The sequence below is a fragment of the Gemmatimonadaceae bacterium genome (assembly GCA_020846935.1).
Taxonomy (GTDB): Bacteria; Gemmatimonadota; Gemmatimonadetes; order Gemmatimonadales; family Gemmatimonadaceae; genus RBC101.
Genome location: JADLCY010000011.1, coordinates 461,372 through 519,042 on the forward strand (window position 1 = coordinate 461,372; position 57,671 = coordinate 519,042).

At 68.1% G+C, this 57,671-nt stretch carries 41 protein-coding genes (1 of these 41 cut by a window edge); 25 read left to right on the top strand and 16 right to left on the bottom strand.

Annotated features, from left to right (window positions below):
- Positions 1 to 28 precede the first annotated feature (28 nt).
- The 5 genes from IT361_14535 to IT361_14555 all read left to right on the top strand — a co-directional run bounded on the left by IT361_14535 (position 29) and on the right by IT361_14555 (position 6,910).
- A complete protein-coding gene (locus tag IT361_14535) occupies positions 29 to 805 on the top strand; it encodes an enoyl-CoA hydratase/isomerase family protein (GenBank protein MCC6318892.1) in 777 nt (258 codons plus the stop codon).
- 5 nt (positions 806 to 810) lie between these two features.
- A complete protein-coding gene (gene recF, locus IT361_14540) occupies positions 811 to 1,986 on the top strand; it encodes a DNA replication and repair protein RecF (GenBank protein ID MCC6318893.1) in 1,176 nt (391 codons plus the stop codon).
- A complete protein-coding gene (locus IT361_14545; protein MCC6318894.1) occupies positions 1,979 to 2,293 on the top strand; it encodes a DUF721 domain-containing protein in 315 nt (104 codons plus the stop codon). The genes recF and IT361_14545 overlap by 8 nt, the downstream gene beginning before the upstream one ends.
- Before the next feature lie 130 nt (positions 2,294 to 2,423).
- Positions 2,424 to 4,370 carry a DNA topoisomerase (ATP-hydrolyzing) subunit B gene (gene gyrB / locus IT361_14550; GenBank protein ID MCC6318895.1) on the top strand — a complete coding sequence of 649 codons (1,947 nt, stop codon included), beginning with the start codon at positions 2,424 to 2,426 and terminating at the stop codon, positions 4,368 to 4,370.
- A 422-nt stretch (positions 4,371 to 4,792) separates the two neighbouring features.
- Positions 4,793 to 6,910, top strand: a complete 2,118-nt coding sequence (locus tag IT361_14555) for a cation:proton antiporter (protein ID MCC6318896.1) — start codon at positions 4,793 to 4,795, stop codon at positions 6,908 to 6,910.
- Between the two features lie 269 nt (positions 6,911 to 7,179).
- Here IT361_14555 and IT361_14560 read toward each other — a convergent pair whose 3' ends face one another.
- Positions 7,180 to 7,431: a hypothetical protein gene (locus IT361_14560; GenBank protein ID MCC6318897.1), complete on the bottom strand. Its 252-nt coding sequence runs from the start codon at positions 7,429 to 7,431 to the stop codon at positions 7,180 to 7,182.
- A 123-nt stretch (positions 7,432 to 7,554) separates the two neighbouring features.
- On the opposite strand from IT361_14560, the gene IT361_14565 reads away from it, so the two are divergent.
- Complete coding sequence (locus IT361_14565; GenBank protein ID MCC6318898.1) at positions 7,555 to 10,746, top strand: glycosyl hydrolase; 3,192 nt, start codon at positions 7,555 to 7,557, stop codon at positions 10,744 to 10,746.
- A gap of 88 nt (positions 10,747 to 10,834) precedes the next feature.
- On the opposite strand, the gene IT361_14570 is transcribed toward IT361_14565, so the two are convergent.
- The gene (locus IT361_14570; protein ID MCC6318899.1) at positions 10,835 to 12,220 is read right to left on the bottom strand and encodes a thymidine phosphorylase; all 1,386 of its coding nucleotides are present in this window, start codon (positions 12,218 to 12,220) and stop codon (positions 10,835 to 10,837) included.
- 86 nt (positions 12,221 to 12,306) lie between these two features.
- On the opposite strand from IT361_14570, the gene IT361_14575 reads away from it, so the two are divergent.
- The 6 genes from IT361_14575 (at position 12,307) to IT361_14600 (ending at position 20,889) form a co-directional block, all read left to right on the top strand.
- Positions 12,307 to 13,086, top strand: coding sequence for a hypothetical protein (locus IT361_14575; GenBank protein ID MCC6318900.1), 780 nt, complete (start codon positions 12,307 to 12,309; stop codon positions 13,084 to 13,086).
- Between the two features lie 56 nt (positions 13,087 to 13,142).
- Entirely contained in the window at positions 13,143 to 13,523 is a 381-nt protein-coding gene (locus IT361_14580; protein ID MCC6318901.1) for a response regulator, read from the top strand.
- A 63-nt stretch (positions 13,524 to 13,586) separates the two neighbouring features.
- Positions 13,587 to 15,608: an NAD-dependent DNA ligase LigA gene (gene ligA / locus IT361_14585; GenBank protein ID MCC6318902.1), complete on the top strand. Its 2,022-nt coding sequence runs from the start codon at positions 13,587 to 13,589 to the stop codon at positions 15,606 to 15,608.
- Between the two features lie 11 nt (positions 15,609 to 15,619).
- Positions 15,620 to 16,180 (top strand): hypothetical protein, encoded by a 561-nt coding sequence (locus tag IT361_14590; protein ID MCC6318903.1) that lies wholly within the window; start codon positions 15,620 to 15,622, stop codon positions 16,178 to 16,180.
- A 291-nt stretch (positions 16,181 to 16,471) separates the two neighbouring features.
- The gene (locus tag IT361_14595) at positions 16,472 to 19,519 is read left to right on the top strand and encodes a TonB-dependent receptor (GenBank protein ID MCC6318904.1); all 3,048 of its coding nucleotides are present in this window, start codon (positions 16,472 to 16,474) and stop codon (positions 19,517 to 19,519) included.
- Between the two features lie 17 nt (positions 19,520 to 19,536).
- The gene (locus tag IT361_14600) at positions 19,537 to 20,889 is read left to right on the top strand and encodes a RagB/SusD family nutrient uptake outer membrane protein (protein ID MCC6318905.1); all 1,353 of its coding nucleotides are present in this window, start codon (positions 19,537 to 19,539) and stop codon (positions 20,887 to 20,889) included.
- Positions 20,890 to 20,981: 92 nt separating this feature from the next.
- On the opposite strand, the gene tyrA is transcribed toward IT361_14600, so the two are convergent.
- Together tyrA and IT361_14610 are read right to left on the bottom strand one after the other, a co-directional pair.
- Positions 20,982 to 22,115: a bifunctional chorismate mutase/prephenate dehydrogenase gene (gene tyrA, locus IT361_14605; GenBank protein MCC6318906.1), complete on the bottom strand. Its 1,134-nt coding sequence runs from the start codon at positions 22,113 to 22,115 to the stop codon at positions 20,982 to 20,984.
- 58 nt (positions 22,116 to 22,173) lie between these two features.
- Complete coding sequence (locus IT361_14610) at positions 22,174 to 23,046, bottom strand: hypothetical protein (GenBank protein MCC6318907.1); 873 nt, start codon at positions 23,044 to 23,046, stop codon at positions 22,174 to 22,176.
- A 366-nt stretch (positions 23,047 to 23,412) separates the two neighbouring features.
- On the opposite strand from IT361_14610, the gene IT361_14615 reads away from it, so the two are divergent.
- The 3 genes from IT361_14615 to IT361_14625 all read left to right on the top strand — a co-directional run bounded on the left by IT361_14615 (position 23,413) and on the right by IT361_14625 (position 28,757).
- Positions 23,413 to 23,742 carry a PadR family transcriptional regulator gene (locus IT361_14615; protein MCC6318908.1) on the top strand — a complete coding sequence of 110 codons (330 nt, stop codon included), beginning with the start codon at positions 23,413 to 23,415 and terminating at the stop codon, positions 23,740 to 23,742.
- Between the two features lie 8 nt (positions 23,743 to 23,750).
- Entirely contained in the window at positions 23,751 to 26,378 is a 2,628-nt protein-coding gene (locus tag IT361_14620; GenBank protein ID MCC6318909.1) for an ABC transporter permease, read from the top strand.
- A 174-nt stretch (positions 26,379 to 26,552) separates the two neighbouring features.
- Positions 26,553 to 28,757, top strand: a complete 2,205-nt coding sequence (locus IT361_14625) for a carbohydrate binding family 9 domain-containing protein (GenBank protein ID MCC6318910.1) — start codon at positions 26,553 to 26,555, stop codon at positions 28,755 to 28,757.
- 279 nt (positions 28,758 to 29,036) lie between these two features.
- Here IT361_14625 and IT361_14630 read toward each other — a convergent pair whose 3' ends face one another.
- Together IT361_14630 and IT361_14635 are read right to left on the bottom strand one after the other, a co-directional pair.
- Positions 29,037 to 29,423 (bottom strand): DUF488 family protein, encoded by a 387-nt coding sequence (locus IT361_14630; protein MCC6318911.1) that lies wholly within the window; start codon positions 29,421 to 29,423, stop codon positions 29,037 to 29,039.
- 54 nt (positions 29,424 to 29,477) lie between these two features.
- Positions 29,478 to 31,727 (bottom strand): prolyl oligopeptidase family serine peptidase, encoded by a 2,250-nt coding sequence (locus IT361_14635; GenBank protein MCC6318912.1) that lies wholly within the window; start codon positions 31,725 to 31,727, stop codon positions 29,478 to 29,480.
- 200 nt (positions 31,728 to 31,927) lie between these two features.
- Between IT361_14635 and IT361_14640 the strand changes: the two genes are divergently transcribed.
- The 5 genes from IT361_14640 to IT361_14660 are packed head-to-tail and all read left to right on the top strand — an operon-like array spanning position 31,928 to position 37,106.
- Positions 31,928 to 33,337 carry an MmgE/PrpD family protein gene (locus tag IT361_14640; GenBank protein ID MCC6318913.1) on the top strand — a complete coding sequence of 470 codons (1,410 nt, stop codon included), beginning with the start codon at positions 31,928 to 31,930 and terminating at the stop codon, positions 33,335 to 33,337.
- The gene (locus IT361_14645) at positions 33,330 to 34,499 is read left to right on the top strand and encodes an acyl-CoA/acyl-ACP dehydrogenase (GenBank protein MCC6318914.1); all 1,170 of its coding nucleotides are present in this window, start codon (positions 33,330 to 33,332) and stop codon (positions 34,497 to 34,499) included. Before IT361_14640 ends, IT361_14645 begins: the two co-directional genes overlap by 8 nt.
- An 11-nt stretch (positions 34,500 to 34,510) precedes the next feature.
- Positions 34,511 to 35,443 carry a CoA ester lyase gene (locus IT361_14650; protein ID MCC6318915.1) on the top strand — a complete coding sequence of 311 codons (933 nt, stop codon included), beginning with the start codon at positions 34,511 to 34,513 and terminating at the stop codon, positions 35,441 to 35,443.
- Positions 35,440 to 35,928, top strand: a complete 489-nt coding sequence (locus tag IT361_14655; GenBank protein MCC6318916.1) for a MaoC family dehydratase — start codon at positions 35,440 to 35,442, stop codon at positions 35,926 to 35,928. The genes IT361_14650 and IT361_14655 overlap by 4 nt, the downstream gene beginning before the upstream one ends.
- Positions 35,925 to 37,106, top strand: a complete 1,182-nt coding sequence (locus IT361_14660) for a CoA transferase (GenBank protein MCC6318917.1) — start codon at positions 35,925 to 35,927, stop codon at positions 37,104 to 37,106. The genes IT361_14655 and IT361_14660 overlap by 4 nt, the downstream gene beginning before the upstream one ends.
- A gap of 170 nt (positions 37,107 to 37,276) precedes the next feature.
- On the opposite strand, the gene IT361_14665 is transcribed toward IT361_14660, so the two are convergent.
- The 6 genes from IT361_14665 to IT361_14690 form a co-directional block, all read right to left on the bottom strand.
- Complete coding sequence (locus tag IT361_14665; protein ID MCC6318918.1) at positions 37,277 to 38,545, bottom strand: MFS transporter; 1,269 nt, start codon at positions 38,543 to 38,545, stop codon at positions 37,277 to 37,279.
- Positions 38,546 to 38,596: 51 nt separating this feature from the next.
- Entirely contained in the window at positions 38,597 to 40,375 is a 1,779-nt protein-coding gene (locus IT361_14670) for an amidase (GenBank protein ID MCC6318919.1), read from the bottom strand.
- A 47-nt stretch (positions 40,376 to 40,422) separates the two neighbouring features.
- Entirely contained in the window at positions 40,423 to 41,088 is a 666-nt protein-coding gene (locus IT361_14675; protein ID MCC6318920.1) for a carbon monoxide dehydrogenase subunit G, read from the bottom strand.
- Between the two features lie 78 nt (positions 41,089 to 41,166).
- Positions 41,167 to 43,713: an Ig-like domain-containing protein gene (locus IT361_14680; GenBank protein MCC6318921.1), complete on the bottom strand. Its 2,547-nt coding sequence runs from the start codon at positions 43,711 to 43,713 to the stop codon at positions 41,167 to 41,169.
- A gap of 131 nt (positions 43,714 to 43,844) precedes the next feature.
- Positions 43,845 to 45,221 carry a dicarboxylate/amino acid:cation symporter gene (locus IT361_14685; GenBank protein ID MCC6318922.1) on the bottom strand — a complete coding sequence of 459 codons (1,377 nt, stop codon included), beginning with the start codon at positions 45,219 to 45,221 and terminating at the stop codon, positions 43,845 to 43,847.
- 238 nt (positions 45,222 to 45,459) lie between these two features.
- Positions 45,460 to 45,972 carry a phosphoribosyltransferase domain-containing protein gene (locus tag IT361_14690; GenBank protein MCC6318923.1) on the bottom strand — a complete coding sequence of 171 codons (513 nt, stop codon included), beginning with the start codon at positions 45,970 to 45,972 and terminating at the stop codon, positions 45,460 to 45,462.
- A gap of 209 nt (positions 45,973 to 46,181) precedes the next feature.
- Here IT361_14690 and IT361_14695 point away from each other — a divergent pair, with 209 nt between their 5' ends.
- From IT361_14695 to IT361_14715, 5 genes are read left to right on the top strand one after another with little or no spacing between them, the layout of a single operon-like run.
- A complete protein-coding gene (locus IT361_14695; GenBank protein ID MCC6318924.1) occupies positions 46,182 to 46,643 on the top strand; it encodes a tetratricopeptide repeat protein in 462 nt (153 codons plus the stop codon).
- Between the two features lies 1 nt (position 46,644).
- The gene (locus IT361_14700; GenBank protein MCC6318925.1) at positions 46,645 to 47,412 is read left to right on the top strand and encodes a ParA family protein; all 768 of its coding nucleotides are present in this window, start codon (positions 46,645 to 46,647) and stop codon (positions 47,410 to 47,412) included.
- The gene (locus tag IT361_14705; GenBank protein ID MCC6318926.1) at positions 47,409 to 48,203 is read left to right on the top strand and encodes a hypothetical protein; all 795 of its coding nucleotides are present in this window, start codon (positions 47,409 to 47,411) and stop codon (positions 48,201 to 48,203) included. The genes IT361_14700 and IT361_14705 overlap by 4 nt, the downstream gene beginning before the upstream one ends.
- A gap of 45 nt (positions 48,204 to 48,248) precedes the next feature.
- Entirely contained in the window at positions 48,249 to 50,063 is a 1,815-nt protein-coding gene (locus tag IT361_14710) for a long-chain fatty acid--CoA ligase (protein MCC6318927.1), read from the top strand.
- Positions 50,064 to 50,081: 18 nt separating this feature from the next.
- A complete protein-coding gene (locus tag IT361_14715; protein ID MCC6318928.1) occupies positions 50,082 to 50,834 on the top strand; it encodes a GNAT family N-acetyltransferase in 753 nt (250 codons plus the stop codon).
- Here the strand turns inward: IT361_14715 and IT361_14720 are convergent.
- The 4 genes in view from IT361_14720 to ppk1 are tightly spaced (at most 60 nt apart) and all read right to left on the bottom strand, a layout consistent with a single transcriptional unit that may run on beyond the window.
- Positions 50,819 to 52,246 carry a protein kinase gene (locus IT361_14720; GenBank protein MCC6318929.1) on the bottom strand — a complete coding sequence of 476 codons (1,428 nt, stop codon included), beginning with the start codon at positions 52,244 to 52,246 and terminating at the stop codon, positions 50,819 to 50,821. The genes IT361_14715 and IT361_14720 overlap by 16 nt on opposite strands.
- Before the next feature lie 60 nt (positions 52,247 to 52,306).
- Complete coding sequence (locus IT361_14725; GenBank protein ID MCC6318930.1) at positions 52,307 to 54,889, bottom strand: BamA/TamA family outer membrane protein; 2,583 nt, start codon at positions 54,887 to 54,889, stop codon at positions 52,307 to 52,309.
- Positions 54,879 to 55,775, bottom strand: a complete 897-nt coding sequence (locus IT361_14730) for a hypothetical protein (protein ID MCC6318931.1) — start codon at positions 55,773 to 55,775, stop codon at positions 54,879 to 54,881. The genes IT361_14725 and IT361_14730 overlap by 11 nt, the downstream gene beginning before the upstream one ends.
- Positions 55,772 to 57,671, bottom strand: partial view of a polyphosphate kinase 1 gene (ppk1, locus tag IT361_14735; GenBank protein ID MCC6318932.1) — the 3' portion only. Its footprint extends 1,259 nt past the window's final position; 1,900 of the gene's 3,159 nt are visible here — the last part of the coding sequence; its start codon lies beyond the right edge, outside the window — the gene reads right to left on this strand; the stop codon is at positions 55,772 to 55,774. Before ppk1 ends, IT361_14730 begins: the two co-directional genes overlap by 4 nt.

Sequence of the window (57,671 nt, forward strand, 5' to 3'; positions counted from 1 at the left end):
CCCACACGCCCGCCACGCGTCTTCGCCCATGCCGACGAACCTCACGCTGAGTGTCCACGACCGCGTCGCCACCATCACGGTCACGCGCCCCGACAAGCTGAACGCGCTCAACGCGCAGACGATCGGCGAGCTGGGTGAAGCCATCGACGAGGTGCGCACGCGCGCCGACATCGGGGGCGCGATTCTCACGGGCGCGGGCAAGGCGTTCGTCGCCGGTGCTGACATTTCGGAGCTGGCCACTCAGCAGCCGCTCGACGCCCGGCAACGCGCGCTCCGGGGTCAGGGCGTCTTTGGGCGGTTCGAGCGGAGCCCCAAGCCGGTGATCGCCGCCGTGAACGGCTTTGCACTCGGCGGCGGTTGCGAACTGGCGATGGCCTGCCACGTGCGCATCGCGTCGGACACCGCGAAGTTCGGCCAGCCCGAGGTGAAGCTCGGGATCTGCCCAGGCTACGGGGGCACGCAACGCCTGCCGCGACTCGTGGGCCAGGGTCGCGCGCTGCAACTCCTGCTGACCGGCGAGCTGATCGACGCGAGCGAGGCGTTCCGCATCGGCCTGGTGAACAAGGTGGTGCCTGCCGCGGAGCTTCTGGCAACGGCGGAAGCGATGCTGCGAACGATGCTGGCCAACGGCCCGCTGGCGCTGGCGTCGTGCATCGAGGCGGTCCATCGCGGCTACGACGGCCCGCTCGCCGAGGGGCTCGCGATCGAGGCGGACCATTTCGCGCTGCTGTCCGGCACGAAGGACATGGCCGAGGGAACGGCCGCGTTCCTCGCGAAGCGCCCGGCGGCCTTCGAGGGTCGTTAGGCACCGTGGAAGCCACGGAGGCGATTGGCGAAGCGCGTGTCACGCCGGCTCCGCCTCCGGTGCGCGTCCGACGGCTGACGCTGCGCAACGTCCGCAACATCGAGCACGCGGAGCTGGATGTGCCGCCGGCCGGTGTGGTGCTCGTCGGGCGGAACGGGCACGGCAAGACCAACCTGCTGGAGGCGGTGCACTACGCGCATGCCTTGCGGTCCATGCGAGGCGCACGCGACGCAGACCTGGTGCGCTTCGGGTGCGACGCGCTTCACATCGCGATGCAGGTCGACGGGTCGCGGGTCGACGACGTGCGCATCGGGATCGAGCGCGGCGCACGACGCAAGCGCCTCGTGCTCGACGGCATCGAGGTGCCGCGACTGGCGGACGCACTCGGCGCCGTACCCTCGGTGGTGCTGTCACCGCGTGACGTGGTCCTCGTGAGCGGAGCGCCGCTGGAGCGCCGACGCTTCCTGGACATCGTGCTGGCCGCGACGTCGCCGCGCTACCTGGGCGCGTTGCAGCGGTATCGAGCCGCGCTGCTCCGGCGGAATGCCGTGTTGCGCGACGCGGCGACGCGCGCCGACGGTCAGGCGCTCGCGGCGGTGTGGGAGCCTGCCCTTGCCGAGGCGGGCGCGAGACTCTGGACAGAGCGTATGGAGTGGGTGCGTGTGGCCGCGCCACGCGTGCGTGCGCTGTGCGCGCTGATCGGCGAACCGGCGACGGTGGGCCTGCGGCACCAGGCGGGCACGCGCGAGCACGCGATCGCGGGACTGGATGAGGAGGCGCTGCGTGCGGTGCTCGCTGATCTGTTGGCGAAGAACCGCACGAGCGACATCCGGCGTGGGATGACGCAACACGGACCGCACCGGGACGATGTGGCGATCGTTCTTGGGGGCCGACTGGCGCGCACGTTTGGATCCGCGGGCCAACAGCGCACGATTGCGCTCGCCCTGCGCATGGTGGAGGCCGAGACGCTGCGCGATCGATTGGAGCGCGCACCGGTGCTGTTGCTCGACGACCCCTTTGCGGAGCTCGATCGTGAGCGGGCGCAGGGCATCCTTGGGGTGCTGAGTCGGGTGGGCGACGGCCAGCGTATCCTTGCCGTGCCGCGCGACGACGACGTGCCGCCCGGATTCACGGCGCTGGCGCGATGGACGATCGAACATGGTGAGGTACGCGATGCCTGACGACGAACGCAGTGGCGGAGCGGAGCGGCTGGCGGACGCCCTCTCGCGCTTCATGCGCACGAGCGGGCTGACCGATCGCGTGAAGCAGAGCGAGGTGCTCACGCTGTGGCCGGAGCTGGTGGGACCGGAGCTGGCGCAGGTGACGCGGGCGATTTCGGTGAGCGAGGACGGTACGCTGTTCGCGGTGGCGCGCACGTCGGCGTGGATGCACGAACTGACGCTGATGGAGTCCGAACTGCTGGCGTCGATCAACCGGGTAACGATGAATCGGCCGATCGTGAAGATCCGGTGGGCCTTGATGCGCTAACCCGTTATCGAACCTTCGGTTACGGGTTGTCTTGGCGTGGCAGGTCCGCTAGGTTTTCCCCAGGGTTCCGAGGCCCGATCTTCGGGTATTGTTCGGGGCGCTTTCCAGGGCACTCTCCCTTACGCACTCCATGGCCAAGCCTAACGAGCCGAACGGCAGGTCCGCCGCGTACGACGCCGGGAACATCCAGGTTCTCAAGGGACTCGAAGCGGTGCGCAAGCGGCCCGGCATGTACATCGGGTCGACGTCGTCCCGCGGGCTGCACCACCTGGTCTATGAGGTGGTCGACAACTCGATCGACGAAGCGCTGGCCGGCTACTGCGACACGGTGTCGGTCACGATTCATGCCGACGACTCGATTACCGTGGACGACAACGGCCGCGGCATCCCGGTGGACATCCACCCGACGGAGAAGATTTCGGGCGTGGAGCTGGCGATGACGGTGCTGCACGCCGGCGGCAAGTTCGACAAGGACAGCTACAAGGTGTCGGGCGGCCTGCACGGCGTGGGCGTGTCCGTCGTCAACGCGCTGTCCGAAAAGCTCGAGGTGTGGGTGAAGCGCGCGGGCAAGGTGCACTACATGGACTTTGCGCGCGGCGACACACAGACGACGCTCAGGATCATCGGCAAGGTGGGCGCCCGCGAGCGCGACGGGACGCGGATCCACTTCAAGCCGGATCCCCAGATCTTCACCGAGTTGCGCTACGACTACGCCACGCTGGCCAACCGGCTGCGGGAGCTGTCGTTCCTCAACAAGGGCGTCACGATCCACATCACCGACGAGCGCGATGGCGAGGCGAAGAGCGAGACGTTCCACGCCAAAGGCGGCCTGCAGGAAATGGTGAAGTTCCTCAACAGCGCCCGCAAGCCGGTCCACAACGAGATCCTGTACGTCGAGACCGAGAAGGACGAGATCGGGATCGAGCTCGCGCTGCAGTACAACGACGGCTACAACGAGAACGTCTTTACCTTCGTCAACAACATCAACACGCACGAGGGCGGCACGCACCTGACGGGTTTCAAGGCCGCGCTCACGCGCCGCATCAACGACTACGCGTCGAAGGGCGGCTTCCTCAAGAAGGCGGACTTCACGCTGTCAGGAGAAGACGTGCGCGAGGGCCTCACGGCGGTGCTCTCGGTCAAGGTCAAGGAGCCGCAATTCGAGGGACAGACCAAGACCAAGCTCGGGAACTCCGAGGCCGAGTCGGTGGTGAAGACCGTGGTGAACGACTGGCTGGGCGCGTACCTCGAGGAACACCCGCGCGTGGCAAACGCCATCGTCGACAAGGCGGTGAGTGCGGCGCGGGCGCGCGAGGCGGCGCGCAAGGCGCGCGACCTGACGCGCAAGAAGTCGGCGCTCGACATCGGCACGTTGCCGGGCAAGCTCGCCGACTGTTCGCTGAGCGACCCGGCGATGTGCGAGGTCTTCCTCGTCGAAGGCGACTCGGCTGGCGGCAGCGCCAAACAGGGCCGCAACCGCGAGTTCCAGGCCATCCTGCCGTTGCGCGGCAAGATCATCAACGTCGAGAAGGCCCGCATCGACAAGGTCCTCTCCAACGAGGAGATCCGGACCATCATCACCGCGATCGGCACCGGGATCAAGGACGAGTTCGAGATCGAGAAGGCGCGCTACCACAAGATCATCATCATGACGGACGCCGACGTGGACGGCGCGCATATCCGCACGCTGCTGCTGACCTTCTTTTTCCGGCAAATGCCACAGCTCATCGATGCCGGGTACATGTACATCGCGCAGCCGCCTCTTTTCCGCGTGGCCAAGGGCAAGCAGGAGTTCTACGCGTATGACGTGAAGGAGCGCGACCAGTTCATCGATCGACTGGGGAACGGCGACAACTCCAAGGCCAATGTGCAGCGCTACAAGGGCCTTGGAGAGATGAACAAGGACCAGCTCTGGGACACCACCATGGATCCCGAGCGCCGCACGTTGCTGCGCGTGAGCATGGAAGACGCCGTGCTCGCCGACCAGATCTTCCAGACGCTCATGGGCGACGATGTCGAACCCCGCAAGGCGTTCATCGAGGCCAACGCGCGTTTCGCATCCAATCTGGACGTGTAGCGAATGATCGGGGGGGGACGTGGGGGCATCGACGAGTGACGGGGGAACGCATCGTCGGGCGAATCGGCTGACGAGTCGGCGGGTTGAACGGGGTGAATGGGTCGGCTGGTGAATGGGTCGGCTGGTGAATGGGTCGGCTGGTGAATGGGTCGACGGGTGAATGGGTTTGACGGTACACGTATCGACGGAATCTCCCACGCGACGGGTCGCCGACACGAGTCGACGGATGGCTCGTGGACGGATCGACGGTGCATGAATTGCCTGAGGCGGGCGATCGCCCGTGGATGAGCCGGAGAGACCAGACAACGGATCGACGGTAACCTGCGGCGAGTGGTGGACGGCGGGCGTGTGATGGAGTACCTAGGGCTGAGCCGTCCGCGGGCCGATGCCGGCGGCCGGGCGCACGTTCTTCCATCCGCGCCATGCACGACGGACCGAACTTTCTCCAGAACCTCGCGCTCGTTCTCTGCGTCGCCGCCGTCACGACGGTCGTTTCGCGTCGGGTGCGGCTGCCGGTCGTCTTCGGGTACCTCGTCGCGGGGATGATCGTGGGGCCGTTTACGCCCCTGCCCCTCTTTGCCGACGCGGAGATGGTGCGCGCGCTCTCCGAGCTTGGCGTCGTCCTCCTCATGTACTCCCTCGGGCTGGAGTTCCGACTCGGCCGCGTACTGCAGATCGGCGCCACGGCAGGGGTGGCTGCGCTCGCCGAAACGAGCCTGATGTTCGGTCTCGGGTACGCGATCGCGGCGCTCTTCGGGTGGTCAGATGTCGAACGGCTCTTCACGGGCGCAATCGTCGCGATCTCGTCCACCACGATCATCGCACGCACGTTCACCGAGCAGGGCGTGAAGGGCCGGCTCAGGGAAACGGTCTTCGGCATCCTCATCGTCGAGGACCTCATTGCGATCCTGCTCATCGCGGTCCTCTCCACGATCGTGACCGGGGGCGGAGTCTCCGGGCGCGGGCTCGCGCTCACCGGGATTCGCCTGGCGACGTTCCTCGTCGCCCTGATCGCGATCGGACGGGTCGCGCTGCCATGGCTCGTGCGACGCGTGGTTGCGCTCGGCAGCGATGAAACGACGGTCGTGCTCTCGGTTGGCCTTTCGTTCGCGGCCGCGCTGCTCGCCCTCGCGTTTGGCTACAGCGTCGCGCTCGGCGCATTCATCGTCGGGTCACTCGTGGCCGAGAGCGGCGAGGGCGAGCGTATCGCACACCTGATCGCGCCGGTACGCGACATCTTCGTCGCGATCTTCTTCGTTTCGGTGGGCATGCTCATCGAGCCGCGTGTGGTCGCCGAACACTGGGCCGCGATCCTGGGGCTGAGCGTCGTGGTGATCGTCGGCAAGTTCGTGGCGGTCTCCATTGGCGCGTTCCTCACCGGGAACGGCCTCAGGCTCTCGGTGCAGGCGGGGATGAGCCTCGCGCAGATCGGCGAGTTCTCGTTCATCATCGCCGGTGTCGCGCTCGCAGGCGGCGCCACGCGGCCGTTCCTCTACCCCGTAGCGATCGCGGTGTCGGCGCTCACGACCCTGACCACGCCGCTCCTGGTCAAGCGCGGGCCGCACTTCGCGCAACGCGTGGACCGCAGCCTCCCGGAGGCCCTGCAGACGTTTGTCTCACTCTATGCCACCTGGTTCGACGGGCTGCGGCGCAGTCGACCCGCTGCTCGACCGGGCCTGCGACGCGCCGCGTGGCTCATCCTCGGCGACGTCGCGCTGCTCGGGGGACTCATGATCGCGGCCGCGGCGGAGATGAATCGACTGGCGCCACTCATCGAGGGCTGGTTCTCGTGGCAGGCGCCTGCGGGGCGCTATGCGGTGCTCGTGCTCGCGCTCGGCGCGGCCACGCCGTTCGTGGCGGGACTGGTGCGCATGACGCGCTTCGTCGCAACCGAACTGGCGCTGCGCGCGATGCCCGGCCCCGAGCGCCATCGCCTCGACCGCGCGGCGGCGCCGCGGATCGCGTTCGTCGCGACGCTGCAATACGGGCTCCTGCTCGCGTGCGCGATTCCGCTCCTCGCCCTGCTGCAGCCAATGGCACCGAGGCTACCGGTGGCCGGCGCCTTTGGACTGATGGCGATCGGTGCTGCCGTTGCAGTGTGGCGAAGCGCGACTGCGCTCTACGGACATGCGCGCGCCGGCGCCGAAGTGATCGTAATGGCCCTGATGCAGAAGAGCACCAGCAACTCTACCGAGGAAGAGCTGGCTGTCACGATGGATCACGTGGCAGCCATGCTGCCCGGGCTCGGCGATCCGGAATCCGTGAGACTCGTGGCGGGCGATCCCGGGGTCGGGCGCAGCCTGGGTGAGCTCGACCTGCGAGGGGAGACCGGGGCGACGGTGTTGGCCATCCTGCGTCGCTCGGCGGACGGCGCTGAGTCCATCACACCGCGGGGCAGCGAGCGCTTGCGCGAAGGCGATGTCCTCGCGCTCGCCGGCACGGAGGACGCCATCGTGCTGGCTCGTCAGGCGTTGGTGCGTCGAGGGCAGCCCCAGGGTGATCCAGACGCGGCGTCTGCCGGCGGCGCCGGCGCTCTCTGAGGCTCATCCAGGATCCTGGCGCGACTGCCAGTGTCGCCGGCCCGCGGGTGGACGAGCCTCTCCCGCGCTTGCTCCTTGCGCGCGCGAGCCAACGCCGCGCAAAGGCATCTTGCGCTCCGATCAACGTCGAGTCGATGACGCCGACCGCGATCAGCGACCAGCTTATCCCTCCTTCTGCTCCTTCACACAGGCGAGGAGCTGCCGAGCCAAGGCGTCGTGCACGCCGATCAGCGCCGAGATGATGACGCCGACCGCGAGCAGCGACGAGCTTATTTCCCCTTCTGCTCCTTCACGTAGGTCAGGAGCTGTCGCGCAAAGGCGTAGTGCACACCGATCAGCGCCGCGACGATGACGCCGATGGCGAGGCGGGAGATGAGGGAGTGTTCGGCATCGAGTCCGCCGGTGGGCGACTGTGCGGTGATCCAATAGAAGAGGGCAAAGATCCCGACCGCTCCCACACAGACGCCGAGCGCGCCAAAGGCGGCCAGGTGACCGTGGGTCTTCATGGTTGGTGTCTGCATGCGCCAGTGATCTGAGGAGCTGCAAGATCGACGCGGCGCACGCGGGAGGCAACCGCCGCCTCCCCAAGGGAGGGCGCAGGAGGTAGCATTTCTCGCGTTCCGTCATCCAGGCAAGGAGCCTTCATGCGTACGTCTGGTTCGCCCCGGCAGGTCCTGTCCATCCTCCTCTTTCTCGCCGGCACCGCAGTCAGCGCGCAGCCCGCGCGTCGTCCGGCGACCGCTGCCGCCCCCAGTCCGGCGGCGCCCACCGTGGCCGAGTCGTTGTTCGCGGGGCTGTCTTACCGCAACATCGGACCGTCGAACATGTCCGGGCGCATGAGCGACGTGGAGGGCGTGGCCGGCGACCCGTCGATCGTGTACGTCGGGAGCGCGTCCGGAGGCGTCTGGAAGTCGACGAACGCCGGCACGACCTGGACGCCGATCTTCGACAAGCAGTCCGTGGCGTCGATCGGCGACCTGGCGCTCGACCCGACCAATCCCGAGGTCGTTTACGTCGGCACCGGCGAGGCCAACGTGCGGAACTCGGTGAGCTTTGGCAACGGCGTGTACAAGACCACGGATGGTGGCAAGACGTGGCGGCACCTCGGCCTCGCCGATACGCGGCATATCTCGCGCATCGTGGTGAACCCGCGCGATCCGCGAAAGGTCTACGTCGCCGCCGTTGGCCACGCCTTTGGGCCGAACGAGGAGCGGGGCGTGTTCATGTCGGAAGACGGTGGTGAGCACTGGACGAAGGTGCTGTACACCGACGCCGTGCACGGCGCGGCGGACCTCGACATCGACCCGGTGAATCCCAATCGGCTGTATGCGGCCCTGTGGTACTTCGACCGCAAGCAGTGGACGTTCCGCTCGGGCGACGAGCAAGGTGGCATCTACCGCTCGGTCGACGGCGGGAAGACCTGGACGAAGGCGACGAAGGGTCTGCCGAAGCTCATGGGGCGCGTCGGGATCAAGGTGGCGCCCTCGTCTCCCAACGTGGTGTACGCGGTCGCCGAGACCCGCGAGGGCTACGTCTTCAGGTCCACGGACCATGGCGAGACGTGGGTGAAGACCAGCGACAACGCGCACACGCTCGGCCGGGGTTTCTATTACGCCGACCTCCGGGTGGACCCGACCAACGCCGATCGCCTCTACACGTTAGGCATGGCGTTCTCGTTTTCGGTGGATGGCGGCAGCACGTTCCGCCCGATGACGGGGAATTTTCACGGCGACCACCAGACGATGTGGATCGACCCCATGAACCCGCGGCGCATGTTCATGGGTGATGACGGCGGGATGAACGTCTCGTACGACCAGGGCCGGCAGTGGGAGTGGTATCCGAACCTCCCGGTGGGACAGTTCTACCAGGTGTCCTACGACATGCGCGAGCCGTTCTACCACCTCGCCGGCGGGCTGCAGGACAACGGCGTGTGGACCGGCCCGTCGCGCGTGCGCGGGGCGTCGATCCTCATCGACGACTGGCGCTTCATCCAGAATGGCGACGGCTACTACGCCGTCTCGCATCCCGACAACCCGGACCTGTTCCTCTCCGACTACCAGGCCGGCGGCATCCAGGCGACCAACCTCCAGACCTACGAGCAGCGCGAGGCCAGCCCGCAGATCAAGCGCATGGACGGCTACCCGGCGGATAGCAACCAGGTGCGCTTCAACTGGAACGCGCCGATCGTGAAGTCGCCACACGACGGCAAGATCGTGTATTTCGCCGGCAACATCGTGTACAAGTCGTCGGACTGGGGCCGCACGTGGACGGCGATCTCGCCCGACCTCTCGAAGAACGATCGATCCCGACAGGGGGATGCCGGCGGCCCGGTCCTCAAGGAGAACACGGTCGCCGAGTACTACGGCAACGTGTTCTCGTTCGCCGAATCGCCGGTGCAGGCCGGCGTGCTCTGGGCAGGAACGGACGATGGCAACCTGCAGGTCTCGCGCGACGCGGGTCGGACGTGGTCCAACGTGGCAGCCAACGTACCGGGCGTCGGCCCGGACGCGGTGGTCTCCGGCGTGGAGCCGTCTCGCACAGCGGCCGGCACCGCGTACGCCACGTTCGAGCGGCGAATGATGGACGACTTCCGCCCCTACGTGTACAAGACGACCGACTTCGGGCGGACGTGGACGAACATCACGGGGAACCTGCCCGCAGACAACTACGTGCAGGTGATCCGCGAGGACCCGAAGAACGCGAGCCTGCTCTATGTCGGCACGGAACTGGGGCTCTACGCGTCATGGAGCGGCGGCTCCGACTGGACGCGGCTGCACCTCGGCAACCTCCCGCCGGTCGCGGTGCATGAAGTGCTCGTGCATCCGCGCGACAATGACCTCGTGCTCGCCACGCACGGACGCGCCCTCTGGGTGTTCGACGATGCCTCGGCGATCCAGCAGATGACGCCCGCCATCGCACGCAAGGCGGCGCACCTGTTCACTCCGCGGGTAGCCACGCGCTTCAACCAGGGTGACCAGAAGTGGAACTGGGGGAACAAGCAGTTCCGCGGCGCCAACACGCCATACGGCGCGCTGGTGACCTACTGGCTGGGCGCAAAGCCGGCGGACTCCGCGCTTCGCATCGAGGTGCTGCAGGAGGGCCGTGTGATCCGCACGCTGCGGCGACCGACGACCAACCAGGGGTTCAACCGCGTTGCGTGGGATCTGCGCATGGACGCGCCCAAGGTGCTGAGCGACATGCCCGCCGACTCGTCGGACCCCGGCGACTGGCGCGGGCGCCCGGTGGGCCCGCAGGTGCTGCCAGGTCAATACGCCATCCGGCTGACCGTGGGCGGCGATGTGCAGGAGCAGCCCCTGACCGTACGCATCGACCCCACGTCGCAAACCACGCTGGCCGAGCTGCAGCAGCAGTTCGAGCAGGCCACGCGACTGAACGCGGTGATCGCGAACATCATTGACGCCGAGCGCAACCTCGTGGCCTTCAAGGGCCAGGTGGACGAGCGCCGAACGACGGGCCGCGAGATGCGCGGTGACGCAGCGCGCGAGATGTCGGCAGCGGCGGGCGAGGAGATCGGGAAGCTGGACTCGGTGCGCTTGCAGCTGACGCGTCCGCGCCCGGATGCGGTGCCGTTCTACTCGGAGGGCCCGCGTCCGCTCGAGCGCGCGATGAGCCTGATGGGTGCGATCGACAACGGTCTGTCACCGATCATTGACGGACAACGCGAGTACATGGGCGATGTTCGGCGCGACGTACTGACCGTGATCGACATGGCTGAGCGCCAGGTCGACGCTACCGCACGCCGCATGAATCCGCTGCTGCAGGCGCTTGGTCTCCCGGCGCTCGTGATTCCTCCTCGCAAGCAGGCCGCCATGTAGTCATTTCAGCGACCTACATGCGCCGTGCGTTCGGCGTTGTGCCGGGCCGCGATCCTGTCGGGCGCAGGAGCAGCGCCAGGTGTGTGCCCTACGCCTGGCCGAACGCCCGGTAGATGGGATACTCGGCGGTGCGCACCCAGGGTTCGGCTTCGTAGACGGCGATCCCCTCGCTCGTGATCCGATGCGACACGAGCGGGAGGGGCGGCTCCGCTTCCTCGGCGATCGTGATGGCCTCGGACAGAGTGGCGGCGCCGGCGGCAACGCCGGCCTCGTCGCGCGCAAAGATGCTGGCCAGCGGTTCACCCGCCTTGACGACGTCACCCGGTCGCGCGCGGATCACGAAACCCACGCTGGGGTCGATGGGATCGTCCATCGAGCGCCGACCGCCGCCGAGGGCAATGATGCCGCGCCCGATCGCGCGCGGCTCCACGCGCGCCACGACACCCGGGCGCGGCGCCGTGTAGAACTCGACGACGCGCGCCTGCGGCAGGAGCGACGGATCGTCCACGACACGCGGATCGCCGCCCTGGGCCGCGATGACCTCCTGAAAGCGCTCCAGCGCCTTCCCCGAGGCGATGGCCACCTCCATGCGACGCCGCGCTTCGTCGACGCTGCGGGCCACGCCGGCGATGGTGAGCATTTCTGCACCGAGCGTGTAGGTGACCTCCATGACGTCGGGCGGACCTTCACCGTGCAGCGCGTGGATCGCCTCCTCCACCTCGAGCGCGTTGCCGCAGGCACGGCCCAGGGGGCGATCCATCGCCGTCATCATGCAGGTGACCGGCACATCGTGCGCAGAGCCGAGGGCGATCATGAGGCGCGACAGTTCGACGCCGCGATCGAAGTCCGGCAGGAAGGCGCCCGACCCGCGCTTGACGTCGACGACGAGACCCGAGAGCCCTTCGGCGAGCTTCTTGCTCATGATCGAGGCCGCGATCAGCGGGATCGACTCCACGGTACCGGTCGCGTCACGCAGCGCGTAGAGCCGCCGATCGACCGGGGCGATCTCGCGACTCTGGCCGATGAGCGCACAGCCAAGCGTTCGCAACTGCGCGCGGACCTCGGCCAGGGTGAGCGTGGTGCGGAAGCCGGGAATGGCCTCGAGTTTGTCGAGCGTGCCGCCGGTGTGACCCAGGCTGCGACCGGACATCATGGGCACCGCGACGCCGAGCGATGCGATCAGCGGGGCCAGGAGCAGCGAGACCTTGTCGCCTACACCACCCGTGGAGTGCTTGTCAACACGGGGGACGCCGAGGTCACTGAGGTCGAGCACGGCGCCGCTGTGGAGCATCGCGCGGGTGAGCGATGCCGCTTCGTCGTGGTCGAGCCCGCGCAGGCAGGCGGCCATGAGGAAGGCCGCCATCTGATAGTCGGGAACCTCACCGTGATCGTAGGCACGGGTGAGCGCCTCCCATTCGGCGGGCTCGAGGCGACCACCGTCGCGCTTTCGTTCGATCAATCGCGTCGCGAGCATCTGGCAGCCTAGCGGGGTATACTGGGGCACCCCCCCGTACATCGGTGGTCAGGCCGACTGCTCCCGGCCGGGCCCATCACCCTGAAATGACGATGATCAGTCAGCGTACGAAGAGTCTGGTATGGATCGTGAGCGCGATTCTCGCACCTCGGGCGTCGTTTGGCCAGAGTGCGTCGGAGCGGGTCGCGCTCGGCAACCAGGAGCACGCGGCGTTCCGGCCGGTGCAGGCGCTTGCGCACTACGAGGCCGCGCTCGCGGTGGACAGCACGAATGCCGAAGCCCTGGGCAAGGCGTCCCAGACCGCGGTGGACGTCGGCGAACAGGAGAAGGATGCGACCAGGAGAAAGGAGCTGTTTCGGCGAGGTGAAGCGTACGCGCGGCGCGCGGTGGCGGCCGACCCGAGGAGCGCCGAGTATCAGTTCGACCTCGCGCGTGCCCTGGGGCGCACGGCGTTGAGCGTTGGCGTGCGCGAGCGTGTGCGCTACGCGACGGAGATCCGGGCCGTGGCACTGGAAGCGCTGCGCCTTGATCCGAACCATCCAGGGGCCTTGCACGTAATGGGAGTCTGGAACGCCGAAGTGATGCGATTGAACGGCGTGGAACGGTTCTTCGCGAAGAACCTGTTGGGCGGACGGGTATTCTCGCAGGCGAGCTGGAAGGACGCCCTCTCGTACATGGAGAAGGCGGTGGCCGTGGATCCCGTGCGGCTGACCCACAAGCTCGACCTGGCAAAGATCTACCTTGACGTGGACAGCACGGCAAAGGCGCGCGAGCAGCTGGAAGCCGTGGTGCAAGGCACTCAGACCGACTACAACGACCCGCTCTACAAGGCCGAAGCCGACGCCCTGCTGCGCAAACTGAAGTAGGCGGCGCGACAACCGGCGCCGGGCAGCGCGGGCGGCAGGCGTGGGAGGAACCGAGCGTGACGGCATCGGACCAGCACGTGGTGCTGCTGATCGAGGACAACGAGGACACGCGCATCGTGTACTCGACGATCCTGCGGCACCACGGCTATCGCACGATCGAGGCCGTGGATGGCGAGGAGGGTGTCGCACGCGCGGCGGAAGTCGCGCCGGACGTGGTGATCCTCGACATCTCACTCCCCCGCATGGACGGATGGGCAGTGGCAAAGCGCCTGCGCAGCGAACCCGCCACCGCCACGGTGCCAATGCTGGCGTTGACCGCGCATGCCTCCCCTGGTGACCGTGATCGGGCGCGGCGCGAGGGGTTCAACGGATACCTCGCCAAGCCGTGCGACCCGGCGGCCGTTCTCGCCGAGGTGCGCCGGCTCCTGGCGACGTGACGCGCGAGGCGGGGGCGATAGTTTTCGGGCGACCGTTGCCCTCGCTCCTCCGTCGCCTCGTACGTGGCCCACTCCGATCCCGCCGACCGCGCCGCCGACCTGCGGCGACGCCTCGACGACGCAAGCTACGAGTACTACATCCTCGACCGGCCATCGATCAGCGACGCTGACTACGACCGGCTGTTCCGCGAACTGCAGGCCCTCGAGCGCGATCACCCGACGCTGCGCACCCCGGATTCACCAACGCAGCGCGTGGGCACGGCCCCCGTGTCGGCGCTGCCCAAGCACACGCATCGCTCGCCCATGCTGTCGCTAGGCAACGCATTCACCGACGACGAGCTGCGCGAGTGGGAAGCGCGGCTCGTCCGTATCGCGGGGGACGACGTCACGAGCGCGGGCTATTCGGCGGAACTCAAGATCGACGGCGCCGCTGTGTCGCTGCTCTACGAGGGCGCTGTGCTCAAGGTGGGCGCCACGCGCGGCAACGGCACGGTAGGCGAAGACGTCACGGCCAACCTTCGCACGGTCCGCGACGTTCCGCTCCGGCTCCGCGGCGACGACGTGCCCGGCGTGGTGGAGATCCGCGGAGAGATCTACTATCCGTTTGATCGCTTCGAGCGCATGAACGAAGAGCGTGTGCGTGAGGGTGAGCCGGTCTTTGCCAACCCGCGAAACGCCGCGGCCGGTGCACTCCGGCAGCTGGACCCGGCCATGACCGCACGTCGGCCGCTGCGATTCTACGGGTACGCCATCATCGGCGCGCCGGACGAGCGTCTCCCATTCGCGACGCAAACCGAGGTGCTGGCGACGCTCGAACGCTGGGGAGTGCCCGTGGCTCCTCACCGTCGTCGCTGCGTCACGCTGGACGATGTCGCGTCGTGGGCCGCCGACGTGGAACATCGGGTGCGCGGGCAGCTCAACTTCGCCATCGACGGCGCCGTCGTGAAGGTCGATTCGCTCGCCTTGCAGGAGGATCTGGGTGTCGTCGGAGGCCGTGAACCTCGCTGGGCCATCGCGCGCAAGTTCGCACCCGACATCGCCGAGACGCGCCTGCTGGATATTCGCGTAAACGTCGGCCGCACGGGTGCGCTCAACCCGTACGCGGTGCTCGAACCGGTGGAGATCGGCGGGACCACGGTCACCTACGCGACCCTGCATAACGAGGACCTCATCGTCGCGAAGGATCTGCGGGTGGGCGACGTGGTGCAGGTCAAGCGCGCCGGCGAGGTGATCCCCCAGGTCATCGCGCCCATCCCCGAGCGTCGCACGGGGGCGGAGACGCCGTGGCGGATGCCGGCGCGGTGCCCGGCGTGTGACACGCCTGCCGTGAGGGACGACGACGAGGTCGCGTGGTACTGCCCCAACGTCAGCTGCCCCGGGCGTCGCCTCGAAGGGCTGGTGCACTTCGCCTCGCGCGGCGCCATGGACATCCGAGGATTGTCCTACGCGCGCATCGAACAGCTCGTGGACGCTGGCCTCGTGAAGGACGCCGGGGACCTGTTCGAACTCACCGCCGACCAGCTTCTCACGCTCGAACGGTTTGCCGATCGCAGCGCGCTGCAACTGGTGGACGCGATCGCGACGAGCCGCGAGCAGCCCCTCTCACGGCTCCTGTTCGGACTCGGCATCCGACACGTGGGCGCGGGCGTAGCGGAACTGCTGGCGCGGCACTTTGGCCACCTCGACGCGCTCATGCAGGCCCCCGAAGCCGAGATCGCCTCGGTCCACGGTATCGGCGAGATCATCGCGCATTCGGTGGTGGCCTACTTCGCGGACCCAGGTATCCGCGCGCTCATCGAACGACTCCGGGTGAGCGGCGTCACATTCGCGGAACCCCAGCCCCGCAGCGGCTCCGGTGCCCTCAAGGGGCAGACGGTCGTCATCACCGGGACGCTTCCGACCCTGAGCCGCCAGGTCGCGACAGAAATGGTCGAGACCGCGGGGGCTCGCGTAGCGGACAGCGTGTCGAAGAAGACGAGCTTCCTCGTGGCCGGAGAGGCTGCTGGGAGCAAGCTGGAAAGGGCCAAAGCGCTTGGCGTCGAGATCATCGACGAGGCCGAGCTTCTGCGGCGCATCGGACACTGAACGCACTCCATATGCCTCAGCCACTCGACCTCACCGGACACGGCATGCTCGCCCTGACGCGCGCTTCCCTGAGTACCCTGCGGAACGCGCTGTTGCGCGACGGCGGGCCCGACGCAGCGATCTATCTCCAGGAAGCGGGCTATGCGGGCGGCGACGCCATGTGGCTCGCGTTCCGTCGCTGGCTTGGCGAGCGCAGCGACATCGCTGCCGAGGATCTCGACGTCCCCGCATTTGAAGCGCGACTCTCGGAGTTCCTGCGCGACGCCGGATGGGGCAACGTGACGATCGGGTCGATCGACGATGTGGTGGCCACGATCGACTCGTCGGACTGGGGTGAGGCGGATCCGGCGAGCCAGATGGACCACCCCTGCTGCCACCTCACGACCGGACTGTTCGCTGATCTGTTCGGGCGCATTGCGGGCCACACGGTGGCGGTGCTCGAAGTCGAATGCCGATCAGCCGGGGCGGACCAGTGCCGCTTTCTGGTGGGAAGTCCCGAAGTGATGGAGTCGATTTACGACGACATGGGTCGTGGGATCCCCTACGCGGATGCGGTGGCCGCCTGCGTGTAGTCCATCACGCTTCACTGCACGGGGGGCGGCGCGACGCGTCGCCCCTCGCTCGATTTCGACGGTCTGGAGCACGGGTCGAGTTCGGAGATCGTGTCGCCGGTGACGCCGGGTCCCGCCGAACCGGATTGCTGTCGAGTCCGGCGACAGCCTGACATCCCGCCAGCCCACGTTCCTTGCGTGCGAGCCTGCCGCACCTCACGTTGACGCGGCGCGCCGCGGCCTGACGCTCCCAGTCGACTTTGTTGTCGCCACGAGGGACCGGGCGTGCATCACCCCCTTCGGAGGTTTGCGATGCCCAATCGTGCGTTCATGCGCCTGTTTGCGCTGTCGACGGCGCTCGCCCTGCTCGCCGGCAGGGTGGACGCCCAAGGCTCCACCGGCACCATCCGCGGCACCGTGACGGACTCGGCGGGCCGACGGCCGATCGACGGCGTTCAGGTGACGCTCGTCGGCACGCTGCTCGGCGCCGTGACCGGCGCGAACGGCGAGTACGTGATTCGAGGTGTGAACGCCGGAACGCACACGGTGCGGGCCGCCAGGCTGGGGTTTGCGGCCGGCCAGCGGACGGTGACGGTCGCTGGTGGCGGCGATGCCACGGCGGATTTCGTGATGCGTGCGGCCGCGATCAACCTGTCACAGGTGGTGGTCGTGGGATACGGCACCGCCAATCGGCGTGAAGTGAGCAACGCGGTAGCCACGGTTCGAAGCACGGAACTGGTGCACACGCCGCTGGCGAGCATCGACGGCGCGCTGCAGGGCAAGGCGCCGGGTCTGCAGGTCGTGCAGAACGCCGGCAACCCGGGCAACGGCATGTCGGTGCGCATCCGCGGCGCTTCGTCCCTTTCGGCGGGCAATCAGCCGCTCTACGTGATCGACGGCGTGCCGCTGCTCCGGGACAACTACTCGCAGCTTGGCGTCGGCGGACAGGATCTCACGGCCGTGAGTTCGCTGAGTCCCGACGAGATCGCGTCGATCGACGTGCTCAAGGACGCCTCGGCCGCCGCGATCTATGGCTCCCGCGGGTCCAACGGCGTCGTGCTGATCACCACCAAGCGTGGCCAGGCGAACCGACCGCAGATCACCTTCAGCGGATACTACGGCACGCAGAAGGTGTCGAAGAAGGTGAACATGCTCAACGCAAAGGAGTACGTCGCCTACTTCAATGAAGCGGCAAAGAACGACGGGTACGCGGACGACGAGCTTCCGTTTCGCCCGGGTGTGGACGATTCCGTCGACACGGACTGGCAGGATGAGGTCCTGCGCGCGGCCCCGGTCTTTGATGGATCGCTTGGCATCAGCGGCGGCAGCGACCGGGTAACGTACTTCCTCTCCGGTTCGATGTTCGATCAACGCGGCATCGTGGTGGGTTCGAAGTACAACCGGATGAACACGCGTGCCAACCTCGACTTTGCGCCCAACAGTCGCCTGTCATTCCGCACGTCGATCGGCCTCCTGCGCGAGGACAACGATCGCAACGAGAACGACAACACGATCGACGGGGTGACCACGAACGCGCTGGCGAACCAGCCCAACGTGCCGGCCACGATCCCGACCGGCGTGGGCTTCAGCTCCACCGACGACGGTCTCGAATACACGAACCCGCTGGCGCTCGGTCGCCTGGACGCCGCCGAGTCGCGCACGATGCGTGCGCTCGGGAACACGGAGATGCAGTTGCGCATCCGGGACGGGTTGCGGCTCACGGGACGCATCGGGGCGGACGTGCTCAACCTGCGCGACCTGCGCTGGAACTCGCCCAAGGTGATCGGCACGTATGCGGCCAGCGCGCGCGGCGTGGCACAGCAGGGCAACACCACGGCCAACAAGTACGTGGCTGAAACGTTCCTGCAGTACGACCGTCCGTCGTCTGGTCTCGGACAGCTCTCGCTGGTGGGTGGCGCGAGCACCGAATACAACACGACCGAAGCCGACTTCCTGCAGGGCGAGGGTTTCGCGAGCGAGAAGTTCCGCTACGTGGGGAACGCGGGCAAGGTGACGTCGTACGACGGCAGCCGCACCGACAACAACCTCGTCGGATTCTTCTCACGCGGTAACTGGTCGCGCAGTGATCGCTACTTTGCGAGTGCGGCGGTGCGCGCCGACGGCTCGTCGCGCTTTGGCGAGAACAACCGCTACGGCGTGTTCTACTCGGGATCGCTGGGCTGGGTGGCCAGCGAGGAGTCCTGGCTGGCGTTCCTGCGTCGCGTCGGCGAGGTGAAGGTCCGTGCCAGCTACGGAGAGACCGGCAACCAGGGCATTCCCGACGACTTTGCGCCGCTCGCGCGATTCGGTCGCGCGAACTACGCCGACGAACCGGGGATCTCACCATCGGCGCTCGGCAACCCGAACCTGCGGTGGGAGACGACCAAGGAACTCGACTTTGGCCTCGACCTGTCGATGCTCGACGGCCGCGTGGGTCTCGTGGGCGACTACTATCGCAAGCGCACGAACGACCTGCTGGTTACGCGACCGATCACCTCGACGTCCGGCTTCACGAGCGTCTGGGCGAACATCGGGAACATCGAGAACAAGGGCTTCGAGCTCCAGGTGAACACCGAGGTCCTTCGCGCCAACGCATCGGACGGGCTCTCCTGGGACGCGGACCTGAACATCGCGTGGAACCGCAACGAGGTGATCGCGCTCTACCGCGACGAGCCGTTCAACAGCGGCATCCGCAGCATCAACCGCGTGCAGGTCGGTCATCCGCTCGGTTCGTTCCACACGCTGCGCTTCAAGGGCGTGGACCCCGAGACCGGTGATGCGATCTACGACGACATCAACGGCGACGGCGACATCACGACGGACGATCGCACGATCGTCGGCAGCCCGCATCCGACGTACTTCGGTGGCTTCACCAACCGGATTGCGTTCAAGGGATTTGACCTGCGCGCGTTCCTGCAGTTCAGCCAGGGCAATGAAGTCTTCAACGCCATCCGGGTGTTTGCCGATGACGGTGGCTACTACTTCGACAACAAGCTGAAGGACTCCTACGAGAAGCGATGGCAGAAGCCCGGCGACCGCGCCGAGCAGCCGCGCCTGAGCTACGACGGCACGTCGGGTGCGCGCGACGTCTCCAGCCGGTTTGTCGAGGATGCGTCCTACGTTCGCCTGCAGGAGATCACGCTGGGCTATCGGCTGCCGGCCGCCGTTCGCCGCAACACGCGGTTCTCCGACGCACGCCTGTTTGTCTCGGGGCGCAACCTGCACACGTGGACGAAGTACTCCGGGTACAACCCTGATGTGAACAGCAACGGTGCGGGCGCTATCGTCTCGCTCGGTACCGACTTCTACGCTTACCCGCTGGCCCGCACGATTTCGTTCGGGATCAGCAGCTCGTGGTGACCCCCATGACAACCGCAATGAGAATCCCGTTTGCGCCGGCGTGGGCCCGGCGATCACTGGCGGCGGCCGTGGCGGTGCTCGCCCTCGCGGCCTGTGACAAGACACTCACCGTGGAACCGGTGAACGAAGTCGAGGAGAAGGAAGCCATCATCGATGCGGGCAGCGCGCGTGCCGCGCTCGCGGGCCTGTACGACGCGCTGCAGAGCGGGTCGTACTACGGCGGCGACTTCAACTTCTTCCTTGAGCTCCCCACCGACAACGCGGATCACGTGGGCACCTTCACCACGTACGCCGACGTCGACAAGCACGTGACCACGGCTGACAACAGCACGATCGAGGGGATGTGGGACGCGGTCTACCAGGCCGTGGGTCGCGCCAACACCATCATCGCCATGGTTCCGGGCGTGAGCGCGCTCGATGAAGCCGAGAAGAACGACATCCTCGGGCAGGCGTATGCGATCCGTGCGCTGGCCTACCACGACCTGGTCAAGGTCTGGGGGCCGGTACCGATTCGCACCGCGCCCGCTGCGAGCCTCGCCGAACTCGCCGACACACAGCGCGCTCCCGTCGACCAGGTGTACACGCAGATCCTGGCCGACCTCACCAAGGCGTCCACGCTGATGGACGACGAGGCCCGCACGCGCAAGGCGTCGAAGGGCTTCGTAAACGCCCTGCGAAGTCGCGTGCAGTTGTATCGCGCCAATTGGGCGGCCGCCGAGGCGGCGGCGGAGGCCGTCGTGGATGAAGGCTATGAACTGGCCGAGCACTTCGAGGATCTCTTCGACCCCGAAGGCAACGATACCAACGAGGACATTCTGCGCGCCTCGTTCACGGCAACGGAGTACAACCTCCTCGGCTTCTACTACCAGTCCAAGTCGTACGGCGGGCGGTGGGAGCTGGCGCCAACCACGAACATGATGCAGCAGTACGAAGCGGGTGACGAACGGGGAGCCTGGACGTTGGCGCTCGACGGCCGTCGCCGTCGTTACGTCGCCAAGTACCCGACCACGGTCGGCGCCGAGGATCTGCACGTGATCCGGTTTGGCGAGGTGCTGCTCAGCCTCGCGGAGGCGCAGGCCAGGCAGGGGAAGCTGTCGCAGGCTGTCGACACGTACAATCAGTTGCGCGAGCGCGCCGGCGTTGCGCCGCACCAGCTGGGCGTCGACGTGACCTCACAGGCCGAGGTCATCGCCGCCATCCTGCAGGAACGTCGGCGCGAACTGGCGTTTGAAGGCGATCGGTGGCCGGACCTCGTCCGCACCGGCCGCGCCATCACGCTGCTCAACATTCCGAGCTTCCGCACCTTGTTCCCGGTGCCGACGAACGAGATCGACGTCGCACCACGGATGACGCAGAACCCCGGCTACTAGGCCACAGGCAAGCAGCTGATCATGACGGGGGACGATCGCGCGAGCGGCGTCCCCCGTTGTTTGTTCGGCGTGTCGCGCTCCACGCGCACCCCTTACGCCCGCTCGACGATCCGGTCCACCAGATAGCTGGACTGCTCCAGCGCTTCAGAGGTGAAGTCGCCAAAGAAGGCGCGGACCTCCTCAAACAGTGCCGTGAAGCTGGCCTGATCACCGCGCCGGAGTACGTCGGCGAGTTCGGCCGACACCTGCTGCATCGTCGACGTCACCTCGCCCAGGCGGGGATTGCGCATTTCAATCGGGCCGTAGAGGCTCGGCGCCTGGGCGAAGTGTCGGGCCGTCGTATACAACTCGAGCAGATAGACGGGCGAGCGGAACGCCATCGTCTCCTCGAGCGGGACGCCGAGCCTGGCGAGCGTCAGCCCCATGACCTGCGTCTGGAAGTGCGTGAGCACCTGCACCACCGACATCACGCGATCATGCTGTTCGGCGCTCGCTTCGGTGACGACCATGCCGTGCGAGCTGAGCGTGTGCGCGACCCAGTCCGCCCACGCCTCCCCGCGCGCGCGGCACAGGACGACGCGTTGACCCTGCAGCGTGTGCACGCCCGGACCAAACATGGGATGCGTGCCTACCACGCTGGCAGGGGTCGCGGCGAGCATCGCGTCGACCGGGCCGCGCTTCACGCTCGTCAGGTCCATGAGGAGCGCTTCGGGGCGCACGTGGGGACCGACCTCACGGATGACGGACTCCGTGCGATCGATGGGCACACTGATGACCACCACGTCCGATTCGCGCGCGGCGTCGGTGGCGTTGAGTTGCGTGTCGACGTCGACGATGAGGACCCGGTGCCCGAGGTCGGCGAACATGCCGGCGAAGACTCGGCCCATGCGACCCTTCCCTCCCACGATCGCCACCGTGCGTGGCGCTTCGTCAGGCGTGACCTCCACGCGCAACATCGCCTGCACGTCCCGGCTGGTGCGCAGCAGGAGGCGGAACAGCGACTCCATCTCACCGGGCGGAAGACCCAGTTCTTCGGCGGCGCGCACGCGGTCCTCCAGGACCTCGCGCTCCCGGTTCGGGTCCCGGATGCGCAGGCCCTGCGCGCGCTTGACGGACCCGATCTCGCGCACGAGGGCCATGCGCCGCGCAACCACCTGCAGGAGGTCACGGTCCGCGGCATCGACCATCGCGCGCAGGAGGGAAAGCGAGCGGGTGGGTTCGGTCATGCGTGAGGCAGGAAGGCGTGAGTGTTGGTTGTGCCCGGTCATCAGGCGTCGACACCGGTCACGGCGCGGCGGGGAGCGGGCAGCGGATGACGTACATCGGTGCACGCCGACCTTCGTGCGTCAGGAGAAGTTCGCCGGATCTCCCGAACCAGGCGATGCCTTCGCCGTATCCGCGTTCGAGCCCGCCGACCCTGCATTGCGTGTGGGGTCGGCGAACACCTGGTCGCCCGGATGCTGAGTCCGCACTGAAGATGTAGACGTCGTCGTAGGTGCGAACGGCCACGTAGCGGCCATCCAGTGAGCGCGCGGCATCCGTGACGAGCCGCCCGTCCGTGCTCCCCGGAACGATCGGCAGGCTGTCGACCAGGCGCGCAGGGATGAGCGAGTCGATCTCCCACGCCGAGGCAGGCACATGAAAGACCAGCGAGGGACGCAGTCTCGCACCGTCGCGACGCGCCCGCTTGGTGAAGAAGTACGTGTCTCCCGCCGGCCCGACGACCATGGCCTCGACGTCGTGTGGACCGTCCTCGTATCGAAGGCGGAGGCGTTGCGCCACCAGAACCCCGGTAGCGCCCGGCGCGAGCGCGATGGGCTCCGGGACACGGTAGAGCAGCAGGTCGTTGCGGTGCTCATCGTTGTCGCCGACATCGGCGATGTAGAGGCAGCTCTCCGGGACGACCCTCGAGGAGTCGAGGGCGACGGGGCGCGGGCCGCACGGACCGTGGGCCGCCGCCTCCCAGTCGACGTTGGTGGCATTCTCCACGCGCCATGCGCCACGGTCACGCCCGCCCGTATCGACGGCAAAGAGCATGGCGTCGTGGCCGGAGTCGTTGATCGTGAATACGACGTCGACCTGCGCGGGCGTGATCACCGCCGCTGACCCCTCGGTGAGTTCGCGGCGGGTCTCGACGACGATCCTCCGTGCGGCCATGGGCGGAGGCGCCTGGGCCGGCGGGCCACCGCACGCGGTCACGAGAGCGGCAAGCCATGGAATGCGGAAGGTCGAGACTCGGGGCACGGGAGCAAACTGGCCGGGGAGGGCGCGTTCCTCCAGTCGTGGATGACGGCCCTCCAGCCTGCGCAGCGACCCACCGCCTGCCCCTCGCGCCCGCGCTCCCGATGCACGTCGAGCGATCGAGAGTCCACATGCCGTCGATCCGGTCATTGACAGCAAGCACCGGACTCCTCGGGCCCCACCCACCCTGGCCGCCATGTCCGACGTCCGGGCCGACGCAAAGGCTTTCAGCCGTTGTGTTGTCTGATTACATATCCGACCTGTAACCACCCGACATGACCAATGCCTGACTCCCGTGAAGTCGTCCAGGGGACGCTCGACCTCCTCGTCCTGTCCTCTCTCCGGGCGGGCAGCATGCACGGATGGGGCATCGCGCAGCGGATACGGGAGCGCTCCGGGGACGCCGTGCTCGTGACCACCGGCGCATTATACCCGGCCCTGCACCGGCTCGAGGAGCGACGTCTCGTGCGCTCCCGGTGGCTGACCAGCGAAGCCAACCGACGGGCGCGCTTCTACGATCTCACCGCGGCGGGGCGAAAAGCGCTCGGCGAAGAGGTTGAGTGGTGGACACGGTTCACCGCCGGGGTCGCCGGCGTCATTGCCACCTCCTGAGGCGCGCCATGTTCACCCGACTTTTCGCGGCGCTCCGCGCCGTCGTCCGCCGCCGGGACGTCGGACATGAGATCGACGACGAGATTCACGACCATCTGGAGCGCGACGTGGCCTGGCGCCTGCGCCGCGGCGCTTCACCTGGTGAAGCCCGTCGGCTGGCCCTTGCGGACTTCGGCGGCGTCGAGGCCACGCGCGACAGTGTGCGCGATGCACGACGCATTACCGCGATCGACGATCTGCGGCGCGACCTTCGATTTGCGGCGAGGCGGCTCGCACGCAGACCCGCATACACCGCCCTCGTGGTCACGACCATCGGACTGGGCATTGCCGCATGCACCACGGTCTTCACCGTGGTCGACGGCATCCTGCTCAAGCCGCTGCCGCTCGCAACGCCACAGGACATTGTCACGCTCTGGCAAACGCGGCCTTCGGCAGGGGTCGAGCGCGATGACGTGGCGCCGGGCACTTTCCTCGATTGGCAAGCGCGCGCACGCACGCTGTCGAGCGTTGGGGCAGCGAACCCCTCGGGCGTAAGCCTCCGGCACGAGGGATCGACGGAGCACGTGGACGCCTGGCAGGTCTCGGATGGCCTCTTTGCCCTCCTCGGAGCGCGACCCCTGCGCGGACGCTCTTTCGAGCCTGGCGACTTTGTACCCGGCGCCGAACCGGTGGTGCTCCTCGACTACGGATTCTGGCAGCGTCGCCTCGGCGGCGACCCGCAGATCCTTGGTCGCCGACTCCTGCTCGATGACCAGCCGCGCACCGTCATCGGCGTGATGCCCGCGAGTTTCGAGTTGCCGGAGCACACCAACCTCTGGATGCCGTGGGTGGTTACCCCTGAGCAGCGCACCGATCGATTTGCGCCGTATCTGCGAGTCTTCGGTCGCCTCGCGCGCGGCGCGACGGTCGCCGAGGCGCGCGCGGAGCTGGCGACGATCGCCCGCGCGCTCGAGGGAGAATACCCGCGCTCGAACCGCGGCGTCGGGGCCGCGGTGATTGGACTCACCGATATCCTCGTCGGATCGCGGCGCCCCCTCCTGTGGACCCTGCTCGGCGCCGCCTTTTCCCTGTTGCTCGTCACCGTGATCAATGTCGGCGCGCTCCACCTCACGCAGCTGGATCGCCAGCAACGCGAGACCGCGGTCCGGCTCGCGCTCGGAGCGCGACGAGCAGCAATCGTGCGTCCACTGCTTGTGGAGGCATCCCTGATTGCCGTCCTGGGCGGTGCCGCGGGCGCGGGCCTCGCCGCCATCGGCGTGCGCGCCGTGCACGTTCTCGGTCCCGCCGCGCTACCACGCCTGGTCGATGTCGTGCTGGACTGGCGCGCGTTAGGCGTCGCCATCACGCTGTCGCTCCTGGCCGCGGCGACCCTGGCGATCGTCTCGGCGCGCCGTACATCGATGTCGGAGGATCATCGCGTGCCCGCCTCGCGTGGTGTCGCCGGTACGAGGCGAGGCACGCAACTCCGGCGTACGGCCGTGGGACTGCAACTCGCCCTGTCGCTCGTCCTGCTCGTCGGCACGAGCCTCCTGGTGCGCAGCTTCATCCGGCTCATGTCCGAGGACCGTGGGTATCGAACGGACCACGTGATGGCGTTCTCGGTGTGGGTTCACGAGGAGTATCCGGGCGTCGAAGCGCGCACGCAGTACGTGCGCGATGTGCTGGATCGCCTCGGCGCATTGCCGGGCGTGACCAGCGTTGCCCTCGGTTCCGCCTTGCCGCTTGCGCAGCAGATCACCGGCGAGGATGCGGACATCGTGATGGAGGGCGCGTCCGTGGTTCCTGGTGAGGAGCCACAGGCGCGCGGCATCGCGGTGTGGCCGAGCTGGTTCTCGACGCTGGGGACGCCGCTGCGGCGCGGGCGACCCCTGACCGTCGCAGACGACGCGCGCGCGGAGCGAGTGGTGATGGTCAACGAGGCATTCGTGAAGCGCTTCTCGCCCGACCGCGATCCCATCGGCCGCGTGGTGAGTGTGGGACTGATGGGCCGAGCCGTGCCGACGCGGATCGTGGGTGTCGTCGGCGACACGCGTCACGCGCGTCTGGACGGACCCCCGGAGCCCGGCGTGTTCATCCCATGGCTGCAACAGCCGATCGCGGCCATCACGTTCGTGGTGCGGACGTCGGGGGACCCGCAACTGATCGCGCCGGCCATTCCGCGGACGATGTTCGCCATCGATCCCCGCGTGGCGCTCGACCGCCTGTCGACGCTCGACGAACTCGTGGCCCATCATGTCCGGGAGCGCACGTTCATGCTCGTGCTGCTCGGCGTGTTCGGGGCCGTGTCCGTCCTCGTGGCATGCATCGGCGTGTTTGGGGTGATGAATCAGGCCGTCGCCGAGCGGCGGCGCGAGATCGCGGTACGCATGGCGCTGGGCGCCGCGCCGGGCCGCATCGTCGGCGAGTTCGCCCGCGAAGCGACCGCGATGGCCGCGGGCGGGATCGGCGCGGGACTCGTGGTCGCCGCGGCCGGGACCAGCGCGATCACGAGCTTCCTCTACGACGTGCAGCGCTTCGATCCGCTGGCCCTGGGTGCGGCGGTCGTCCTGCTCGCATCGTGCGCGTTCATCGCGGCCCTGTGGCCGGCCATGCGAGCGTCGCGGACGCCACCCGGAGCGGTGATCCAGCGCGAATAACCAGACAACCCCTGGCGTGGCGCGTCGATATCTTCCGGTCGCCGAAACCCTTCCCCGCTCCGACCGACCGTGCAACGCCGTCACATTCCAACCTTGGCTGCTTTCATCCTGCTGGCCGCGTCCCGCCTGAGCGCCCAGGAGGGGCAAGGGATTCCCGGACGGGGAGCCCCGGCTGTGCCCATCCCTCGGGTGACCGACGAGATCACAATCGACGCGCGCCTTGACGAACCAGCATGGTCGCGCGCGGCTCGCCTCACGGGGTTCTCGCAATACCAACCGGTGGACCAGCGACCGGCCGAAGAACCGACCGAAGTGCGCGTCCTGTACACGCCGCAAGCGATCTACTTCGCCATCGTGGCCACTTCGACCGATCCCGGCGGCGTGCGCGCGACCCTATCCAAGCGCGATAACATCGGCAACGACGACCGCGTCACGGTCTATCTGGACACGTTCAACGATCGGCGCCGCGCCTTCTTCTTTGGCGCCAATGCGCTCGGCGTGCAGCTCGACGGCGTACGCACCGAAGGCGGGCTGAGCGCCGGCGACATGTTCGGTGGGGGCGTCGACCTGAACCCCGACTTCCGGTTCGAAACGAAAGGCCAGCTCACGGAGTCGGGCTATCTCATCGAGATGCGCATTCCGTTCAAGAGCCTGCGGTTCCCTGCCGCGGACCCACAGCAGTGGGGCATTCAGGTGGTGCGGCAGATTCCCGGCCGCAACGCCGAGGACACGTGGACCGACGCACAGCGCGGCGCGTCGTCGTTTCTCGCGCAGTCAGGCACGCTCACGGGCATCACCCAGGTCGAACGGGGCGTGGTGACCGACGTGCAGCCGTTCGTCACGCAGTCATTCGCCGGCTCGCGCGACGCGGCGACTGGCGCGTTCACTCGCAGCGACCGCCAGTTCGACGCTGGCGTCAACCTGCGACTCGGCTTTCCGGCGATCGCCATCGACGCAACCATCAACCCCGACTTCTCCCAGGTGGAGGCGGACGCGGGGCTCGTGACGGTCAATGAGCGCTTCGCGCTCTTCCTGCCCGAACGCCGCCCGTTCTTTCTCGAGGGGATCGAGCTGTTCGCGACGCCGAACCAGTTGGTGTATTCACGCACCATCGCCAACCCGATAGCCGGCGCCAAGGTCAGTGGAAAGGTAGGCCGACTGAGTCTGGCCTATCTCTCGGCGATCGACGAGGCGGGCGACGCCCGCGACGCCGTGAACGTCGCGCGTGTGCGCACGGACTACGGCCACAACTCGGTGGCCGGCCTGACCGTGACGGACCGCCGCGGTCGCGGAGAAGCGAATTCGGTCGTCGCCGCGGACACGCGCGTGGTCTTTCGCGAGAAGTACACGTTCCAGTCACAGTTCGGTCAGTCGCTCACCACCACCGGCGAGGAGACGACCTCGGCGCCAGTCTGGTCGGCCGACATCGATCGGACCGGGCGCACGTGGGGCTTCAACTACAGCGTGAACGCGATCGGCGACCGCTTTGCCTCGGCGGCGGGCTTTGTGCCACGGGTCGGCTTCCAGACCGCGCACGCCTACAACCGCATTGCCTTTCTCGGGGGACCGAGCGCCCGCATCCAGAACCTGACGCTCTTTGGCGGCCCCACGCGCATCTGGCGCTACGGCTCGTTGGCACGCCGGGACCAGATCGAGGGAACGGATGAGGTGATGAGTTTCATCACGCTGCGCGGCGGCTGGAGCCTGATGCCGTCGGTGCGGCGGAACTTCATTGCGATCGATCCGTCGGTCGCGAGCGGCCTGTTCCACCGCGACGCTGGCGGTGTGCTGATCCCGTGGGCGCCGAGCGGTCGCCTGTCCGGCATGTGGACCACGTCGTTTGGGGTGACGACGCCCGTGTTCGCCCGCTTCAACGCGTCGGTGGATGCATCGCAGGGCGAGGTGCCGATCTACGCCGAGGGTGCCCCCGGCCGATCGCTGCGCTGGAGCGGATCGCTCACCGTGCGACCGACTCCGGAAACGCGGCTGGAGGGCACGCTCACGCACTCACGCATTACGCGCGAGGGAACCGGGCGCGAATACGCCCGGGTGCTCATCCCGCGTCTCAAGGCCGAGTATCAGCCCACGCGGGCCCTGTTCTTTCGCGTCGTCAGCCAGTTCAGGTCTGATCGCGTGGATGCGCCGCGTGATCCGGCGTCGGGGCTGCCGTTGCTCACGTCCACCGGTCTCGCGCGCTCGCCCCGGGATGTCCGTTCGCTGCGCACCGACTGGCTCGTCCAGTACGAGCCATCGCCGGGTACGACCGCGTTCTTCGGGTACGGCGACACCTGGACGTCGCCGGGCGCGGTGAGCGACACGGACCTCCGTCGCACCGCGGACGGGTTCTTCCTCAAGCTCGCATACCTGTTTCGCCGCTAGGGACGCGCGGGGCCGCTGGCGGGTCGCGTGCGCATCGGGCGTGTCACGCTCGTCGGGTGTGGCGCGCGCGTCAGGCGTCGCGCGCTCGTCAGGTGTGGCGCGCGTCAGGCGTGGCGCGCTCGTCAGGTGTGGCGCACGTCAGGCGTGGCGCTCTCGTCAGGCGTCGCGCGCTCGTCAGGTGTGGCGCACGTCAGGCGTGGCGCGCTCGTCAGGCGTCGCGCGCTCTTCGGGCGTGGCGCGCTCGCAGGGGGGACGCACTCGTCAGGCGCGGCGCGCTCGTCAGGCGATATCTGCGCCGCGTTCCGTGAGCAAGGCCCGCAGCACCGAGCGGTGGCAGCGACTCTCGTCTTCGCAGTAGCAGCCGATCGACAGATTGGTGGTGTGCGAGAGTGCGGCGAGCAGGTCGAGCGCGTGTGCGGCCGGCGCCGCCTTCATCTCGGCGCGAAAATGCGTCACGAACCTGGCCCATTCCCGCTCGTTGCTCGCGTGCAGTGCGAGCTTCACCAGCTCAGCGCTTGGCGAGAGTTCCGGCAGCCAGGTGTCGTACCAGTTGTCGGCCGCAAAACGCGCCTTCGGTACACCGCGGGGCGGGCGGCGTACGGTGCCGATGCGCACGCCTTCCCGGGCGTGACGGCTGGTGCCCAACTGCACGATGCGGAGTGACATGGTCTCATGAAAGGTGAGTCGTACGTGGTGCGCGCCTTCGTGCTGACCGGCGACTCACGGTGAGTTCGTGGTGAGCGCCTTCTCCTGGACGAACCGCTTGAAGAAAGCGGTCATGCGGTTCCACGTGTCCATCCAGATCCCGTGGAACATGGACTCGTGCAGATCATCGGGGATGACCATGAGTTCGTGGTGGACGTTGCGCGCGCGGAGGAGCTGCACGAGTCCCACCGTTTGCGCGAAGTCGACGTTGCGGTCGTCATCGCCATGCACGAGAAACACCGGAGACTTCCATCCGTCGATCGCCGCAATCGCGGATGATCGATAGGACACGGCGTTGGTGTCGAGGGAACTGCCCCAGAGGTGGACGCCGGCGAGGTCCGCTCCGGCCACGAAAAGATCCGAGTTGCGCGCGAGGGCCTGCGCGGTGAGCACGCCGCCGTAGGAGAGCCCCCAGATGCCGATGCGCGCCGGATCGACGTCGCTCCTGGCCTGCAGCCACTTCCCGGCCGCGAGGACATCCTGGTACTCGGCGTTCCCTCGACCACCGGTGCCCGGCGCGTTGCGGAACGACTTGCCGTACCCGACGCCGCTGCGGTAGTTGACCGACAGTACGATGTAGCCCTGCGACGCGAGGTACTGGTTGTACCCGTACGCCCAGTGATAGAACTGCATGTAGTGATAGCCGGGCAGCATCTGCCGCACCGGACCGCCGTGCACGAATACCATCGCGGGCCGCCGCTCGCCGGGCCTGAGGTCGGCGGGGAGAAAGAGCTGGTTGTGGATCTCCATCCCGTCGGACGACTTCACGATCACCACTTGTGGCGTCACGTGTGCCGCCGTCGGAAAGTCGCTGCCGAGCGTTGGGTAGAATGGTTTCGCCGCTCCGCCCGCGGCGGCGACGAGCGCGACCGACGCCGGCGTGCGTACGCCAAAGAACAACAGCGCGAGTTGCCGTCCGGATGCGAGGGGCTGCGGGTGCGTCTCGATGTCCGATCCCGTGGTCACCTGACGCGGTGTGCCGCCTGCTACCGGGACGGCCCAGATATGGCGGCGCTCGATGTCACCCGCATTCGTCGAGTAGTACAGCGTGCGTCCGTCCTTCGAGAGGGTCGCGCTGGTGGCATCCTCGATCATGCCGTCGGTCGTCGTGAGCATCACGGGCGCCCCCGGGGAGGACACGCTGAGCGCGTAGTAGCGATCCCACTCGTCGCGCGGGGCCGACATGGGAAAGATCAGGTGCCCGTCGGCCCATTGCAGGCTCGCGATGGACACGAAGACGGAGTCGCTCTTCGCGTTGTGCCAGAGTTCGCGCGCGGTTCCGTCGGCGACGCTGGCGATCATGACCGCCAGCGTATGGCCTCCGGTAAAGGTCGCGCGGCAGAGCCCCGGCGGCTCGGTACTCGGCCTGACGGCCGGCGCGGCCTGCTGGCCAAAACCTCCGGGACCACCCGGTGGCGTGTTCGCGCACGGCCCTCTCGACGTTCCCGGAGCGCCCGACGCCGGACCGCTGGGATTGCCGATGCTCCCGACGTTCTGCTGGCCCTGCGCACCGAAGGGTGTACCCGGCCGGCGCGTGAACGCGATCTCGCGCCCATCGGGCGACCACACCGGGGCATCATCGAAATCCACGCCCGGCGCCATGAAGGTGACGGTGCGCTTCTTCAGGTCGAGCACGCCGATGAACGAGTGGTTCTGCCGCACGCTTACGAAGGCCAGATGTGAGCCGTCGGGCGACCAGCGCGGTGAACGTTGCGTCCCCCATGCCTTGATCAGCGGTTTGAGCCCCCGGTCGACACTGTCCCTCGTGGCGGTGCCAATTCGTGCGGCAAAGACCTGGCCATCCTTCACGTAGGCGACCATGCGACCGTCGGGTGACAGCTCCGGAGCAGCACCGTCGACGACACTGAACGCGCCGCCACCGCTCGTTCGCGCGGCCCAGATGGCCCGTGAACCGCCATCGGGGTCGTGCGACGGATTCGCGATCCAGCCGTTGCGGTTGGGCGCCGAGCCGCGCACGAACACCACGACGCCGCCGTCGTCCGAGATGCTCACGTCGCTCACGTCGATCCCATCGTCTTCCAGGAAACGCGTCAATCGGGTCGGCCTCCACGTGGGCGCTGCCGCCGTGTAGACGTTCCGCATCCCGCGTTCGTAGGTGGTCCACGCCACCCGGTCCGCGCGACGAGCGCTCACCAGCTCGAGGGGCGAAGACGGCGACATGAACTGCTCCACCGTGGGCCGCTGCTGCGCAGGCAGCAAGGCCGGGACAACGACGAGGCCGACGAGGGCGAGGGAGCGGTGCATGACGACTCCGGCGAGGGTGGGACGGTCGCGCGACTCCTCAAGTTGTGAACGGTGACAGACTGGGGGTAGGTCATCGGCGGCGGCGGTGCGTACACGCCACGACTGATCCCCTGCCTCGCCTCCGGCGTGGCTCCTTCAACTGCTGCCCTGGGCGCCCTAGCTTTGGCCCGCCAACGTTGCTTAGCCCCGGGAATGAGGTCATGGATCAACCAGCGATCAGCCACCAGCTCGCGGCGTTCGTATCGACGACGCGCAGTGCGGACGTTCCGGACGCGGTCAAGGCGCACGCGAGCCGAGCCGTGCTGGACTGGGTCGGTTCGGCGTTGGCCGGTTCCCTGGAGGAACCGGCGCGTCTGGCGCGCGAGGTCGTCGGCCGCCTGGGTTCGAGCAACGATTCGACCGTCTTTGCCGGCCGCCGCGCCGCGGCGGCGGGCGCCGCGTTCGCCAACGGCGTCGCCACGCACATCCTCGAGCTCGACGACGTGCACAAGGGATCCACGCTGCACGCGGCGGCACCGGTCATTCCGGCGGCGCTGGCCGTCGCCGAGCGCGAGCACGCATCGGGCGAGGCGTTCCTCCTCGCGGTGACCCTTGGCTACGAGGTCGCGTTCCGGATCGGCGAGGCGGTGAATCCGAGTCATTACACCTTCTGGCACCCTACGGGTACGGTGGCCACCTTCGGCGCCGCAGTCGCGGCCGGCTCGCTGCTGCGGCTCGACGCCAACCAGATGCTGCATGCGCTGGGCAGTGCCGGCACGCAGGCGGCTGGGCTCTGGGAGTTCAATGTCGACGGCGCCATGAGCAAGGCGCTGCACCCCGGAAAGGCCGGCATGAACGGGATCCTGGCCGCCGATCTCGCGCGGGCGGGGTTTACCGGTGCAAGCCGCATCCTCGAAGGGCCCCGTGGCTTCATGCGCGCAACGACGGCCTCGCACGATGCCTCGCGCGTCACCGACGCGTTAGGCGAGCGCTGGACCATCGCCGAGAACTGCTACAAGATGCACTCCTGCTGTGGGCATACCCACTCGGCCATCGACGTGGCCCAGGAGGTGCGACGGGCGTACGGCTGGCGGGAGGAGCACGACGTGCTGCGGGCGGTGGCCTCGGTGGAGGTGGAGACCTACGCGCCGGGACTGGCGATCGTCGGGAATGACCGACCCACCTCGGCCTACCAGGCCAAGTTCAGCCTTGCCTACTGTGTCGCCGCGGCGCTGCTGGAAGGTCGCGTGGGGCTCGTCCAGTTCAGCGACGATCGCTTCGACGGGCGCGGCGTCAGGCAGGCCAGCATCGCCACGCTGCTGCCGCGCATCCGCGTGCGCGCGACCGACGAGCTCACCGCGCGATATCCCGCCGCATGGGGCACCCGGCTCACGGTCCTGCTGACCGGCGGAGAGCGCGTGGTACGGGAGGCCGACTACCCGCTGGGCAATCCGGAGAACCCGGTGTCGACCGATGCGCTGGTGGCCAAGCTCCGCGAACTCGTCACACCACGCTGGGGCTCCGACGTCGCGGCACGGGCCGTCGCGACCGTCGATGCGTTGCCGGAACAGGGCGACATGGCCGACGCCTTCGCCGAGCTCGTTCCCGAACACGTACCTGTGCATGCCTGACATCAACCCGAAGACCGCCGAACACACCGAACTGCGCGAAGGGGTCCGCGCGGCGTGCGCACCCTTCGACTCCAGGTATTGGCAGCAGGTCGAACGTGAATCCGGATACCCGGCCGCGTTCGTCGACGCTCTGACCAGGGGGGGCTGGCTCGCCGCCCTCATCCCCGAGGCGTACGGTGGTGGCGGCCTTTCGCTCGCCGAGGCGTCGGTGATCCTGGAAGAGGTGAACCGTTCGGGAGCCAATAGCGGCGCCTGCCACGCGCAGATGTACACGATGGGGACGCTGCTGCGCCACGGATCCGCGGCGCAGAAGGAGCGATACCTGCCGGCGATCGCGTCCGGCGCGCTGCGTCTGCAGTCGTTCGCGGTCACCGAGCCCACCACGGGCACCGACACCACGCAGCTGCGCACCACCGCCGTGCGGCGCGGGGACCGCTATGTCGTGAACGGGCAGAAGGTGTGGATCTCGCGCGTCCTGCATTCGGATCTCATGCTGCTGCTTGCGCGGACCACTCCACGTGAGGCTGCACACAAGCGAACCCACGGGCTGTCGGTCTTTCTCGTCGACATCCGCGAAGCGCTTGGCGGTGGCCTGCGCGTGCGACCGATCGACAACATGGTGAACCATGAGACCAGTGAACTGTTCTTCGAGAACGTCGAAGTGCCGGCGGAGAACCTGATCGGCACCGAAGGTGACGGGTTTCGCTACATCCTCGACGGCATGAATGCCGAGCGCATCCTCATCGCGGCCGAGTGCATCGGAGACGGGTATTGGTTCATCGATCGTGCACGCACGTACGCCAACGAGCGCGTCGTCTTTGACCGCCCGATCGGGCGCAACCAGGGCATCCAGTTTCCGATCGCGCAGGCTTACGCCCAGGTGCGCGCCGCGGACCTGATGCGGTGGGAGGGTGCACGGCTGTTTGATGCCGGCGCGACGTGTGGTGCGGAGGCCAACATGGCCAAGCTGCTCGCCGCCGACGCCTCGTGGCAGGCGGCCAACGTGTGTCTGCAGACGCATGGCGGGTTCGGGTTTGCCGCCGAGTACGACGTGGAGCGCAAGTTCCGGGAGACGCGCCTGTACCAGGTGGCCCCGGTTTCGACGAACCTGATCCTGTCCTACCTTGGCGAACACGTCCTCGAGATGCCGCGCTCTTTCTGACCACGCCCACGATGCCCGATCGACTGTCTCGCAGCATGCTGTTTGTTCCCGGCTCGCGGGCCGACATGATGGCCAAGGCGGCGCGCAGTGACGCGGACGCCGTGTGCCTCGACCTCGAGGATGCGGTGGCCGTCGGCCAGAAGGAGGCGAGCCGTAGCATGGTGGTCGAGGCGCTGCGCACGCTCTCGTTCGCCGGGCGCACGCGCATCGTACGCGTCAACGCTCTCGACACGCCGTTTGCATACCGCGACCTCGTGGACGTGATCGAAGGCGCTGGCGCGCACCTCGATCTCGTCATGCTGCCCAAGACCAGCGGGGCGCGCGATGTGCAGTTCGTCGAGACGCTGCTCACGCAGATCGAGGCGCGCTGTCAGTTGCCGCACCGCATCGGCATCGAGGCGCAGGTGGAGACCGCGGCCGGGTTCGTGGCGCTGCGCGAGATCGCGACGAGTTCCTCACGGCTCGAGTCGCTCATCTTTGGCTCCGGGGACTACGCCGCGTCGATGCGCATGCCGCTGGCGAGCATCGGTGAACCGGACGATCATGATGCGGCGTATCCCGGACATCGCTGGCACGCCGCGATGCACGGCATCGTGGCGGCGGCGCGCGCATTCGGGCTCCGCTGCATGGACGGGCCCTTCGCCAACTACCGGGACACCGAGGGGCTCGCCAGGTCCGCCGCCATCGCGCGGGCGATGGGCTTCGACGGCAAGCAATGCATCCACCCGGCGCAACTGGGCACCGTGAACGCCGCGTTCTCGCCGGGCGACACCGAGGTCGCCCATGCCCGCGCCGTGATCGACGCGCATGAGCGAGCGACGGCGGCTGGGCACGGAGCGATCGGGGACAACGGCGTGATGCTCGACGCCGCCAACGTGCGCATGGCACGCGCCACGCTCCGCGCGCACGACGCGGCCACGCGCCGCTCAGGAGAGGATCGATGACACCAACCGCGGGACGCAGCTACGAGGACTTCGAAGTGGGCATGGTGATCCGCCACGCCGTGGGACGCACGATCACCGACACGGACAACACCTGGTTCACGCTCCTCACCAACAACGGCAACCCGATCCACTTCGACCGGCACTATGCGGCGCAGACGGAGTTCGGCCAACCCCTGGTGAACTCGACGCTCACCCTGGCTCTCGTCGTCGGGCTCTCGGTGAGTGACATCTCGCGACACGCCGTGAACCTCGGGTGGACCGACATTGCGTTGCCCAATCCGGTGTTCGAGGGCGACACGCTCTACGCACAGACCGAAGTCCTGAGCGCCCGGGAGTCCAGGTCGCGGCCGCACATGGGCATCGTCGAAGTCCGTACGACCGGCTACAAGCAGGATGGCACGGTGGTGATCACGTACCGGCGGGCGATCCTGGTGTATCGACGCGGCCACGCGCCGGTCGTGCCAACGCCCGTCCCGTCCGAATGAACGACACCTTGCCCTTCGCGGGCCTGCGCGTGCTTGCGCTCGAGCAGGCCGTGGCGGGTCCGTTCTGCACGCGTCAGTTTGCCGACCTTGGGGCCGATGTCATCAAGGTGGAGCACCCCGTCGGGGGCGACGTCGCCCGGCGCTACGACGGCGCGATGCAGGGCCTGTCGGCCTACTTCGCGTGGCTCAACCGCGGCAAGCGCAGCGTGACCCTGGACCTCAAGGGCACGGATGGCCGGGCCACGATGCTCGCCCTCGTCGACGGGTGCGACGTCTTCGTCCACAACCTCGCGGCTGGCGCGATCGAGCGCCTCGGGCTCGACTACGATACCGTCGCAGCGCGCAACCCTCGCGCGATCTGGGTCCGCATCTCGGGATACGGCCCCGATGGCCCGTACCGCGAGCGCAAGGCGTACGACATGCTCATCCAGGCCGAAGCCGGCATCGTATCCGTCACCGGCAGTCCTGACACGCCAGCGAAGGCCGGGGTGAGCATCGCCGACATCGGCTCGGGGCACTACGCCTTCTCGAGCGCCACCGCCGCGCTCTACCGCAGGGAACGCACGGGTCGCGGCGCGCGCATCGACATCTCCATGCTGGAGTGCATGACCGAGTGGATGATGCCACCGCTCTACGTGCACCTGGGCGGCGGCTCGGCACCGCAGCGCACCGGCCTCCGCCACAACATGATCGTGCCCTACGGCGTGTATGCATGCGCCGATGGTCAGGTGCTGTTTGCCGTGCAGAACGATGCCGAGTTCGGCCGCTTGTGCGAGGGCGTCCTCGCGAGTCCCACACTCGCCCGGGACCCACGCTTCAGCGTGAACGCGGCGCGCCTCGCGCACCGGGACGCGCTGGAATCCCTCATCGAGGGCACGCTCTCTGCGCTCTCCGTCACCGACGTCATCGCCCGGCTCGAACGATCGGGGATCGCCAACGCCGTGGTGAACGACGTCGCAGGCGTTGCCTCACACCCGCAGCTGGCAGCACGCCGCCGCTGGCGCGACGTCGAGAGTCCGGTCGGAGCGATCCCCGCGCTGGTGCCGCCGCACAACATCATCGATGCGCCACCGGTGATGGGCCCGATCCCGCGACTCGGAGAACACGCGCCCACCTGGGGGCACCGCACCAATGACGAACACGCCCCACTGGTCGTGCTTCCAGCCGCGCCACGCTGATCGCCAGGCCGGATCCCCCAAGCCGCATCCCGGACGCGCGCGGCGTGACGGTGCCGCTGTCGATCGTGTCCCGGACAGCAGAGACGCAACCATTGCCGGATCACGGGGCCTGGGGAGTCTTCATCGAGCCCGGGTCGCGTCTCCAGAGAACGCGACTCGCGCGCCGCGCCTCAGCCCTCGAGCCGCTCGCGGCTGCGATCAGGGAAGGCCAGAATGAGCAGTGCGCCCGCGAGGAAGAAGGCCGAGGTCAGCGCCAGCGCCGAGCCGATGCCGACGCGCGGCAGCGTGGCAAGGAAGCCGATGGTGTACGGCGCCAGGGCACCGAGCCCGCGACCGAGATTGTAGGTGAGCCCCTGCCCTGTCGCACGCACGGGCGTCGGAAACAGCTCGGCCAGGAACGACCCGAACATGCTGAAGTAGCCGTAGCCGACGAACCCCAGGACGGGGCCAAGGATGAGGAGCACCATCGGGCTGCGCGCCATCTGTCCGTACAACGGCACCAGGATCGACGCGGTGACGAGGTAACAGATGAACGTCCGGCGTCGGCCGAAACGATCGGCGATGAAGCCGAAGGAGTTGTATCCGATGTAGGCCCCGATCTGCACGGGAATGATCCAGCCCGCCGACCGCACGATCGACATGCCGGCGCCCCCACGCTCCACCGGCGTGGCCAGGAAACCGGGGAGCCAGAAGAACAGGCCCCAGTTCGCGAACTGCACGAACGCGGAGAGCAGCGTCGCGAGCAGCGTCTTGCGCCGCAGCTCATCGCCCAGGAGGACCGCAAACGGATTCCTGCGCGGCCCGCTCGCTGCGCGACCGCGTACCCAGGCCTCGGGCTCGCGCACCTTGCTCCGGATCCAGAGCACGAAGAACGCGGGCACGACGCCAAGGACGAAGAGCCAGCGCCAGGCCGCGTCGCCTAACGGCAGTACATCGAGCACCACCGCCGCCAGCACGGCCGCCAGGATGTACCCCAGCGCCCACCCGGACTGCATGATGCTCACGGCCTTGGTCCGATGTTCCGCCGGCCACGTTTCGCTGACCAGCACGGCTCCCGAGGCCCACTCCCCACCCATGCCAAAGCCCAGCAGCACACGCCAGATCATGAGCTGCACGACGGTCTGTGACGTGGCCGCGCCGAGTGATGCAAAGGAAAAGATGAGGATCGTGGCCATCAACGCCCGCGTACGGCCCACCCGATCAGCGATGACCCCGAACACGATGCCGCCAACGGCCGAAGTGATGAGCGTGACCGTGCCGAGCAGTCCAGCCGTCGCATCGTCGAACCCGAAGTGCACCTTCAGCGCACCGATCGCCATGACGTAGATCAGAAAGTCCATGGCGTCGAGCATCCACCCGAGCTTGGCGGCCGCGAGTGCGCGCCACTGCTCGCGCGTGATGGTCCGGTACCACGCCACGGGGGCAGCGGCGGTCGTCATGCGCGTCGAGAGATCGGGGAACGAGGTGTCAGAATGCAGCCGAAGGTCATGTCAGAGCGACGGGCGCCGGCGGTGGATGTCCGTCGCAGCCTGGAACTGGTGCGCGACAGACAGGATGCGATCGTCGGCGTAGAGCGCACCCACGATCGTCGCGCAGATCGGCTGTGGTTTGAGCTCGAGTCGCTGCGCGGGTGGTGCGCCGCCTCCACCCTGCGGCTGAGCCGGCACGTCGAACTTGTAGGGAACGACGACGCACGGATGCCCGGTCTGCGCATTGGCCCCGATGTCGGCGGTTGGTGCGGCGATGAACATGTCGAGATCCTTCATGAAGTCGGCCCATTTTGCCACGAGCGCGTAGCGCCTTCGTTGCTGCTGCACAAAGTCGAGGCCGCGGACCATGCGTCCGTTCACGAAGCGGGGGTTCCAGTCGGCAGGCGCCATCGGGTTCGCGGGCGCACCACCTCCACCGGCTCCCGGACCTGCCCCGCCCGTGCCGGCCGGACGCGGCTCGGGCAACGTCGTGAGGTCGAGGCCGATCTCCTTCGCCTTTCGCTGCACGTATTCGTCGAACGCGGCGGCGCCCTCGACGCCGAGCCCGCTGCCGCTCCCCGGTACCGTTGGACGCGGGCCGATCTCGCGCGGCTCGAGACCGAGCGTGCGCAACGTCTCGACGAGCTCCTTTGGCGCGTTTGGGTCCACCCCGACGCGCAAGGACGCCAATCGGATCCGACGGTCGAACTGGAACGGCGTCGTCACCGTCGAGGGATCCCTGGTATCGACGCCATGGATCACGCTGAACACCATCGCGCAGTCCTCGACCGTGCGACACATCGGCCCGACGCGATCCATCGACCAGGCGAGCGTCATGCCGCCGTGGCGACTCACCCGGCCAAACGTCGGACGCAGCGCGCTGATGCCGTTGCGAATGCTCGGAGAAACGATTGACCCCTGCGTCTCGGTCCCGATGCTGAACGCGACGCACCCGGCCGCGGTCGCGGAGCCGGGCCCCGCCGACGATCCACTCGAGCCCTGCACGAGATTCCATGGGTTGTTCGTGCGCCCGCGGAACCACTGGTCGTTCTGCGCAAAAAGCCCCGTGGACAGCTTGGCGATCAGCACGGCCCCGGCGTCGCGAAGGCGCACCACGACCTCGGCGTCTTCATCGATGATGCGATGTTCGAAGTCCTTTGCGCCCCAGGTCGTCGGCACACCCTTCGTCGAGAAGAGATCCTTCACGCCGTACGGCAGCCCGTGCAACGGGCCGCGATAGCGGCCGGCCGCCAGCTCGGCGTCCATGCGCGCCGCTTCGGCAAGCGCCTGCGTCTCCATGATGGTGACCGCGCAGAGCAGCGTGGGGTTGAGCCGCGTGAGGCGATCCAGGTACAGGCGCGTCAGCTGTACGGACGTGATGCGCCGCGCGCGGATCAGCGCCGAGAGCCGGTGGGCGGGGAGGAAGCAGATGTCGTCGGGGCTGGTAGGCACCGCGCCGCTCCACTTCTCGACCTGGAACGGCGTGCGATCGAAGGCAGCGCGCCCACGCTCCCGCGCGAGTTGCTCCATGAGGGCACCCGTCCCCCCGGGATACGGCATGAACTGCAGGGCGGGTGCCTCGCCATTGCCTAACGGCAAGGGCGGCGCCTGTGGCGCCTGGAGCGCACCGCCTCCCTGGGCGCGACTCGTGCCCGCGAGTCCGAAGGTGGTGGCCGCGGCCGACACCAGCGACATCAGCATGAACTGCCGCCGATCGAGGCCACCGCACGCGTCGGGGTCGTGATCCATCGCGAGCAGTTCGGCTTCGGTGAGCGCGAGCAGGTCTTCGGGCGTCGTCACGAGTGGCTCCAGCGAATCGGGAAAGGAGGATGGAGCCGCCGGGGTCGCTACCCGAGCAACCCGAGGAGGATCCAGGTGAGCACGAGGATGACGAGGACGATGATGGCGCGCCTCGCCAGCGGTGGTATGATGTCCTTAGCCACCTCGCGCGCGACGGTGGCCGCAAAGGCAGCGTCGCTGGGCCGGTCGGTCAGGGTGGGTGCCACCGCATCGGCCGCCGCGGTGGCTTCTTCCGGGCTGCCACCGGCCAACGTCACCGACGCGGCGGTCGCGGCGCGTTCGCGCATCGCGGCATCGAGCCCCTCGAGGCTCTGCTTCACGATGGCTCGCGCGGACGTCTCGATCAGCCGCTGGCCAACCGCGGCGATGCGGCCACCAACCTGCGCATCGCTGGTGTAGGTGATCCGTGTCTGATCGCCCTCCGCGGCCAGCGAGACCGTGGCCACCGCCTTGACGAATCCCTGCTGTCCTTTGCCGTCGATCTGCATGCCGAACGAGTCAGGCTCGCGCAGGTCGCGCAGCTGCACGCGACCGCTGTAGTCACCCTGCACCGGCCCGATCCTGAGCCGGATCGCGCCCTCGAAGGTGTGGTCGTCGACGCGATCGAGCCGCTCGCACCCGGGGAGCACCGACGCCAGCACACGCGGATCCTGCAGCGCGCTCCAGACGATCGCGCGGGGCGCGGCAAAGACGTATTCACCGGAAAGGTGCACGAGGCGCGGGCGACAGGGGTGGACGCGTGCCGCACGTTATCACCCGCTACCGCGTGCGCGACAGGGTACGCCGCCGGCTCAGGCGATATTGATGATGTACACGGTGCTCTTGCCGCCAGCTGTGACCGTCACCGTGAACGACGTCCCGGCCACGCCAACCTTGGTGAGCGTGACCTCGAACTCGCCTCCGCCGAACGCATCGGTGCGTTTGGATCCGACCGGGACCACCGTCGCGATGGTGGTGTCGGAGGAGACCAGCGTGAACGGCACGCCAGCGGCCGGACGGCCGTTCGCGCCAAGGGCGCGGAACTTCCCGTTCACGGTATTGCCGCCGCCAGCCGCGACCTTGAGCGTGGGTGCCGGTGACGGTGGAACGGATTCGACCGTATCGACTGCCATGAGTGACACCGCGACCGTCGACGTGCCAGCCAGCCCACCGATCGCCCCGGTAACCACATGCGTCCCGGTCGTGATTGGGGTGAGGGTCGTGGTGGGCCCCGAGGTCGGCGTCAGGACGCCGAGGATGCTGTTGACCGACCAGGCGACCGAGCGGGCGCCGAGCGGATTCCCCTGCGCGGTGCCGATTGCATTCCCCGCCGAATCGACCGGCGTTCCCGTGAGGCTCACGCCCTGCAGCACCACGGTCGCGGCCTGCGACGGTGAGATGAGGACCGAGGCAATCGGGACGAGGTCGCTGTCGATCGTCAGCGTATCGGTGACCGCGGCGAGTCCGCCGCCTGACGACGCCGCGAGGCGCAGACCCGAGGTTGGGGTCCCTGCGGCGACGATCGTCGCGCTCCCCGGCATCTTGCCCGGCGTGACCGTGAGCAGCGTCGGATCGCTCGTCGACCACGAGAGCTGAGCCCCGGGGATCGGCGCCCCCGAGGCATCCAGCGCCTGCGCACTCACCGAGCGAGCGTACAGTGTGCCGAGGTGGATCGTCCCGCCGAGGGCGGCGATGCGCACCGCGGAGACCGTGGTGCTCACGACCGGAGGAACGACGCTCACTGCGGCGTCACCATGCACGCCATCGCTTGTGGCCCGGATCGTCGCGGTGCCGGCCGTCAGGGCCGTCACCAGACCAGCGGCGCTCACCGTGGCAATGGCTGGGGTGAGCGACGTCCATGTCGCGACGCGCCCCGGCAGCGGCGTGCCACGATCGTCCTCCATGACGACGGACAGCCGGATCGTGTCGCCCGGCGCAAGGGTCGCCGCCGAGGGAGACACCCGTACCGCCGCCACCGGGATCGGCATGATGGTCAGCGTCGACGTCGCGCGCTTTCCCTCGGACGTCGCCACGATGACCGCGGTCCCCGCCCCGATGCCGGTGACCACCCCCCCGACACCGACCGCCGCAATGCTCGGCGCACCCGATGTGTAGTTGATCGTCCGCGCGGGCAACACGTTGCCGGCCGCATCACGGGCTGTCGCCACGAGCTGCAGGGAATCGCCCGTGCGGACGCTCGCGGTCGTTGGAGTCAGCGTCACGCTCGCGACCGGCACCGGCACTACCGTCACCACGCCGTGGCCCGACTTGCCTCCAGCACTCGCGCGAATGGTCGCCTGTCCCACGGTCACGGCGCTCACCGTGCCCTCGTCGTCCACGGTGGCGATCGTCGGAGCATCGCTGCTCCAGTTGACCGCGCGACCGCCCAGCACCGTCCCCGCGGAGTCGCGGACCACCGCGATCATCGACGCCGTTCGGCCAACCGCCAGCGTCGCGCTGTTCGGAAACACGCTCACGCTCGCAACCGGCACGGCGGACGACGTCACGCGCGCCGTCCCCCGCTCGCCTTCGGCCGTCGCCGTGATCCGCGCCGAACCCACACCGAGCGCGGTCACCACGCCAGTGGACGAAACGGAAAGCACCGTCGGGGCATTCGACGACCAGGTCACGACGCGCCCCGCGAGCACGTTGCCCGTCGCGTCGCGCGCCTCGGCGTTGAGCTGTACCGACTGACCCACGAGCAGCGCGGCAAGATCAGGGGCCACCGTCACCGACGCGACCGGCGCGCGCTGCACGGATACCAGTGCGCTCCCCACGGCTCCGTCCACCTGCGCCGAGATGCTCACGGTTCCGGTGCCGACGCCGGTGACCATCCCTGCACCACTGACCGTGGCGACGGCGGCGTTGCTCGATGTCCATGCGAACACCGCGTCGGCGATGGTGTCACCGGCGGCGTTGAATGCTTCAGCCGCGAGCGACACCGAAGTGCCGACGCGAATGGTCGATGTCCCGGGGAGCACGCGCACCAGACTCGCCGGCAGCGCGGTGATCGTGACCGGCACGACGGCCGAGTGCCCTCCGGCGCTTGCGGCGACCTCGGTGACGCCGGCCGACACGGCGGTGACGATGCCTGACGCGGTGACCGTGACGATCGATGGATGTCGGCTCGACCAGAAGATCGTGCGATCCCGGACGACCGACCCGGCGGCATCCACGACGGTGGCCTCGATCGTACGCGCCTCACCCGGCCGCAAGCTCACGACCGACGGCGAGACAGTGATGCTCGCAACCCGGGATGACTCCGTGGACGCGTCCCCACAGCCGAGGGCGACCACCAGGAGCGTGGCCGGGAGGCCACACCGCGCCGTGTCAGCCAGCCAACCCGTACGCGTGGGCACTACCACCCCGGAGTGAGTGCGACGCTCTTGGCGGGAAGTGCACATGTCTCGTGAGCGGTTCGAGCGATGGGGAGCGCGTGAGCACCGTCACGATTCCGAACCACGACAACGGTCGATACCCCTACAACGGTTCACGCACTCGCCGACACCACACCGCTCGCGCGCCCGTTCGCGACCACCTCGGCGTGCGCCGCTTCGTCAAAGCCTTTTTCGCTCTTCGCCACGACGACGGTCGCCACCGCGTTGCCGATCAGGTTCGTGATGGCGCGCGCCTCGCTCATGAACCGGTCGACGCCGAGGAGCAAGGCAAGGCCCTCGACCGGCACTACGCGAAGCGCGGAAAGCGTGCTCGCCAGGACGATGAAGCCCGACCCCGTGACGCCCGCGGCGCCCTTGGACGTGATCATGAGGACGCCGAGCACCGAGAGCTGCTGCCCGACGCTCAGGTCGACGCCGTACGCCTGGGCGATGAACAGCGTGGCCATCGAGAGGTAGATCGAGGTTCCGTCGAGGTTGAAGGAGTACCCCGCCGGGATGACGAGCCCCACGACCGGCTTGGCGCAGCCGAATTTCTCCATCTTGTCGAGCATGCGCGGCAGCGCCGCCTCGCTGGAGGACGTACCGAGCACGATCACGATCTCCTCCTTGATGAACACGAGGAGGCGCCAGAGCGAAAACCCGTAGGCGCGCGCGATGAGGTTGAGCACGACGAAGACGAAGAGTCCCATGGTGAGATACACGGTCCCCATGAGCCGTCCCAGCGCCGCGAGCGACGCCAGGCCGAAGTTGCCGACCGTGTACGCCATCGCGCCAAAGGCGCCAAGCGGGGCCACGACCATCACGATGCCCACGATGCGAAAGAACACCGTCATCAGGCGATCGATCACGCGCGTGACGGGTCGGGCCGCGCGTCCGAGTGAGGCGAGTGCCACGCCGAAGATCACGGAAAAGAAGACGACTTGCAGGATCTCGCCCTGGGCAAATGCGCCGACCACGCTCGTCGGCACGATGTGCGTGAGGAAGTCGATCCAGTTCATCTCCTGCCCCTGCTGCGCATACCGCGTGACGTCGCCGGTGGCGAGCCGCGCCGCATCGATCCCCGCACCGGGCTTCACGAGGTTCATCACGATCACGCCGATGCCGAGGGCAAACGTGGTAACAACCTCGAAGTAGACGAATGCCTTGAGGCCCACACGACCCACCTTCTTGAGGTCGCTCGTTTGCGCGATGCCCAGCACGATGGTCAGGAAGATCACCGGCGCGATGACCATGCGGACCAGGTTCACGAAGGTGTCGCCCAACGGGCGCATTGCCTTCCCGACCGACGGCCAGATCATCCCCGCGAGGATGCCGAGCGCGATGGCCACGAGCACACGCACCGTAAGGTTGCGCCCGAGGCGCGCGATCACGCTCGGGGCGACCGGCCGCGCGGTGGGCGGCAGTTCGGGGTCACCGTGCGTGGGCGCCGCGATGTCGTCGCGGGTCTCGTGCTGGTCGTGGTCGGCCATGGCGTGACGAGAGTCGGAGCGGTGCTCAACGACGCGTCGCGCACCTGCGCGCCCCGGTGCCGGGCGCGGCCGCACGATCCTACCCTGCGCGAAGGTCGGCAGGAAGGGCGTGCCCACTGTCAGGCGCTGGGCCAGTACCAGCAGAACACCGCCGCCGTCTGGAGCGCATTCACCCAACCGTCAAAGGTGCCCTTCACCCTCGCTGCCCCGCGCCGGAATCCGCGGCAACACCGGGCGCCTAGGCTTCCCGGTACTTGGGGTTGGGCCTGAGCTCTCCGTCGACCAGGATCTCACGGTCCCACGGCAGCACGATGGTGCTTTCCGTGGCCAAGGCGTGAAAATCGGTTTCGAACGGTCCCGTCCTGAACGAGACGGCCGTGCGCACCTCACTCGCCCCGGCGTTCACGATCGCGGCGATCGCCAGGCGCATGGTGTCCCCGGTGTCACAGGTCTCGTCGACGATGAGCACGCGCTTTCCACGCACTTCATGTGGCGCGGCGCCAAGCACGGTTGGAGTCTCGCGAACCCGCATGTCGTCACGACGCGTCACGAGAATCGACCGGAACTCGCGATCCAGGATTGCCGCCACGACGGCGGCCGGAATCACGCCGGCGGTCGCCACGCCGACGACGATTTCGGGGTCGTACGCACGCGCGACCTTGAGCGCGAGGGCCCGCGACAGCTCTCCGAACAGCGGCCACTCGACATCGAATCGACCCTTCTGCGGGTCCACTTCATAGCGGCGGGGCACGGGAGCCTCGGAGGCGAATGTGGGTGGAAGGTAGGCGGCAACACGGGCCCGGTGCAGCCCCGGGAACGGAGCCGAATTGCCTCGGCAACGCGGAATTGCCCGCGATGACGTAAGTCGATAGCTTAGCGCGAAATACGGCGCTTCTTCCCGGGCGACGTGTGCCGTGTCACACTCCGCCCCCCGACCCCCCCGTCGCCCGACGCGTACTGATGTCCTGGTGGAGCCGCCTGATCGGCGGCAGATCCGACGACGAACTCAAGCCCCAGCGCCTCGACTACCTGTCGGAGGCGCTCGTGCTGGAGAAGCAGGGAGACTACGACGCCGCCCTCACGTCGTACCGCCTCGCGCTGCGCGACAAACCCGACGACCATCGGGTGCTCATGAACATGGCCATCGCCTACTCTCGCCTGGGTCGCCTGGGCGAAGCCGAGCGATGCTACCGGCGCGTGCTCGAGGTCAAGCCGGCGCACGCGGGCGCCCACTACGGACTCGGCTTTCTGCTCATCAAACGCGGCGAACGCGGCGGCGCGGAACAGCACCTCGAAGCGTTCCTCAACGCGCCGGGCAAGAGCGCCATGGAAGCCAACGTGGAGCACGCGCGACAGGCGCTGGCCGACCTGCGGACGCCGCACGCCGACGCCGGCGATCCCTCGACCGAGCACGAGGGCTGACGTGGGGCGTGTCCTCGCGGTCGTCAGCCAGAAAGGAGGAGTCGGCAAGACCACCACGTCGGTGAATCTCGCGGCCGCGTTTGCCCGTCGCGGCCTCAAGACGCTGATCGTCGACATGGATCCGCAGGGCGCCGTCCGCTACGGCGTCGGGTTGCGACGTGGCCACCCGACGTACGGATTCGCCGACTACCTCAACGGCCAGCGCTCGTTGCGCGAGATCATCCTGCCCACGGCCCTGCCCTGGCTGCGGGTGATTCTCGCGGGCTCGGTGAGCGACGCGTCGGATCACACGTTCTACCAGCAACTCGTCGCCGAAACGAGTGTGGTGCGCGACCTCGTCGCGATCGCGCAGGAACGCTGCGACGTCGTCGTGATCGACACGCCGCCCGGGCTCGGCCCGATCGTGCATCGGGTGCTCGAGTGCAGCCAGCACGTGATCGTGCCGCTGCAGTGCGAGCCGCTGGCCCTCCAGACAACCCCGCAGATTCTCCGGGGTATCCAGGATGTCGTTGACGCCAACAAGGACCTCACCCTGGACGGCATCCTGCTCACCATGTTCGAACCCGGCAACGCCACGTCGGAACGGGTGGCCGCTTACGTGCAGGCCCACCTGCCGCGCAACCTGATCTTCGACGTGCGCATCCCGCGCACCGACGCCGCCCTCGAGGCCTTCGCCGCCGGACAACCCGTCGTGCTGCGCACGCCGGCTGACCCCGCTGCGCAGGCGTACGTGAATCTCGCGACCCTGCTCGCGGAGCGGCTGAAATGACACGCCGCCTGGCACGGCTGCTCGCGTGCGCCGGCGTCGTGACGGGTATCGCCTGCATCGACATCACGGTCGACGGCAGCGCGCTCGGCTCTCTGCAGTTTGTCTCATTGCCATATCCCTCGGTCGACGTCGGTGACACGCTGCGCGACGCCCGAGGCGTGGTGGCTCCGCTGACCGCCAATGTGTTCCGGGCCGACAACACGCCGGACCCCGCCGTCCCCGTCAGCTTCCTGGCGCTCGATACCGGGCTCACGATCCTGGCGACGACGAACACCGTGGTCGGACGCGCGCTCCCCGCCGGGCAACCGAGTCGCAGCGTCAGGGTCATCGCGAGCGCGGCCGGCCTGCAGACACCCGCCCGTACCCTGCTGGTCGTCCCGGCGCCCGACACCCTCGGCCGCGTGGGTACGCGTACGCAGGACACCATCGCTTTCAGTCTGCCCGCGGCGGCAACCGACACGTCGCGTTCCCTCACCATGCAGCTCGGCGTGAAGAACGGCGCCACCGTGGTCGGCGTCCCGGGCTACATCGTGCGCTACACGCTCCGAAAGGGCAGCAACGTCCTCCCGGCGAGCGACACGACGCAGGCCTTCTTCTTCGTCGATCAGTCCGGGCGGCTCACGAAGGTGGACACGAGCGACAACTCGGGGTTCGTGTCACGCAACCTGCGCTTCCGCATCCGGCAGGGACAGGCGCAGCGGGACACGGTCGAAGTCCTTGCGGAAGCGCGGCGCGGAGGCAGAATGGCACGAGATACCATCCGCTGGACGGTGGTGATCATTCCGAAGTAGCGGACCTCCCGCTTCCGGCTCGTCGTCGCCAAGCCCCACGTCCCCATGTACGCTCGCGGCCCCGAACGACGCTCGGCCCCCGGCACCCTCATCGACGTGTTCTTCGAGGCGGTCCGGACCTTCGACAAACCCGACGCCCTCCGGTTCCGGCGCGACGGCACGTGGCACGACATCTCGCACGCCGAACTGTACGACCGGGTGCGCCTGACGCGGCTGGGCCTCGAGCAGCTGGGAGTACGACGCGGTGATCGCGTGGCGATCCTGTCCGAGAACCGGCCTGAGTGGGCCATCGCTGACTGGGCGTGCCTGATGGCAGGCGTGATCGACGTTCCCATCTACCCCACGCTGCCCGCCGAGCAGCTGCCCTACCTGCTCAACGATTCGGGCGCGGTCGCCATCTTCGTCTCCAGCGCCGTGCAGGCTGAGAAGGTCGCATCGATCCGGGCACAGGCGAGCGCGCTCAGGCATGTCATCGCGCTCGACGACGGCGCACGGTCCTTCGCCGACACGACCCTCTCGGAACTCGTCGCGAAAGGCCACGAGGCCGATTTCACCGGTCAGCATGTGGCGCACGAGTCCACCGCGCGACAGGCGAAGCCGAGCGACATCGCGACGATCATCTACACCTCGGGCACCACGGGCTCGCCCAAAGGCGTGATGCTCACACACGACAACTTCTTCTCGAACATCCAGGCCAACTGCGGGATCATCGAGATGAAGGGCGAGGACGTGGCGCTGTCGTTCCTTCCGCTGTCGCACATCTTCGAGCGCACCGGCGACTACTGGTTCTTCACGACGGGGACGACGATCGCGTATGTCGAGTCCTTCGACCTGGTTCCGGTCGCAATGGCCGAAGTGCGCCCGACGATCGCGATGTCGGTGCCGCGCCTCTATGAGAAGATGTACGCCCGCGTGCTGGAGAATGCGCTCGCCGGCGGCGCCCTCAAGCGCACGATCTTCTTCTGGGCCCGCAAGGTTGCCGAGCAGTACGCCGACACACGTCTCGCGGGTCGCCAACCATCGGGATGGCTGGCGATGCGCTACGCGATCGCGCAGAAGCTCGTGTTCTCCAAGCTGCAGCAGCGCACGGGTGGTCGGCTGCGCTACTTCATTTCCGGTGGCGCCCCGCTCGCCCCCGAGATCAACCGGTTCTTCTATGCGGCGGGCCTCACGATCCTCGAGGGCTATGGGCTGACCGAGACGTCACCGGTGATCAGCGTCAACACGCCTCAGAACTTCCGCATCGGCACCGTGGGCAAGCCGGTCGAAGGTGTCGAGGTGCAGATCGCCGCGGACGGCGAGATCCTGACCCGAGGCCCACACGTGATGCAGGGCTACTTCAACAAGCCTGACGCCACGCGCGAGGTGATCGACAGCGAAGGATGGTTCCATACCGGCGACATCGGCGTGATCGAAGGCGACTTCCTCCGCATTACTGACCGCAAGAAGGATCTGATCGTCACGGCGGGTGGAAAGAACATCGCACCGCAACCGATCGAGAACATGGTCAAGACCAACAAGTACGTGAGTCAGGCGGTGATGCTCGGTGATCGACGCAAGTTTCCGGTGCTGCTGGTCGTCCCGAACTTCGAGCAGTTGGAGAAGTGGGCAAAGCTTCGGCAACTCATCTGGACCGACCGCGCGCAGCTCCTGCAGATGCCGACCGTGAATGCGAAGATGGACAAGGAGGTCCGCAGCACGCTGGTGGGTCTCGCACACTTCGAGACGCCGGCAAAGATCGCGCTCCTGGAGCACGACTTCTCCGTGGAGTCTGGCGAGCTCACCCCAACGCTCAAGGTGAAGCGTCGCGTCATCGATCAGCGGTACAAGACCACGATCGACGCCTTGTACGCCGGCTGAGCCCCTCGCACGCTGCGCATGCCCACGCCCACGCCCCCGACCGCCGTGTCCGACTTCTACGCGCCGCGTCGCACCGCCATTGCGGACATCGCGGGACTCGTGGGCATGGGACTGCTCGGGTCGGTGTCGACCATGCTCGTGTGGGACGATCTCGCGGGCGGCTTTCGCACGGGGCGCCTGGAGAAGGCGTTCCTGGTGTTCCTGCTCGTGGTGCTTGGCGCGTCGGCGCTGGGCGGAGTGCTCGGATTGCTGGCGGGTCGGGTAATCGGCCGAGTGTGGGAGCGTCGGCATCGCGCGCGACGCGGCCCCGTACGGGGCGATCGCCCGGACGCCGACGTCTCGCCCACTGACGCCGTCCGCCCGGCGCCCTCCGAGGCGCAGGTGGCCTCGGCACCTGGGATCGAGCTGCGCTCGGTCGGCGCTGATGTCGCTGGAATCATGGCGCTGATGCAGCGAGCTGGCGACGCCGGCCCCACGCGCACCGCCGACGTCCTGCGTCGTTCGGTCGGCATTGGCGCATGGGATGGCCCGCGCCTCGTCGGCATGGCGCGCTTTGTCTCAGACGGCCGCCACGGACTCCTCAGCGATCTCGTGGTGGAGCCGGCCTATCGTCGCCGAGGCATCGGCCGCGCCCTCGTCGAGGCGGCGTGCCGCGAGGCCGGCGGCGCCCTCACCATCGAATCGGTGCCAGAGTCGGCAATCCCCTTCGTCCACGCCATCGGAGCCACGCCCGGGGGCTGGACACTCGGCGCGGCTCAGCGCGCGCCCTGACGCAACGCGCTGATCGCAGCCTGCACCACCGCATCCTGGAACGAAAAGGTGCTGTCGGCATTGCCGGTGAATGTGCGCGCCCAGACCGTGGAGTCGTTGGCGATGCGGACGAGCCGAACCGTCGCTCTCAATTCCCGTCGCTGCCGCTGCACCGTGCCCTCCATGAGGTAGGCGACGCCGAGCACGCGGCCGAGCGCCGCGGGCCCGCGCACGCTGTCCGGGACGGCCAGGACGGCGGCATGCGACGCGACCCTCGCACCCGGCAGCGCGGCGGCCGCCGATGCCAGTTCGGCGCCTAACGCCGTGGCCACGCCGCGGGCCTCCGCGTCTCCACCGACCGCCTCCAGGGGCAACACGGCCAGCGAGACCGGCAGCACAGCCGCACCAGCGGTTGGCTGCGCCGCCCGCGGCGGGGACTCGGACCGCGCCACCAGGCGCGATCGCACCAGCGCACCGGCGAGCACTACGCTCCCCAGGATGCCCAGCAGTATCGCCGCGTTCCGCCACTGCATGCGCGATGACGACGGCGGGGCCGCAAACACACCGCTGATCATCTCCGGGTCCTCCAGGGCGCGCAGCAGGCCGGCCGCGGTGTCCGGGCGACGTGCCGGCTCCTTGGAGAGGCAGAGCATGATCAGGTCGGTGAGCGCCCGGGGGATGTCGTACCGCCGGGCGCTCAGGGCGGTTGGGGCCTCCGTCATCTGCGCCGCGAGCAAGGCCTGCGGCGACCTGCCGTGGAACGGCGGCGCCCCGGCGAGCATCTCGTACCCGAGGATGCCTAACGCGTAGATATCCGCCCGATGGTCCACGTTGGGATCAGCCGCGGCCTGTTCGGGTGCCATGTACGCCGGCGTGCCGAGTGACATCCCGACCCCCGTCATGCGACCGCCGGGCGCGGGATCGCCGCCGTGGCGCGACGTCATGATTGCCTTCGCCACGCCGAAGTCGGTCACCACCGCCACGCCGGCCCCGGCCGACAGGAGCACGTTATCGGGCTTGATATCCCGGTGGATCACGCCGCGGCCGTGCGCGAACGAGAGCGCTCGACACACGTCCCTGAGGATGTTCACCGTTTCGCGCACCGAGAGTGGGCCGCGACGGACACGCATACGCACCGACTCGCCGTCGATGTATGGCATCACGAAGTAGGGCAGCCCGTTCACCTTCCCCGAACTCAGGACCGGCACAATGTTCGGATGCTGCAGCGCCGCCGACATGAGGATCTCGCGCTCGAAGCGCTCCGCCGAGATCGCCTGCGTCACGCTCGCCGGCAGCAGCTTGATCACGACACGACGATGGTGGCGCGTGTCCTGGGCAAGGAGAACCTGCGACATGCCACCACCACTGAGTTCGCGCTCGATGGTGTATTCGTCGCCGAACTGCGCCTGAAGCTGCGCCTTGAAATCTGACACGCGACTCCGGGTGGGTGGACCGGCTTCAAGCAAACGCGAACGGCCCGCTCGGCGCCAGCCTCAGAACGAGAAACCCGCAGCGGCGTAGAGTCCCGTGCGTTCGCGCCCGCGCACAACGCTCAGACTCACCGTATTCGAGCGCATGAGGGGGGCGAACCAGATCCCGCCACCAACCGCCGTGTGCCAGCGGTCCGACGTCTCTCCGTCAGCGTACACACGGCCGGCATCGCCAAGCACCATGATGCCGACGTCGGCCGGCGCCACGATGCGAACCTTCGCTGCCCACGCCCGAACCTCCGCACTCCCGTACAGGGACGAGCGGCCGGCAAAGCGCTGCTGGTCCCAGCCGCGCAGCGTGCCAACGCCGCCAATCGTCGATGCCTCGTGGAACGGAAATCGGCCCCACACGTGTCGGCCACCAGCGCGCAACGCGAGGACCGGCGCGCGCGGCCCCCCGGGCGTCACGTACGTCGACACGTTCGCCGTCCCCTCGGCAAAGCTCTCGTCAACATTCCACACCGACGGATACACCGTGCCACCGAACGCGAGCCTCACGCCGCGCGTCGGCGCGACCGGTGAGTCACGGCGGTCGATCACGAGCCCGGCTCCCGCACCGACCTGACCGTACGCGCCAGAACCATACGGCTTCGTCACGCCGATCACGGTCCGTGCGCCTTCGCGCGTCGACGTGAACTGACCCACGCCCCGGAGCTCCAGCGCCACCCCCCGCGCGACCGGGCGCATCCACGTGGGCTCGACGCGGAACAGGTTCTGGAACACCCGATAGAATCGCGTCGCGCTGTCGGACGACGTCTCGTTGCCGAGCCCGTGAAAGCGGATCAGCTCGATCCCCGATCCGATCACGCGCAGCCCGACGACATCCTTGCTGTTCGCCCGGGGAACCGTGACATCCCACCGGACCCGCGGGCGCAGCTCCGAGAACGAGAAGTCCGCGCGCAGCACCGACCGTGAACGAAAGGGGTCGTGCCGGAACCCATAGGAGAATCGCGTGCGGGTGAGGCTGGCCACGATCCCCGTGCCCGGCGACGCGCTCAGCCCCCGCGTCGTGAAACTCCAGCTTCCCCAGTCGCGCACCTGACGCTCGGCACGATCGGTCGCGGGTGGGACGTAAGCTCGCGCATCGATGGCATGCACCGCGCCCAGCACCACGTTGCTTCCCTGGGCGTCGTACACGCTGAGTGCCGCGTCGCCGCCTGGGATACTGTCCAGCACCGCATCATCTCCCGCACCGCCAATGATGCGCAGCCTGACGCCTCGTGATCGTTCCCCGCGAATCCGCACACAATCGTTACCGCCCAGCAGGACGAGCCGTACCTCGCGCGTCTCACCGGGAAGGAACCGTCGCTCGAACCACGGCGCCGCGGCGCGTCCGGATGAATCGATCGACGCCACGGAGACGAGCATCGTCCCGCCAGGGCCGCGCACCACGTCCACAAGGTCGTCGTCGTCCGTGGCCTCGACGTTCACCTCGCGCGCCAGGATGCCATACAGCTCCCGCGCCGCCTGCGGCAACGACTCGCGTCGCTCGGCGAGCGCCTCGTACAGCCGCGTCCCGTCGATCCCGACCCAGGGCGCCGGCATCGTGGAAATCGAAGCGGTGAGCACGGAATCCGTGAGCTGGCGCTGCATCGCCAGCGCGACCGAGTCCCACACCGCACGATCCAGCGGCGGCAGCAGCCGCCGGTCGATCTCCCGTGCGTTCCAGTTGAGCCACACCATCGACGGGTACCTCGCATCGAAGGTGATCATCTGCGGCACGAATCCGCGGATCACCCAGGGACCGAGCCCCTCGAAGCGGGCGAACGGCATGTCGCGATCCCGGGGGATGGGCTCCCACAACGCACCACGTCGCTTCGAGAATCGCCCCCAGCGCCATTGGTCGCGGTGCCGGTCCCGATCGCCGACAAGGACGTCGAAGAGCCGCGCGGAAAGATACGCGCGCGTGTCCACCTGATTGACGCTGCTGCGGCGCAACCGCTCGAACAGGCGCTCGGAGCTGATGACATCGGTCGCCCCGAGCGCCTCGGGCGTCGCGTCGAAATCGCGGGCCGGTCGCTCTTCGAACGTGCCAAGCACATTGGAGAACTCGGCGCGGAACTCTCCGAGCAGCGAATCGTCAGGCATCACCGCGAGCTGTGGACGAGGGTGCCGGATGCCCGTCGCGTCCAGGAGGCTCGCGACGATGACGGCCGCCGCCGGATGGTAGCCCGCGACCTGATCCTGGGCGATGTCCCGCACGAGCGTCTCACGCAGCTCTTCGGGAAGTCCCTTGGTGAAGTCCTTCTCCGACGGCCGAAACACGTACTCCCGCCCGTCGGCACCGTTGAACCTCAGCGAGTTGGTCTGCATGCTCCCGCCGCGCTGCGTTGGTGTAAGCCCGCCCGCGGCGCGTCGGAGATCCAGGCGCGGCACCGTGATCGGCGTGGTCCAGAGTGCACGATAGTCGTCGCCAAGGATCGCTCGATGCAGCCAGCCCGCCTCATACTTCGCCCCTGCGGTCACTCGCACGTGGCCCGCCGCGGCGGACGAATCGGACTGCGCGGGAAGCACGGTGGCGCTCACCACGATCATGCCGATCACACCGAGCGAGCGGCCCCGCGCGCCCGATTGCCTAACGGGCACGGCGGTACGTGGTCAGCGTCGCACGACTCCCCGATCCCTCGTCGGCGATGACGAGGAGGGAGTCGCCCAGAAAGGCAATACCTTCCGGCTGCCGATGAAGCTTTCGGGAAAGCGCCACGCCACCCACCACGTCACCGCGTGGATCGATCTCGAGCAGCGCACGCTCGGGCCCCGCGACCAGGACGTAGTTCCCGGTCACCGGATCGACCTCGATGCCCGACGGGCGAAATCCTCTGGTGCCGGTACGGGCAATCGCGGCGCCGAGCGGCACGGAGATCGGAGGGCTGGCCTGCGCTGTTCGCACCAGGGGCCAGCGAAACACGGTCACGCGATCACGCCACGCATCGACCAACGGTGTCTTGCACGGCACGAGCAGGGCCTGGGCGCGCGCGTCCCAGGCCAGGCCTTCGATTTCGCACTGGGTGCCGATGCCGGTGTCCGTGACCGACGCGGCGACCTCCGACTCGGCCGCGCCTTCACGCGCCTCGTACAGGATGCCGGTACTGGTGATGAGGAACAGGCGCGGGCCGACGAGGGCGATGCCTTCGAGGTCGGCACGCACCGGAGGGCGCCCCAGCGAGAACCAGCGCGCGACACGTCCGGTCAGCCCATCGAGCACCGACACGATCCCGCGCTCGTCGCCATGGGCGAGCAACGAGCCGTTCGCGGTGACCGCAAGCCCGGAAACCTCGACCAGCCCCTTGGGAAGGGTGACCTGCGCCTCGGGACGACCGAAATCGATCGATCGCAGCGCCGACGGCACACGCGTCTGCGGTGCCGTGTCGGCATCGTCGCTGGCAGACACGGCGCGCGCGCGCGACAGGACCACGACGGCCACGACCGCCGCCAACGCGGCCAGGAGCCCGAGTGGCCGGAAACGGTTCACGCGTCCCCCGGGTTGCCGACCTGGACCGCCTGCGACATGAACCGGGCTTGTGCACTTCCGCCGTCCGTGGCCACCCGCGCCCACGTGCCGTCCGCGCCGAGCGACCATGCGGTGGAATCGGCCAGTTCCGCCGACAGAATGCCGTCGAGCCGCTCGCGATGAGTCTTCGATGCCACAGGGACCAGCACCTCCACGCGCCGTCTCAGGTTGCGAGGTCGCAGGTCAGCCGATCCGATGAAGTATTCGGCCTCCCCACCGTTGTCGAATACATAGATACGCGCATGCTCGAGGAAGCGCCCGATGATGCTGGTGACGCGGAGGCGCTCGCCCGGTCGCAGCGTGCAGATCCCGCGCACCACCAGATCGATCGTCACGCCGGCCGCGGCGGCGTCATACAGTGCACGGATGACCTCACGATCGGCAAGCCCGTTCAGTTTCATGCGGATACGCGCCGACCGGCCTGCGCGGGCGTGCCCCGCCTCCCGGTGGATACGGGCGAGGAGCCCTGGCAACAGCGAGTTTGGTGCAACGAGGCAGACACGGAAACTCACGTCCGCCGGGGCAGAACTCCCGGTGAAGGTGTTGAACAGGTCGGTGAGGTCGTCGCACACATCCTCGCGTGCGGTGAGGAGGCCGAGATCGGTGTAGACGCGCGCCGTACCGGCGTTGTAATTGCCCGTGCCCACGTGCGCGTACCGGCGCGTACCGCTTCCCTCGCGCCGCACCACGAGCGCCACCTTGGAGTGGTTCTTGTACCCCGGGAGGCCATGCACCACGTGTACGCCGGCCGCCTGCAGGCGACGCGTCCATCGCACGTTGCGCTCTTCGTCGAACCGCGCCTTGAGCTCGACGAACACGGCGACGTCCTTCCCCGACTCCGCCGCGCGGCGCAGGGCCTCGGCGATCGGCGATCGTTCACCCGTGCGATAGAGCGCAACCTTGATCGCCATCACGTCGGGATCGTCAGCAGCTTCATCGAAGAAGCGGACCACACTGGCCGAGAAGTCATCGTACGGGTGGTGCAGCAGGATGTCGCTTTCCCGGATCGCCGCCCACAACGACGGAGTGCCGGCGACTGGATCGCGCGCTGCAAACGGAGGAAAGCCCAGCGTGGCGATGGGCAGGTCGGTGAGCTGCCGCAGCCCGTCCAGGGCCATCAGGCCCGGGATGTCCACGAGGTCCGCCGTCCCCAGCGCGCCGGGACGCGCGCCCGGCTCGAGCGCGAGTTCGCGCAGCAGCATCTCGCGCACCGCGTAGGGCATCGCGCGTTCCACTTCCACGCGCACGATCGGTCGGTGCCGTCGCTCCCGCGCCTGCTCGTCGATGGCCTGCACCAGGTTGCCCGCACGCTGCTCGTCGAGTTCGAGGTCCGCGTATCGCGTCACGCGGAAGAGCCAGGAGTGTTCGACCCGCCGCCCGGGGTACAGGAGCGCCAGGTGACTCCGCACCACATCTTCGATCGCCACGAACCCCTCGCCGTCAGGCAGCGCGACGAAGCGCGGCAGCGACGGAGGCACGGTCAGCTCCGCCAGGTGCCGACCGTCGGTCGCGTCACGAAGGATGACCGCAAAGCAGAGCGTGCGATCGGCGACGATGGGGAGCGAATGCCCAGGCGTCGCGGTAATCGCGCGCGGCGTGAGCAAGGGGAACACCGACGCACGGAAGTAGCCACGCAGGTGTTCGAGCGCGCGCTCGGATACCGAGGCGACCTGCCGGATCACGACGCCGTGTGGCGCCAGGGCATCGAGCACATCTTCGGCGCACGCGTACTGCGCCTGCACGAGGCCCCGCGCGTCGCGCGCAAGGCGGGCGCGACGCGCCTCGAGTCCGGACCCGTCACTCTCGTCGCTCGCGGTGTCGCCGTCGTACTTGAGCCGGCCCGCGCGCACGGCATAG

Excerpts from the sequence above, each read along its gene's own strand:
- IT361_14535 (MCC6318892.1), top strand. The coding sequence starts at position 29 with ATGCCGACGAACCTCACGCTGAGTGTCCACGACCGCGTCGCCACCATC.
- IT361_14545 (MCC6318894.1), top strand. The coding sequence starts at position 1,979 with ATGCCTGACGACGAACGCAGTGGCGGAGCGGAGCGGCTGGCGGACGCC.
- gyrB (MCC6318895.1), top strand. The coding sequence starts at position 2,424 with ATGGCCAAGCCTAACGAGCCGAACGGCAGGTCCGCCGCGTACGACGCC.
- IT361_14555 (MCC6318896.1), top strand. The coding sequence starts at position 4,793 with ATGCACGACGGACCGAACTTTCTCCAGAACCTCGCGCTCGTTCTCTGC.
- IT361_14560 (MCC6318897.1), bottom strand. The coding sequence starts at position 7,431 with ATGCAGACACCAACCATGAAGACCCACGGTCACCTGGCCGCCTTTGGC.
- IT361_14565 (MCC6318898.1), top strand. The coding sequence starts at position 7,555 with ATGCGTACGTCTGGTTCGCCCCGGCAGGTCCTGTCCATCCTCCTCTTT.
- IT361_14570 (MCC6318899.1), bottom strand. The coding sequence starts at position 12,220 with ATGCTCGCGACGCGATTGATCGAACGAAAGCGCGACGGTGGTCGCCTC.
- IT361_14575 (MCC6318900.1), top strand. The coding sequence starts at position 12,307 with ATGACGATGATCAGTCAGCGTACGAAGAGTCTGGTATGGATCGTGAGC.
- IT361_14590 (MCC6318903.1), top strand. The coding sequence starts at position 15,620 with ATGCCTCAGCCACTCGACCTCACCGGACACGGCATGCTCGCCCTGACG.
- IT361_14595 (MCC6318904.1), top strand. The coding sequence starts at position 16,472 with ATGCCCAATCGTGCGTTCATGCGCCTGTTTGCGCTGTCGACGGCGCTC.
- IT361_14600 (MCC6318905.1), top strand. The coding sequence starts at position 19,537 with ATGAGAATCCCGTTTGCGCCGGCGTGGGCCCGGCGATCACTGGCGGCG.
- tyrA (MCC6318906.1), bottom strand. The coding sequence starts at position 22,115 with ATGACCGAACCCACCCGCTCGCTTTCCCTCCTGCGCGCGATGGTCGAT.
- IT361_14610 (MCC6318907.1), bottom strand. The coding sequence starts at position 23,046 with ATGGCCGCACGGAGGATCGTCGTCGAGACCCGCCGCGAACTCACCGAG.
- IT361_14615 (MCC6318908.1), top strand. The coding sequence starts at position 23,413 with ATGCCTGACTCCCGTGAAGTCGTCCAGGGGACGCTCGACCTCCTCGTC.
- IT361_14620 (MCC6318909.1), top strand. The coding sequence starts at position 23,751 with ATGTTCACCCGACTTTTCGCGGCGCTCCGCGCCGTCGTCCGCCGCCGG.
- IT361_14630 (MCC6318911.1), bottom strand. The coding sequence starts at position 29,423 with ATGTCACTCCGCATCGTGCAGTTGGGCACCAGCCGTCACGCCCGGGAA.
- IT361_14635 (MCC6318912.1), bottom strand. The coding sequence starts at position 31,727 with ATGCACCGCTCCCTCGCCCTCGTCGGCCTCGTCGTTGTCCCGGCCTTG.
- IT361_14640 (MCC6318913.1), top strand. The coding sequence starts at position 31,928 with ATGGATCAACCAGCGATCAGCCACCAGCTCGCGGCGTTCGTATCGACG.
- IT361_14645 (MCC6318914.1), top strand. The coding sequence starts at position 33,330 with ATGCCTGACATCAACCCGAAGACCGCCGAACACACCGAACTGCGCGAA.
- IT361_14650 (MCC6318915.1), top strand. The coding sequence starts at position 34,511 with ATGCCCGATCGACTGTCTCGCAGCATGCTGTTTGTTCCCGGCTCGCGG.
- IT361_14655 (MCC6318916.1), top strand. The coding sequence starts at position 35,440 with ATGACACCAACCGCGGGACGCAGCTACGAGGACTTCGAAGTGGGCATG.
- IT361_14660 (MCC6318917.1), top strand. The coding sequence starts at position 35,925 with ATGAACGACACCTTGCCCTTCGCGGGCCTGCGCGTGCTTGCGCTCGAG.
- IT361_14665 (MCC6318918.1), bottom strand. The coding sequence starts at position 38,545 with ATGACGACCGCCGCTGCCCCCGTGGCGTGGTACCGGACCATCACGCGC.
- IT361_14685 (MCC6318922.1), bottom strand. The coding sequence starts at position 45,221 with ATGGCCGACCACGACCAGCACGAGACCCGCGACGACATCGCGGCGCCC.
- IT361_14695 (MCC6318924.1), top strand. The coding sequence starts at position 46,182 with ATGTCCTGGTGGAGCCGCCTGATCGGCGGCAGATCCGACGACGAACTC.
- IT361_14705 (MCC6318926.1), top strand. The coding sequence starts at position 47,409 with ATGACACGCCGCCTGGCACGGCTGCTCGCGTGCGCCGGCGTCGTGACG.
- IT361_14710 (MCC6318927.1), top strand. The coding sequence starts at position 48,249 with ATGTACGCTCGCGGCCCCGAACGACGCTCGGCCCCCGGCACCCTCATC.
- IT361_14715 (MCC6318928.1), top strand. The coding sequence starts at position 50,082 with ATGCCCACGCCCACGCCCCCGACCGCCGTGTCCGACTTCTACGCGCCG.